Source organism: Actinomadura sp. NPDC000600 (genome assembly GCF_040492135.1).
GTDB lineage: Bacteria > Actinomycetota > Actinomycetes > Streptosporangiales > Streptosporangiaceae > Spirillospora.
The window spans coordinates 1-54448 of the sequence record NZ_JBEUPD010000010.1 but is presented as its reverse complement, the minus strand read 5'-3'; the positions used below and the strand labels follow the sequence as shown (position 1 = coordinate 54448).

The following is a 54448-nucleotide window of genomic DNA, read 5'->3' as shown; positions in this document are numbered from 1 at the left end:
CGGTGTGGAGCCCCAGTCCGAGACCGTGTGGCGCCAGGCCGACCGGTACGGCGTGCCGCGCATGTGCTTCGTCAACAAGCTCGACCGGGTCGGCGCGGAGTTCCACCGCTGCGTCGACATGATCGAGAACCGGCTCAGCGCGACGCCGCTGGTGCTGCAGCTCCCGATCGGCGCCGAGGCCGACTTCAAGGGCGTCGTCGACCTCGTCCGTATGAAGGCCCTCGTGTGGAACGAGGAGGCCAAGCTCGGCGAGATGTACGACGTCGTCGACATCCCCGAGTCGCACGCCGAGACGGCCCGCGAGTGGCACGACAAGCTCGTCGAGACCCTCGCGGAGAACGACGACGAGATCATGGAGCTGTACCTGGAGGGCGAGGAGCCCACCGTGGAGCAGCTGCACGACGGCATCCGCCGCGCGACGATCGCCGCGAAGCTCACCCCGGTGACCTGCGGCACGGCCTTCAAGAACAAGGGCGTGCAGCCGCTGCTGGACGCGATCGTCCGCTACCTGCCCTCGCCGCTGGACGTGGAGGCCATCGAGGGCCACGCGGTCCGCGACGAGGAGAAGGTCCTCACCCGCAAGCCGAGCGAGGACGAGCCGTTCTCCGCGCTGGCGTTCAAGATCGCGAGCGACCCGCACCTGGGCAAGCTCACCTTCGTGCGCGTCTACTCCGGGGTGATGGAGTCGGGCGCGAACGTGATGAACTCCGTCAAGGAGCGCAAGGAGCGCATCGGCAAGATCTACCGGATGCACGCCAACAAGCGCACCGAGATCGAGCGCGCGGGCGCCGGCGACATCGTCGCGGTGATGGGTCTCAAGCAGACCACCACCGGTGAGACGCTGTCCGACGACAAGAACCCGATCGTGCTGGAGTCGATGAACTTCCCGGCGCCGGTCATCCACGTCGCGATCGAGCCGAAGACCAAGGCCGACCAGCAGAAGCTGGGCACCGCGATCCAGCGGCTGGCCGAGGAGGACCCGTCCTTCCAGGTCCGCACCGAAGAGGACACCGGCCAGACCGTCATCTCCGGCATGGGCGAGCTCCACCTGGAGATCCTCGTCGACCGGATGAAGCGGGAGTTCAAGGTCGACGCCAACGTCGGCAAGCCGCAGGTGGCCTACCGCGAGACGATCACCCGCAAGGTCGAGAAGGTCGAGTACACCCACAAGAAGCAGACGGGTGGCTCGGGCCAGTTCGGCCGCGTGATCATCGACCTGGAGCCGCTGGGCGGCGGGTCCGACGGGTACGAGTTCGAGAACAAGGTCACCGGTGGCCGCATCCCGCGGGAGTACATCCCGTCGGTCGACGCGGGCTGCCAGGAGGCCGCAGAGTTCGGTGTCCTCGCCGGCTACCCGATGGTGGGCGTCAAGGTCACCCTGCAGGACGGCGCCTACCACGAGGTCGACTCCTCGGAGATGGCGTTCAAGGTCGCCGGTTCCATGGCGTTCAAGGAGGCCGCCCGCAAGGCGTCCCCCACGCTGCTGGAGCCGATGATGTCCGTCGAGGTCACCACGCCCGAAGAGAACATGGGCGACGTGATCGGCGACCTCAACAGCCGCCGCGGCCAGGTCCAGTCCATGGACGAGCGGCACGGCATGCGCGTCATCAAGGCGCTCGTGCCTCTGTCCGAGATGTTCGGCTACGTGGGTGATCTGCGCAGCAAGACCCAGGGCCGGGCTGTCTTCACCATGCAGTTCGACTCCTACGCCGAGGTTCCCGGGAACGTCGCGCAGGAGATCATCGCCAAGGCGCGGGGCGAGTAGTACCGGGCCTGCCCACAGATCACCAAGGACGTACATCGAAGCGGTCGTCTAGGCGGCCGAGGATCGCAACAAGGAGCAACCAGTGGCGAAGGCCAAGTTCGAGCGGACGAAGCCGCACGTGAACATCGGCACCATTGGACACATCGACCACGGTAAGACCACGCTTACCGCGGCGATCACCAAGGTGCTCCACGACAAGTACCCGGACCTCAACCCCTTCACGCCGTTCGAGGACATCGACAAGGCGCCGGAGGAGCGCGAGCGCGGTATCACCATCTCGATCGCGCACGTCGAGTACCAGACCGAGGCGCGGCACTACGCGCACGTCGACTGCCCGGGTCACGCGGACTACATCAAGAACATGATCACCGGTGCGGCGCAGATGGACGGCGCCATCCTGGTGGTCGCCGCCACCGACGGCCCGATGCCGCAGACCAAGGAGCACGTGCTCCTGGCCCGCCAGGTCGGCGTCCCCTACATCGTCGTGGCGCTGAACAAGTGCGACATGGTGGACGACGAGGAGATCCTGGAGCTCGTCGAGCTCGAGGTCCGCGAGCTGCTGTCGGAGTACGAGTTCCCGGGCGACGACGTCCCGGTCGTGCGCGTGTCCGCCTTCCAGGCGCTGCAGGGCGACGAGAAGTGGTCCGAGTCGATCGTCGAGCTGATGGCCGCCGTCGACGAGAACGTGCCGGAGCCGGTGCGTGACACCGAGAAGCCGTTCCTGATGCCGATCGAGGACGTCTTCTCGATCACCGGCCGCGGCACCGTCGTGACCGGCCGCATCGAGCGCGGTGTCGTGAACGTCAACGAGACCGTCGACATCATCGGCATCAAGCCGGAGTCCACCTCGACCACCGTCACCGGCGTCGAGATGTTCCGCAAGCTCCTCGATCAGGGCCAGGCGGGCGACAACGTCGGCCTGCTCCTGCGCGGCATCAAGCGCGAGGAGGTCGAGCGCGGCCAGTGCGTCATCAAGCCGGGCACGAACACCCCGCACACCGAGTTCGAGGCGCAGGTCTACATCCTGTCCAAGGACGAGGGCGGCCGGCACACGCCGTTCTTCAACAACTACCGTCCGCAGTTCTACTTCCGGACCACGGACGTCACCGGCGTGGTGAACCTCCCCGAGGGCACCGAGATGGTCATGCCGGGCGACAACACCGAGATGCGCGTCGAGCTGATCCAGCCCGTCGCCATGGAGGAGGGCCTGAAGTTCGCCATCCGTGAGGGTGGCCGGACGGTCGGCGCCGGTCGCGTCACCAAGGTCATCAAGTAACACCCCTCGTCACGCGGCGGCCCGGTCAGCGGGCTCCCTGCTTTTCGCGGGGGTCCGGGGGTCGCCCCCCGGAAAAGGCACAGACCGGGCCGCCGCGTCACGAACAGTGAAGTAAACAGCGGCACTACAGCAAAGGACACCGAGGCCACCATGGCGGGACAGAAGATCCGCATCCGGCTCAAGGCCTACGACCACGAGGTCATCGACACCTCCGCGAAGAAGATCGTTGAGACGGTGACGCGGACGGGCGCCAAGGTCGCGGGCCCGGTGCCGCTGCCGACCGAGAAGAACGTGTATTGCGTCATCCGCTCGCCGCACAAGTACAAGGACAGCCGCGAGCACTTCGAGATGCGCACGCACAAGCGGTTGATCGACATCATCGACCCGACGCCCAAGACGGTCGACTCGCTGATGCGACTCGACCTTCCGGCCGGCGTTGACATCGAGATCAAGCTCTAAGGGACGCACCGAGAGATGAGTACGCAGAGGAAGGGCGTCCTGGGCGAGAAGCTCGGCATGACCCAGGTCTTCGACGATGAGGGCCGGATCGTTCCGGTGACCGTCGTCCAGGCCGGGCCGTGTGTCGTCACCCAGCTCAAGAGCCAGGAGAAGGACGGCTACAGCGCCGTCCAGATCGGGTTCGGGCAGATCGACCCGCGCAAGGTGAACAAGCCGAGCACGGGTCACTTCGAGAAGGCCGGCGTCACGCCGCGCCGCTACCTCGTCGAACTGCGGGCCGACGACACCACCGGGTACGAACTCGGCCAGGAGATCACCGCCAGCGTCTTCGAGGCCGGCCAGAAGATCGACGTTACCGGCACGAGCAAGGGCAAGGGCACCGCCGGTGTCATGAAGCGCCACGGCTTCAAGGGCCTCGGCGCCTCGCACGGCACCCAGCGCAAGCACCGCTCGCCGGGTTCGATCGGCGGCTGCGCGACCCCTGGTCGCGTCTTCAAGGGCCTCCGCATGGCGGGACGGCACGGCAACGCCCGTACCACCGTGCAGAACCTGACCGTCCACGCCATCGACGCGGAGAAGAACCTGCTGCTCATCAAGGGCGCGGTTCCCGGTCCCAACGGCGGCGTGGTGCTGGTCCGCGACGCAGTGAAGGGAGCGGGCAAGTGACTTCCAAGCTCGACATCGACCTGCCCGCCGAGGTCTTCGACGCGAAGACCAGCGTGCCGCTGATCCACCAGGTCGTGGTGGCGCAGCTGGCCGCGGCGCGCCAGGGCACGCACGCCACCAAGACCCGGGGCGAAGTCTCCGGCGGTGGCAAGAAGCCGTACCGGCAGAAGGGCACCGGCCGCGCCCGCCAGGGCTCGACCCGCGCGCCCCAGTTCGCCGGCGGCGGCGTCGTGCACGGCCCGCAGCCGCGGGACTACTCGCAGCGGACGCCCAAGAAGATGAAGGCCGCCGCGCTGCGCGGCGCCCTGTCCGACCGCGCCCGGTTCGGCCGGGTGCACGTGGTCGACAACCTCATCGAGGGCGACACCCCGAAGACGAAGACGGCGCTGAAGGCGCTGCGCGAGGTCACCGAGGCCAAGCGCGTCCTGCTGGTCCTGGACCGCGAGGACGACGTGACCTGGAAGAGCCTGCGCAACGAGCCGAGCGTGCACGTGATCGTCTCCGACCAGCTCAACACCTATGACGTGCTGGTGAACGACGACGTCGTCTTCACGAAGACGGCGTACGACGAGTTCATCTCGCGCGCGAAGAAGAAGTAAGGAGGGTCGCACATGAACAAGATCGCTGACCCCCGCGACATCATCATCGCGCCGGTCGTCTCGGAGAAGAGCTACGGGCTGCTGGACGAGAACAAGTACACGTTCGTCGTCCGCCCGGACGCCAACAAGACGCAGATCAAGCAGGCCGTCGAGTCGGTGTTCGGCGTCAAGGTGACGAGCGTGAACACGCTCAACCGGCAGGGCAAGCGCAAGCGCACGCGGTTCGGCTACGGCAAGCGCAAGGACACCAAGCGCGCCATCGTCAGCCTCGCCGAGGGCGAGCGGATCGACATCTTCGGCGGTCCGGCCTAAGCAGGCCGGGTCGTCCCGAAGACTGACAAGGGATGAACGAAAAAGATGGGCATCCGTAATTACAAGCCGACGACTCCGGGTCGTCGCGGGTCCAGCGTGGCCGACTTCGTCGAGGTCACGCGCCGCGAGCCCGAGAAGTCGCTGCTGCGTCCGCTCCCCAAGAAGGGCGGCCGCAACAACCACGGCCGCATCACGACCCGGCACCAGGGCGGCGGGCACAAGCGCGCGTACCGCGTGATCGACTTCCGCCGGCACGACAAGGACGGCGTCCCGGCCAAGGTCGCGCACATCGAGTACGACCCGAACCGCACCGCGCGGATCGCGCTGCTGCACTACGTGGACGGCGAGAAGCGCTACATCCTCGCCCCGCGCGGTCTGCGCCAGGGCGACCGGGTGGAGAACGGGCCGGGCGCGGACATCAAGCCGGGCAACTGCCTGCCGCTGCGCAACATCCCGACCGGTACGGTCGTGCACGCCATCGAGCTCCGCCCCGGCGGCGGCGCCAAGATCGCCCGCAGCGCGGGCGCCGGCGTCCAGCTGCTGGCCAAGGAGGGCAAGTACGCCACGCTGCGCATGCCCTCCGGCGAGATGCGGATGGTGGACGTGCGCTGCCGCGCGACGGTCGGCGAGGTCGGCAACGCCGAGCAGTCGAACATCAACTGGGGCAAGGCCGGCCGCATGCGGTGGAAGGGCAAGCGCCCGACCGTCCGCGGCGTGGCCATGAACCCGATCGACCACCCGCACGGTGGTGGTGAGGGCAAGACCTCCGGTGGCCGGCACCCGGTGAACCCGGCCGGTAAGAAGGAAGGCCGCACTCGCCAGGCGAACAAGTCGAGCGACCGGCTGATCGTCCGTCGTCGCAGCAAGAAGAAGCGGTAGGAGTCGCTCGTCATGCCACGTAGCCTGAAGAAGGGCCCGTTCGTGGACGACCACCTCATGAAGAAGGTGGACGCGCAGAACGAGAAGGGCACCAAGAACGTCATCAAGACGTGGTCGCGGCGCTCCATGATCGTGCCGGACATGATCGGTCACACGATCGCCGTGCACGACGGCCGCAAGCACGTCCCGGTGTTCGTCACCGACGCGATGGTGGGACACAAGCTCGGCGAGTTCGCGCCGACGCGCACGTTCCGCAGCCACGTCAAGGAAGACCGCCGCAGCCGCCGAGGCTGAGCAGGCAGAGCAGTTAGCACGTAGGAGAGAGGGAACAGCGATGGAAGCCAGGGCCCAGGCGCGGTTCATCCGCGTCACGCCCAGGAAGGCCCGCCGCGTGGTGGACCTCATCCGCGGCCTGCCTGCCGCGGAGGCTCAGGCGGTGCTGCGGTTCGCCCCCCAGGCAGCGAGTGAGCCGGTGGGCAAGGTGCTGGCGAGTGCCATCGCCAACGCCGAGCACAACTTCAAGCTCGACTCGGGCACGCTCGTCGTCAGCCGTGCGTGGGTGGACGAGGGGCCGACGCTGAAGCGTTTCCGCCCCCGCGCCCAGGGCCGGGCTTACCGCATCAACAAGCGCACGAGCCACATCACCGTGGTCGTGGAGTCGCGCGAGGAAGCCTCGAGCGGGGCGTCCGGCGGCGGTAAGAAGACGAGGAGGGCCCGGTAGTGGGTCAGAAGATCAACCCGCACGGGTTCCGGCTCGGCATCACCACCGACCACAAGTCCGTGTGGTTCGCCGACAAGCTCTACAAGGACTACGTCAAGGAAGACGTCCAGATCCGGCGCATGCTGCAGAAGGGCATGGACCGGGCGGGCATCTCCAAGGTGGAGATCGAGCGGACCCGTGACCGCGTAGAGGTCAACATCCACACCGCCCGGCCGGGCATCGTCATCGGCCGCCGCGGCGCGGAGGCCGAGCGCCTGCGCGGCGACCTGGAGAAGCTGACCGGCAAGCAGGTCCGGCTGAACATCCTCGAGGTCAAGAACCCCGAGATTGACGCGCAGCTCGTCGCGCAGGGCGTGGCCGAGCAACTGTCCAGCCGCGTCGCGTTCCGCCGCGCCATGCGCAAGGCGATCCAGTCCGCGATGAAGTCCGGCGCCAAGGGCATCAAGGTCCAGTGCGGCGGCCGTCTCGGCGGCGCCGAGATGTCGCGGTCGGAGTTCTACCGCGAGGGCCAGGTCCCGCTGCACACGCTGCGCGCCGACATCGACTACGGGTTCTACGAGGCCCGTACGACGTTCGGCCGCATCGGCGTCAAGGTGTGGATCTACAAGGGCGAGGCCGCGGCGACGCGCGCCGAGCGCGAGCAGAAGGCCGCGCAGCAGCGCGCCACCGGTGGCGGCGGCGGTGGCCGTGAGCGCCGCGGTGGCGACCGCCGTGGCGGCGGCCGCGGCGGCCGTGGCGGCCGTGGCGGCGCCGGCGCCGGTGGCGGCCGCGGCGGCGAGCAGAAGCAGCAGCAGGGTTCCGAGCAGCCGGCGCCGACGGCCGAGGCTGCTCCGCAGGGTGAGGGGAGCTGAATTACCGATGCTGATCCCTCGCAAGGTCAAGCACCGCAAGCAGCACCACCCGAAGCGCCGCGGCATGGCCAAGGGCGGCACGAGGGTGACGTTCGGCGAGTACGGCATCCAGGCCGTCGAGAGCGCGTACGTGACCAACCGGCAGATCGAGGCCGCGCGTATCGCCATGACCCGCCACATCAAGCGCGGCGGCAAGGTCTGGATCAACATCTTCCCGGACCGCCCGCTGACCAAGAAGCCCGCCGAGACCCGCATGGGCTCCGGCAAGGGCTCCGTGGAGTGGTGGGTCGCCAACGTCAAGCCGGGCCGCGTGCTGTTCGAGATCTCCTACCCCAACGAGGAGATCGCCCGGGAGGCGCTCACCCGCGCGATCCACAAGCTCCCGATGAAGTGCAAGATTGTTAAGCGAGAGGTGGGTGAGTCCTGATGGCCAAGGGTCTTACCGCCGACGAGCTGCGGACCGAGCCCGAGGACGTCCTGGTCACCAAGCTCAAGGAGGCCAAGGAGGAGCTGTTCAACCTCCGCTTCCAGGCCGCCACCGGCCAGCTTGAGAGCCACGGGCGGCTGCGCACCGTGAAGCGCGAGATCGCCCGCATCTACACCGTGATGCGGGAGCGCGAGCTCGGCATCGTCACGGTCGAGGACGCCGCGGAGGGCAACGAATGACCGAGCAGCAGACCGAGCAGCGGAGCAGCCGCAAGATCCTTGAGGGTCTCGTGGTCAGCGACAAGATGGACAAGACCGTGGTCGTGTCCGTCGAGGACCGCGTGAAGCACCCCAAGTACCACAAGGTGATCCGCCGCACGAAGAACTACAAGGCGCACGACGAGGCCAACGAGTGCGGCGTCGGCGACCGCGTCCGTCTCATGGAGACCCGCCCGCTGTCCGCCACCAAGCGGTGGCGCGTGGTGGAGATCCTCGAGAAGGCCAAGTAGGGCCCCAGGGCCCGTGGGACGCAGTCCCGCCATTGACCACAGTCTGGTTCCACCAGGCTCGGCCCCGGAGAAGCCGGCGCCGAGAACCGGTGTGACGAACAGGAGTTAGACGTGATCCAGCAGGAGTCGCGACTCAAGGTCGCCGACAACACGGGTGCGAAGGAGATCCTTTGCATCCGGGTTCTCGGCGGCTCGGGTCGGCGCTACGCGGGAGTCGGCGACATCATCGTCGCGACGGTGAAGGACGCCCTTCCCGGCGCCGGCGTGAAGAAGGGTGACGTCGTCAAGGCGGTCGTCGTGCGCACCCGCAAGGAGCGCCGGCGCCCGGACGGCTCCTACATCCGCTTCGACGAGAACGCCGCCGTCCTGATCAAGGACGGCGGCGACCCCCGCGGCACCCGTATCTTCGGCCCGGTGGGCCGCGAACTGCGCGAGAAGAAGTTCATGCGCATCATCTCGCTCGCGCCGGAGGTGCTCTGATGAAGATCCGCAAGGGCGACGAGGTCATCGTCATCGCCGGCAAGGACAAGGGCGCGACGGGCAAGGTCCTGCGCGTCATCCCCCGCGAGGAGCGGGTCGTCGTCGAGGGCGTCAACCTCATCACCAAGAACATCAAGGCCGACCAGCAGCGTGCCGGCAAGGAGAGCGGTCGCGTCACGGTCGAGGCGCCGCTGCACGTCAGCAACGTCGCGATCGTCGAGGACGGCAAGCCGGCCCGGGTCGGTTACCGCACGAACGACGACGGCACGAAGGTTCGGATCTCGCGCCGTAGCGGTAAGGAGATCTGAGACCGATGACCGAGACCACCGAGCGTCCCGTCCCGGCGCCGAGGCTGAAGCTGCGCTACCGCGAGGAGATCGCGGGCAAGATGCGCGAGCAGTTCGGCTACGACAACGTCATGCAGATCCCCTCGCTGACCAAGATCGTGGTCAACATGGGGGTCGGCGACGCGGCCAAGGACGCCAAGCTGATCGAGGGTGCCGTCCGCGACCTGGCGGCGATCACCGGGCAGAAGCCCGCCGTGAACCGGGCCCGCAAGTCCATCGCGCAGTTCAAGCTGCGCGAGGGCATGCCGATCGGCGCGCACGCCACGCTGCGCGGCGACCGGATGTGGGAGTTCCTGGACCGCCTGCTCGCCACGGCGCTGCCCCGTATCCGCGACTTCCGCGGGCTGTCGCCGAAGCAGTTCGACGGCAACGGCAACTACACCTTCGGGCTGACCGAGCAGGTCATGTTCCACGAGGTCGACCCCGACAAGATCGACCGCTCGCGGGGCATGGACATCACGGTCGTGACGTCCGCGAAGACCGATGACGAGGGCCGGGCGCTGCTCAAGCTCCTGGGCTTCCCCTTCAAGGAGAGCTGAGCATGGCGAAGAAGTCGATGATCGCCAAGGCGGCGCGGAAGCCGAAGTTCGGCGTGCGCGCGTACACTCGGTGCTCGCGCTGCGGGCGTCCGCGCTCCGTCTACCGGAAGTTCGGCCTGTGCCGCGTCTGCTTCCGGGAGATGGCCCACCGCGGCGAGCTGCCTGGCATCACGAAGTCCAGCTGGTGACCGCGTCCCCGGAGCGCCGCTCCGGGGGCGGCGTAAGCCGGCCTGTAATGACCAACCGGGCGCCTGAGAGGGCGCCCACGACCGCGCCAAAGGTCCACGGGCCGCATCAACCCGAGGAAACCGTGGCGAGGGAGGGCCAGTAGGCCATGACGATGACCGACCCGATCGCAGACATGCTGACGCGTCTGCGCAACGCGAATTCGGCGTACCACGACTCCGTGGCCATGCCGTACTCGAAGATCAAGGCGCACATCGCCGAGATCCTCCAGCAGGAGGGCTACATCTCGGGCTGGAGCGTGGAGGACGCCGAGGTCGGCAAGAAGCTCCTGATCGAGCTGAAGTTCGGCCCGACCCGCGAGCGTTCGATCGCCGGCATCAAGCGCGTCTCGAAGCCGGGTCTGCGCGTGTACGCGAAGAAGGACAACCTGCCGAAGGTCCTGGGCGGACTGGGCGTCGCGATCATCTCGACGTCCTCCGGTCTCATGACGGACCGCCAGGCGGGCAAGCGCGGAGTGGGCGGGGAAGTCCTCGCCTACGTTTGGTGAGGGGAGGGCACTTCAAATGTCTCGTATCGGACGTCTCCCCATCTCCGTCCCCAGCGGTGTCGAGGTGAAGCTCGAGGGCCGCGAGGTCACCGTCAAGGGGCCGAAGGGCACGCTCTCGCACACTGTCGCCGAGCCCATCGAGGTCAGCCAGGAGGACGGCAGGCTCGTCGTCTCCCGGCCCAATGACGTCAACAAGGTGCGCGGCCTGCACGGGCTCACCCGGACGCTGATCAACAACATGGTCGTCGGGGTCACCGAGGGCTACAAGAAGACCCTGGTCATCCAGGGCGTCGGCTACCGGGTGGTGGCCAAGGGCAAGAACGTGGAGTTCTCGCTCGGCTACAGCCACCCGATCCCGTTCGAGGCGCCGGAGGGCATCACCTTCACGGTGGAGAGGCCGACGCAGCTCGTCGTCGAGGGCATCGACAAGCAGCTCGTCGGTGAGATCGCCGCTCGCATCCGCAAGCTGCGCAAGCCCGACCCGTACAAGGGCAAGGGCGTGCGCTACGAGGGCGAGCAGATCCGCCGCAAGGTCGGAAAGGCTGGTAAGTAGTCATGGCAGGCACCAAGACCCTGGCCGGCAAGGCCACGAGCGGTCGCCAGCTTGCTCGCAAGCGTCGGCACCTGCGGGTCCGCAAGAAGGTCGTGGGCAGCGCCGCGCGGCCGCGCCTGGTCGTGACCCGCTCCAGCCGGCACGTGTTCGTCCAGGTCATCGACGACGACAAGGGCCACACGCTGGCCAGCGCGTCGACGATGGAGGCGGACCTGCGCGCCGACTCCGGCGACAAGACGGCCAAGTCCCGCAAGGTCGGCGAGCTCGTCGCCGAGCGGGCCAAGCAGGCCGGCGTCCACGCGGTCGTGTTCGACCGCGGCGGCAACAAGTACCACGGTCGCATCGCCGCGGTCGCGGACGGTGCGCGTGAGGGGGGCCTCGAGCTCTGATGGCCCTTTACAAGGTGAACGAGAGGAACCACTGATGGCAGCGCAGAGGCGTGGTGGCGGTCAGGGTGGCGACCGTCGCGACCGCCGCGACGACCGCCGCGGTGGCGCCGACAAGGGCCAGTCGTACATCGAGAAGGTCGTGGCGATCAACCGTGTCGCCAAGGTCGTCAAGGGCGGGCGTCGCTTCAGCTTCACCGCCCTGGTGATCGTCGGTGACGGCAACGGCACCGTCGGCGTCGGCTACGGCAAGGCCAAGGAGGTGCCCGCGGCGATCGCCAAGGGCGTCGAAGAGGCCAAGAAGCACTTCTTCAAGGTGCCGCGGATCCAGGGCACCATCCCGCACCTGGTGCAGGCGCGCGACGCGGCGGGCGAGGTCCTGCTGCGCCCGGCCAGCCCCGGTACCGGTGTCATCGCCGGTGGTCCGGTGCGCGCGGTGCTGGAGTGCGCCGGCATCCACGACGTGCTGAGCAAGTCGCTGGGCAGCGACAACGCGATCAACATCGTGCACGCCACGATCGCGGGTCTGAAGTCGCTGAAGCGTCCGGAGGAGATCGCGGCCAAGCGCGGCCTGCCGATCGAGGACGTCGCCCCGGCGGCCATGCTGCGCGCGCGCGCCGCGGGCAGCGAGCCGAGGGCGGAGGTCGCGTCGTCATGACGAACCTGAAGATCACGCAGACCAAGTCCGTGATCAGCGAGAAGCAGAACCAGCGTGACACGCTGCGCACCCTGGGCCTGAAGAAGATCGGGCAGAGCGTGGTCCGCGAGGACCGCCCCGAGGTGCTCGGCATGATCCGGACGGTGGCGCACCTGGTCACCGTCGAGGAGGTCGACTGACATGGCGGCTGATCTCGGTAAGGACTCCGCCGCGGAGACCGAGGGCACCCCGCTCAAGGTGCACGACCTGCGTCCGGCCCCCGGCGCCAACAAGGCCAAGACCCGCAAGGGCCGCGGCGAGGCGTCCAAGGGCAAGACCGCCGGCCGCGGCACCAAGGGCACCAAGGCCCGCAGCACGGTCCCCGTCGGGTTCGAGGGCGGTCAGATGCCCCTGATCCGCCGGGTGCCGAAGCTCAAGGGCTTCAAGAACCCGAACCGGGTCGAGTTCCAGGTCGTGAACCTGGACAAGCTCGCCGCGCTCTACCCCGAGGGCGGCGAGGTCACGGCCGAGGACCTGGCGGCCAAGGGCGCGGTGCGCCGCGGCCGTCCGGTCAAGATCCTCGGTACCGGCGACATCTCCGTCGCGGTCCAGGTGAAGGCGCACGCCTTCTCCGGCGCCGCCAAGGAGAAGATCGCCGCCGCCGGCGGATCCGCCGACGAGCTGTAAGGAAACACCTCTGATGCCGGGGCCGTGCCCGCGTGAGGTCCGGGGCCTTGAGGCCGCCGGGCCCGGCGGGGCGGCCCCGGTGTCATCTGCTGTTAGAGTCACACGAGCGAAGGTGCCCTGCGTGAGATTGCGCACTCTGCCGTCACACCGGGTATTCTCCGCCCGAACTCATGGACCTGAAACCGCCCCCTCGGCGGCCATGAACCCGCCAGTCGCGCAGGAGGAATGGTGCTGACCGCGTTCGCTCGGGCTTTCCGTACGCCTGACCTGCGTAAGAAAATCCTTTTCACGTTGTTCATGATCGTGGTGTTCCGGATCGGATCGATCCTGCCCACGCCCAACGTGAACGTGAAGGTGCTGAGGGAGACCGCCAACGCGGCCAAGGATCAGAACACCCTCTACGGCCTGGTGGACCTGTTCAGCGGCGGCGCGCTGCTGAAGCTCTCGGTCTTCGCGCTCGGCATCATGCCGTACATCACGGCCAGCATCATCTTGCAGCTGCTGACGGTGGTGATCCCGCGGCTGGAGGCCCTGAAGAAGGAGGGCCAGGCCGGCACGACGAAGATCACCCAGTACACGCGGTACCTGACGGTCGGATTGGCGATCCTGCAGGCGACGGGCATCGTCGCGATGGCGAGCACCGGTCAGCTGTTCCAGGGCATCTCCGGCAGCGGCGACATCCTGTACGACACGGGCGTCTTCCCGATCATCACCATGGTGATCATCATGGTGGCGGGCACGACCGTCATCATGTGGCTGGGCGAGCTGGTCACCGACCGCGGCGTCGGCAACGGCATGTCCATCCTGATCTTCACCCAGGTGGTGGCGGTCTTCCCCGCCCAGTTCTGGAGCATCTACAAGAGCAAGGGCGGCTTCGTCTTCGCGATCGTCGTCCTGGTGGGCCTGGCGATCATGGCCGGCGTGGTGTTCGTCGAGCAGGCGCAGCGGCGCATCCCGGTCCAGTACGCCAAGCGCATGGTGGGCCGCCGCATGTACGGCGGCACGTCGACCTACATTCCGCTGAAGGTCAACCAGGCCGGCATCATCCCGATCATCTTCGCCTCGTCGCTGCTCTACCTGCCGGTTCTGGCCACCCAGTTGTGGCCGAACACCAAGTGGCTGCAAAAGGTCCAGCCGTATCTCCAGCAGGACAACGCCTGGCACATGGGGATCTTCTTCGTCTTCATCATCTTCTTCACGTACTTCTACGTCGCGATCACCTTCAACCCCACTGAAGTCGCCGACAACATGAAGAAGTATGGTGGATTCATCCCAGGTATCCGTCCTGGTCGGCCGACCGCCGAGTACCTCGACTTCGTGCTGACCCGGATCACCACACCCGGTGCGCTCTACCTGGGGCTCGTGTCCCTCATCCCGATGGTCGCCTTCGCACTCATGAAGGCGAGTTCGGACTTCCCGTTCGGCGGCACGAGCATCCTCATCGTCGTCGGCGTCGGACTGGATACCGTGAAGCAGATCGAGAGTCAGCTCCAGCAGCGCAACTACGAGGGCTTCCTCCGGTAGTGCGTATCGTCCTGGTGGGCCCCCCGGGTGCGGGCAAGGGGACGCAGGCCCAGTTCATCGCATCTCACCTGTCCGTCCCGAAGATCTCGACAGGTGACATCTTCCGCGCGAACGTCAGCGGCGGGACGCCGCTCGGCCGGCAGGCCAAGCAGTACATGGACCGCGGTGACCTCGTCCCCGACGAGGTCACCATCGCGATGGTGCGCGACCGGCTCGGCGAGGACGACGCCCGCGACGGCTTCCTGCTGGACGGGTTTCCGCGCAACGTCCCGCAGGCCGAGACGCTGAAGAAGATCCTCGCCGAGTGGGACACCCGCCTCGACATCGTCCTCGAACTCGTCGTCGACGAGGACGAGGTCGTCCGGCGGCTGTCGGGCCGGCGCACCTGCGACAAGTGCGGCCGGATCTGGCACGTCGACTTCGACGACAAGCAGGACGACATCTGCGACGACTGCGGCGGGCACCTGTTCCAGCGGGACGACGACAAGGAAGAGGTCGTCATGCACCGCCTGGAGGTGTACCGGCACGACACGGCCCCGCTGGTCCAGTTCTACGCCGACGAGAACATCCTCGTCGGCATCGACGCCACGGGCCCGGTCGAAGAGGTCACCAAACGCGCCCTCACCGCGCTGCGTCCGCTGGAGAAGTAGAGCCACCGGCAGGTCGGGCCACCGGAAGGCAGTGCCACCGGAAGGCAGTGCTACCCGAAGGCAGGGCCGCCGGAAGGCGGTGCCACCCGAACGGCAGGGTCACCGGGAAGCAGGGCCACAGGAGAAGTGACGGGCCCGTCGACGAGTGCGGCGGGCCCGGCGGACAGACACCGGCGCGGACGCGGGGGATCCCGCGTCCGCGCGGCCGTTTCGGAACCGAGCGGCCGTCCCGGGACCGAAACGACCGGCCCGATACCGGAGCGACCGGCCCGGTAGGGGAAGCGACTGGCCCGATACCGGGGCGACCGGCCCGGTGCGGGGACGGGTGCAAGGGGAGAGATGTTCAAACGGCGCAGGCTCACGATCCAGATGAAGACCTCGGAGCAGATCGAGCTGATGCGCGCGGCGGGGCTGCTCGTCGGCCGCACGCTGGAACTGCTGCGCGAGGCCGCCAAGCCCGGCATGAGCACGCTGGACCTGGACGCGCTCGCCGAGGAGCACATTCGCGACAACGGCGGCGTCCCTTCGTTCAAGGGCTACCACGGCTTCACCGGGACGATCTGCGCGTCGGTCAACGAGGAGATCGTGCACGGCATCCCGCGGGCCGACAAGATCCTTCGCGAGGGCGACGTGCTGTCCATCGACTGCGGCGCGATCGTGGAGGGCTGGCACGGCGACGCGGCCGTCACGGTCCCGCTCGGGGAGATCACCGACGAGCAGCGGCGGCTGCTGGAGGTCACCGAGGAGTCCCTGTGGCGCGGTCTCGCGGCCGGACGCGCGGGGGCCCACCTGACGGACATCTCCCACGCGATCGAGGCTCATATCCGCTCTCAGGGCGCCTACGGCATCGTCGAGGGCTACGGCGGGCACGGCATCGGCACCGAGATGCACATGGACCCGCTCATCCCCAACCACGGGGCGCCCGGCCACGGGCCCGTCCTGGAGCCCGGGATGTGCTTCGCGGTGGAGCCGATGGTGAACCTCGGCACCAAGGAGACCGCCGAGCTCGACGACGGCTGGACGGTCGTGACGACCGACGGCCGCACCTCGGCGCACTTCGAGCACACGTTCGCGGTCACGCCGGACGGCCCCCGCGTCCTGACCGCGCTCGACGAGGGCCGCGAGTGGTTCGCGAAGCTCGGATCCGCGCCGCAGAATGGATAGAGGGCCCACCAGGGCCCGAGGCCACGGTCCGGTCGACAGCCGCGGCCTGAGCAAGGGCACGGTCTGAGCGCGGCTTGAGCAGGGGCGCGGTCTGATCGGAAGGCGCGGCCTGATCGAGAGACGCGGTCTGGTCGGAAGGCGCAGTATGGCCGTAGGGCGCGGTATGGATGGAGAGGGCAGGCCCCTCCGACGGGGCAGGTCCTGAGGAGCGGAGGAACGATGGCGCCGAACCCTGAGATCCGGGCGTCGGACGCCGACCGCGACCGGGTGGCCGCGAGCCTGCGCGAGCACTGCGCCGAGGGCCGGATCACGATGGACGAACTGCAGGAGCGGCTGGACGCGGTCTACGCGGCGAAGACGCTCGGGCAGCTCCAGGAGGTCACCTCCGACCTGCCGGAGGAGGACCTCTACCAGCTCCCGGTCCCGGCGCGGAGCAAGGGCACCGCGTCGCCGGCGCGGCCGCCCTCCGGCGACCTCGAAACGCGGCGCATGCGGGCGATGTGGGGCGCCTGGGCCGCGGTCAGCGCGATCAACCTCACCGTCTGGCTGATCATCCTGGTGACCACGGGCGCGGTCTACCCGTGGTGGATCTGGGTGGTGGGCCCCTGGGGCGCCGTCCTGCTGATGCGGACGATCTTCGGCGGCCGCCAGGGCGGCTGCTAGACCCCGCCCCTCGCCCAGTCCACCGCCGACGCTCAGTGCGTGGGCGGCCGGGTCACTCCACGTCCATCAGGGGGCGGTAGTTGCCGGTCGGGGCGAAATGGGTGGTGGCGGTGCCGTCCTCGCCTATGAGGTGGAGGGCGAACCCGGCGGGCTCGCCGGTGACGGCCGCGCGGCCCTGTTTGGTGAGGTCGAGGAACAGCTGCCGGTAGGTGCTCGGGCAGGTGGTGCTGACCCGTCCCGCCAGCGATCCGACCGACGCCCGGTGGACGTGCCCGGAGATCACCCGCACGACCTGCGGGTAGCGCGCGATCACGGCGGCGAACCCGGCGGGGTCGACGAACCGCAGGTCGTCGATGAACCGCATCCCGATGGGGTACGGCGGGTGGTGGGTGGCGACCACGGTCGGCGTGTCGGGCGCGGCGCTCAGTGCCTCGTCCAGCCAGGCGAGCCGCTCCTCGCTCATGTGCCCGTGGGAATGGCCGTCGACGGTGGTGTCGCAGCACACGAGCCGCACCCCGGCCACGTCGACGGCGTACTGGAGGGGCGCCCGCGGGCCGGTCCCGGTGGCCGCGACCGCCGGATGGTCGGCGAAGGCCCGCCGCAGTTCGTCGCGGTCGTCGTGGTTGCCGCACATCGGGTACACGGCCATCGGCAGCGGCGACAGCAGCGCGTGCAGCCGGGCGTACTCGGCGGGCCGGCCGCCGTCGGCGAGGTCGCCGGTGAGGACGACGGCGTCGGGCCGCGCGGGCAGCGACAGCAGGCTCGACACGGCGGCCCGCAGCGCGCGGACCGGCCCGGAGTCGTCGTCCACCCCGCCGTCGCGTCCGGCCGCCAGGTGAATGTCGCTGAGCTGCGCGATGATCGCCATCAATCCCCTCCCCGTTGCCCAAGCACATCACGGAACCGCACGCTCCGGGCGGCCCGGGGCGAGCGGGGCGCCGGGACGATCTTCGCGTCCTGGCGCCCGTACTGTCGACTCGCCTCCCTGGCGGACCAGGTGCCCCCTGAGGAACCGTTACGCCTCAGGCGGCTTCCTGGCGGGGGAGACGCCCCTCACACCCTCGCGTCAAGCGAGTTGCCTGTGGGGGGGCGACCCCCACACCCCCCGCGTCAGGCGACGTGCGGGATGACCAGGGAAAGAGCCGATGTGACCTCTTCGGGAGCGGGTGCGACGTCCGGGACGACGTCGCGGAGGGCCAGCCAGCCGTTGATGGCCTGCACGGTCGGCTTGGCCTCGATGAGCTGCGGGTCGTCGAGCCCGTACCAGGCGGCGACCTTGGACCACCGCCACAGCCGGTGGCCCGCGGTGGACATCTCCGAGGACGGGAAGCCGGTGGCGCCGCGCGCCCCGGTGATCGCGTGCCGGACGGAGTCGAGGGAGCGCCCGACCCGTTCGGCGATGTCGCGGATGGTCAGCAGCGGGTCGGCCTCCACCCGCAGGACGTGCACGCCGGGCGCGCTCTCCTCGACGTGCCCGACCACCTCCATGATCGCGGCGGCGAGGGTGGGGCCCGTCCAGTTGCAGGAGGCGTTGCCGGGGCGTTCTGCGTGGTGCGGCTCGCTGATGATGGAGACCGTGACCGCGCCGTGGGTGCGGTCGAACAGCGGGTCGAGCTCGTCCTCGTAGAGGGGACGGCTGAGGATCAGCGCGAAGTCGTAGCTCGGCATGCTGACCCTCCTCGTACGTCTCTCTCCTGGAAAGGTACAACGCGGACGCGATGTATGCTTGACTCGGGAGCAGTCTCCGGACACGTATCATGCGTCGATTTCGCATTGGACGGCCGGTTGACGTAGACTCCCTTGTCGGTCCGTCGACGGCCGCCCATCTCCCCTTTGGCGCTTCCGCGCCGCGGTGCGGGTTGCGGCCGATTCTCCCCTGGAGAGCCGGGCCGCGTCCAATGAGCCGATCAGCGAAGCGCGGAGGACATGCCCAAGAAAGAAGGGGCCATCGAGATCGAGGGCACCGTCATCGAGTCGCTGCCCAACGCCATGTTCAGGGTGGAGCTCGACAACGGGCACAAGGTGCTCGCCCACATCAGCGGCAAGATGCGGATGCACTACATCCGGATCCTGCCGGACGACCGCGTCGTTGTGGAGCTGAGCCCCTACGACCTCACGCGCGGTCGGATCGTCTACCGCTACAAGTAAATCCCACTGGGGTTGCCTTCCCCGTGCGTGGCGGCGCGGGGGTGACCCTTATCTCTAGGAGACCCAGTGAAGGTCAAGCCGAGCGTCAAGAAGATCTGCAACAAGTGCCGCGTCATCCGCCGGCACGGCCGGGTCATGGTCATCTGCTCCGACCCGCGCCACAAGCAGCGTCAGGGCTGACGCTCAACAACCAGCAAGCGCATCGCAGCCTTCACACGGCCGTACGCGCCGGGCCCCGGAAGACCGGGATCCGGCCGTACGGCACCGTCGTGTGGAGGAGCACCCCCGGACCTCCGGAGGCCGGGGCCGCCACCCGGGCAGGGTGTGTGCGGACGCGGTGTGTCCATACCTCCGGACGAATGAAGGGAACTGCCCACGATGGCACGCCTCCTCGGCGTCGACCTCCCGCGCGAAAAGCGCCTCGAGGTCGCTCTCACCTACATCTTCGGCATCGGCCGGACGCGGGCGCTGGAGACCCTCTCGGGTACCGGCATCAGCGGCGACCTGCGGGTGCACCAGCTCGGCGACGACGAGCTGGTCAAGCTCCGCGACTGGATCGAGGCGAACTACAAGATCGAGGGTGATCTTCGCCGCGAGGTCCAGGCGGACATCCGCCGCAAGATCGAGATCGGGTGCTACCAGGGCATCCGGCACCGCCGCGGGCTTCCGGTGCACGGTCAGCGCACGCAGACCAACGCGCGCACCCGCAAGGGCAAGAAGAAGACCGTGGCCGGCAAGAAGAAGGCCGGCAAGAAGTAGTCCGGAGTCGGTCCTCCGGATCGATGACCTCAAGAGTAGAGAGAGCACATGCCTCCTAAGAGCCGTGTCGGCGCCAAGAAGGTGCGCCGCAAGGAAAAGAAGAACGTCGCTCACGGGCACGCCCACATCAAGAGCACGTTCAACAACACGATCGTTTCGATCACCGACCCCAACGGCAACGTGATCTCCTGGGCCTCCTCGGGCCACGTCGGGTTCAAGGGCTCGCGCAAGTCCACCCCGTTCGCCGCGCAGCAGGCCGCCGAGGCCGCCGCCCGGCGCGCGATGGAGCACGGCATGCGCAAGGTCGACGTCTTCGTGAAGGGCCCGGGCTCGGGCCGCGAGACCGCCATCCGGTCGCTGCAGGCGACCGGCCTGGAGGTGGGCTCGATCCAGGACGTCACGCCCGTTCCGCACAACGGCTGCCGCCCGCCGAAGCGCCGCCGGGTCTGAGCAGGGGAGATCTAGAACAATGGCTCGTTACACCGGTGCGGACTGCAAGCTCTGCCGCCGCGAGAAGATGAAGCTGTTCCTCAAGGGCAGCAAGTGCGAGGGCCCGAAGTGCCCGATCGAGATCCGTCCCTACCCGCCGGGTGAGCACGGTCGCGGTCGGCCCAAGGAGACCGAGTACCTGCTGCAGCTCCGTGAGAAGCAGAAGGCGCGGCGCATCTACGGCGTGCTGGAGCGGCAGTTCCACAACTACTACGTCGAGGCGAACCGCCAGCAGGGCAAGACGGGTGACAACCTGCTCACGCTGCTGGAGCGCCGGCTCGACAACGTCGTCTACCGGGCCGGCTTCGCCAAGTCCCGCGACATGGCCCGCCAGCTCATCCGGCACGGCCACATCCGGGTCAACGGCAAGAAGGTCAACATCCCGTCGGCCCTCGTCAGCGAGGCCGACATCATCGACGTCAAGCCGAAGTCGATGGAGATGACGCCGTTCCAGGTCGCCAAGGCCGAGGTCGGCGAGCGCCAGGTCCCGGCGTGGCTCGGGGTCGACGGCGAGAAGATGCGGATCCTCGTGCACTCGCTGCCCGTCCGCCAGCAGATCGACGCTCCCGTCCAGGAGCAGCTGATCGTCGAGCTCTACTCCAAGTAGGGGCTCAGCGCCGCCGGGGTCCCGTGGGGCCAGTCCCTGTGGGATCCCGGCGGATCGGGGAAGAATCCAGAACGCGGTAGTCAAATAGCGGGCACCGCGGAAAGAAGGCACCACCATGCTCATCGCTCAGCGTCCGACTCTCACCGAAGAGCAGGTCGACGAGTACCGGTCGCGGTTCACCATCGAGCCGCTGGAGCCGGGCTTCGGCTACACGATCGGCAACTCGCTGCGTCGTACCCTGCTCTCCTCGATTCCCGGTGCGGCCGTCACCAGCATCCGGATCGAAGGCGTCCTGCACGAGTTCTCCACCGTGCCCGGGGTGAAGGAGGACGTCACCGACATCATCCTGAACCTCAAGGAGCTCGTCGTCTCCTCCGAGCACGACGAGCCGGTCGTCATGTACCTGCGCAAGCAGGGCCCGGGCGAGGTGACCGCGGCCGACATCGCGCCGCCGGCGGGCGTCGAGGTCCACAACCCCGACCTCCACATCGCCACGCTGAACAACAAGGCCAAGCTGGAGATGGAGCTGACGGTCGAGCGCGGCCGCGGCTACGTCTCCGCCGCGCAGAACAAGCAGCCGGGCCAGGAGATCGGCCGGATCCCGATCGACTCCATCTACTCGCCCGTGCTCAAGGTCACCTACAAGGTCGAGGCCACCCGAGTCGAGCAGCGCACCGACTTCGACCGCCTCATCCTGGACGTGGAGACCAAGCAGGCGATGCTGCCGCGCGACGCGGTCGCCTCCGCCGGCAAGACCCTCGTCGAGCTGTTCGGGCTGGCCCGGGAGCTCAACGTCGAGGCCGAGGGCATCGACATGGGCCCGTCCCCGACGGACGCCGCGCTCGCCGCGGACCTGGCCCTGCCGATCGAGGAGCTGAACCTCACCGTCCGCTCCTACAACTGCCTGAAGCGCGAGGGCATCCACTCGGTGGGCGAGCTCGTCGCCCGCAGCGAGCAGGACCTGCTCGACATCCGCAACTTCGGCGCCAAGTCGATCGAAGAGGTCAAGCAGAAGCTCAACGACATGGGCCTGTCGCTGAAGGACTCCCCGCCCGGGTTCGACCCGAGCGCGGCGGCCGACAACTACGGCGACGACGACCAGAGCTACGCCGAGACCGAGCAGTACTAGAACCCGATTCCGGCGGCCGGGGGGCCACGCTCCCCGGCCGGCCCGGAACCAGCTGACACCGGTACCTGATACGGCCGGTGCAGGAAGGAAACGACATGCCCCAGCCCACCAAGGGCGCCCGCCTCGGCGGCGGTGCCGCGCACCAGCGCCTGATCCTGGCGAACCTGGCCACGGCGCTGTTCGAGCACGGCCGCATCACCACCACCGAGGCCAAGGCCCGGCGGGTGCGTCCGCTGGCGGAGAAGCTGATCACCAAGGCGAAGAAGGGCGACCTGCACAACCGTCGCCTGGTCGCCAGGACGATCCGCGACAAGAGCGTCCTGCACGAGCTCTTCACCGAGATCGCGCCGCGCTTCGAGAACCGTCCCGGCGGCTACACCCGCATCACCAAGATCGGGCCGCGCAAGGGCGACAACGCCCCGATGGCCGTGATCGAGCTGGTGCAGGAGCAGCTGGCGGCGTCCACCGGCGGGGCCGCTCCCGCGGCGGCGCCGAAGGCCGAGGAGACCGAGTCCAAGACGGAGGCGGACGACACCACGGCCGCCACCGCCAAGGACGAGGCGGCCGACGAGGCCGCCGACACCAAGGACGAGGGCGACAAGGAGTAAATCCGCCGCCCGACCTTGGGGAGCGTTTGCTCGACATTCGCGAGGGCCCGCCGTTTCCATCGGGACGGCGGGCCCGAACTTTGCCAGACTTGATCGCATGGTCATGTCAGGGGGGCGACGATTCACCGGGGAGCGTGTCAGGGGAGTGCCCGATGAACGCGGCGCCTCGGGAGGGATGAACGGACGTTGCAGAAGGACGACTCGGCTGACATGACCGCACTGGTACGACTCCGGCTCGACATCTCCTACGACGGGTCGGACTTCGCGGGCTGGGCGAGGCAGCCGAACCAGCGGACCGTCCAGGGCGTCATCGAGGACGCGCTGGCGCGGATGCTGCGTCTGGACCCGCCGCCCATGCTCACCGTCGCCGGCCGCACCGACGCCGGCGTCCACGCCCGCGGGCAGGTCGCCCACCTCGTCGTCCCCGTCGCCGCCTACTCGGCGATCAACGGGACGATGCCGCGCCGCCTCGCCGGGCTGCTGCCCCCGGACGTGCGTGTGTGGCGCGTGTCGATCGCGCCGGAGGGGTTCGACGCGCGGTTCTCGGCGCTGTCCCGCCGCTACGTGTACCGGGTGTGCGACAACCCCTTCGGGGTGGAGCCGCTGCGCCGCCACGACGTGCTGTGGCATCCCCGCCCGCTGAACCTCGACCGGATGAACGAGGCGGCCCGCAGGCTGGTGGGCGAGAACGACTTCGCCGCGTACTGCCGCAGGCGGGAGGGCGCGACGACGATCCGCGAGCTGCTGCGCTACGAGTGGACGCGCGACGACCGCGACCCGCACCTCGCGCTCGCCACCGTGGAGGCCGACGCGTTCTGCCACTCGATGGTCCGGGCGCTCGTCGGCGCGCTGCTGATGGTCGGGGACGGGCGGCGCGAGGTCGACTGGCCGGCGCAGGTGCTCGCGGCCCGCATCCGCGACTCCGGCGTCAACGTGGCGCCCGCGCACGGCCTGTCCCTGGAGGAGATCCGCTACCCCGGCGACGAGAGCCTGGCCCGGCGCGCGCAGGAGACCCGCCGCGTCCGAACGCTGAACGCGACCGCCGCCGCGTCCGCCGAGCAACCCGCCACCACCGGCGGCGCCGCCCCCCGCCAGGACGGCTGACCAACCAGGGCGGCTGACCTGGCACTGCCGGTCGGGCAGAGCGACCGACCGGGCAGGGCTGCCCCGATCAGGCAGGACAGCGACCGGGCTGGACGGCGACCGGCAGGCGGCTGACCGGGTAGGGCGGCCGATTAGGCAGGGCGGCAGGGCCGCCCGGCCGGGGTCAGCCTCGGGATCGGGCGATGATCGGGCGCAGGTCGTGGTCCAGGAAGAGTTGCGCCGCCTTCTTGATCACCGGGTCGCCGGGCTTGGCCTTCTTGCCGTTCGCCCACTGGACGTAGGCGTAGGCGACGTACCGGCCGCGGACGGTCGCCGCCGCGTACCCGCCGGCCTGGTCGATGTCCGGGGACCGCTTGCCCGCCATGCCGCGGAACCACTCGTACCGGGCCGGGTCGCCCGCCTTGCTCACGGCGATCGCGGCGGCCTTCGTCGGCATCACCGCGATGCCGGAGGTGACGGCGAGCTTGGTCTCCGGGTCGATGTAGGTGGCGCGGACGATCTTGCGGCACTGCTCCTTGCGGAGGGCGGCGAGCATGGAGCCGCGGGCGGCGTAGGTGACGTCCCGGTTGAGGGACCAGCGGTCCCGGAGGTAGGTCCGGTCGCCGAACTTGATCTGCTCGTTCGGGAAGACGTCGTGGAACGCCAGGTCGGCGGTGTCGGTCTTCTCGTTGGTGATGTCGACGGGGCCGGCGGGCGGCTTGCTCGGCGATGCGGCCGGGGGCGAGGGCGCGGGGGTGGTCCGCACCGCCGCCGGGGCCTCGGCGGGCTTGCCGCCCTTGTCGTCCTTGCCGTCCGATCCCGACCCGCCGATGAGGAACAGGCCGCCGACCGCGGCGAGGATGACCGCCGCGACGCCGCCGATCAGCACCGGGCGGCCCTTGGTGCTGCCGCTCCGGCCGGTGGCGGGCGTGCCGTGCGGAGGATTCCCGGGGGGCGGGACGTCGGCCGGAGTCCCGGCCTCGGTGTGGTAGACCGGCCCGCTCACCTGGGGCCGGCCGGCGCCCGCCGCGCCGTCCCCGACGGGTTCGGCGTGCGGGAACGGGCCGCTTCCGCTGGGCGGGACGACGCCCGGCGGCAGGATGGCGTCCGGGACGAGCACGGGCGCCGGCGACGCGGCGTCCTCCGCCTCCTTGGCCTTTTCGAACGCCGACCGCTGCGCGGGGATGTCCGTCGCAGTGTCGGCAACCGCGCTGTCGGTCACGGCGTTGTCGGTCACGGTGGTGTTGTCCACGGCGGCCTCTGTCTCTGGTGTGCCGACCGCCGCGGCCTCGGCCCGTGGGGCCTCCTCCCGCCGGGCGTCTTCCTGCGACGCCTCGTCCTTGGGAGCGGCGTCCTTGGGAGCGGCGGCGTCCTTGGGAGCTTCGCCCTGGGACGCGCCGAACGCGGGCGGGACGGGCTGGAAGCCCTCGGGGTCGGTGTCGTCGGGGGAGATCGGCGGCTTGACGATCGGCTCGGCGGGGACGGCGCCGCGGGAGTCGACGCGCGGTACCCCCGTCCCGGCGACGAGCGTCCCGGGCGGCGCCGAGGCGGCCTCGGGAGCGGTGGGGGCGGGGGCGGGGGAGACCTCGGGAGCGAAGACGTCCGCCTCGTCCTCGACCACCGGGGCCGAGAGCGGCTGCGGCGCCGCCGGCGCCTGCTCGGCCGGCGGTGCGGTGTCCGCGGACTCGGCGGCCCACCAGGGGGCCTCCAGTCCGAAGGCGGGGAGCTTGAGGGGGGCGGTCTCGCCGCCCTGCTCGCCGTGCTCCCGTGCGTCTCTAGGTCCAGACATAAGCAGTGAGGGTATTCATGGGGGTCACTTCTGGAGGGGTTTGCCTTCGGTCTCCCGGTAGTGCAAGGCCAGCGCCAGGTTGCTGCCCTTGACCATCTGCGTGCCGAAGACCCGGACGGCGGCATGGTACTTGGTGGGGATCTTCTTGCCGTCCGGCCGCTGCACCCAGGTCATGATGACGTAGTGGCCGCGCGCCTGCGAGGTGCCGAGCGCCTCGCCCTTGCCGTTGTTCTTGGTGATGCCCTTGCCGGGGAGCGCCACCAGGAACGCGTCCTTGGCGGCGGCGGCCTTGACGGCCTTCTTGGCCGCGGCCTCGGTCTGCAGGTTGAAGACGCCGACCGTGCCGATGAGGGAGCCGTTGCTGAGCGCGTAGGTGGCCCGGAGCGCCTGCGTGCAGCGCCCCTTCTTGAGGGCCTTCGCCAGGGTCGTGCCGCCGACGACGGTGCAGGTCTTCTTGCCGTTGACGGCCGTCCGCACGTACTTGCGGCCGCCCGCCTTGAACGTCGCCTTGCCGAAGACCTCCTTGAGGGTCAGCGGCGCGGGGTCGGTGGTGCGGCTCTGCAGCTTCACCGGGGCCAGGACGGGCTGCGTCGGGCTCGGCGTCGGCTGCGGCTGCTTGGACGCGGCCTGCGTCGGCGTCGCCTTCGGCTTGTCGTCGCCCTTCAGCATCGACGACAGCCCGACGCCGCCGCCGATGAGGAGGATGCCGGCGACCGCCGCGCCGCCGATGATCAGCGGCAGGTTGCGGCGGCGCTCGGGGCGCCCGGACGGGCCGGACGGCCCGGGCGGCATGCCCTCGTAGGAGGCGAAGCCGCCGTCGCCCGGCGCGTTCTCGCCGTAGGCGCCGCCGGCGACCGGCTCGTCGCCCCACGCGGGCGGCTGGTCGGACCAGGCGGCGGTCTGCTCGCCGGGCGCCTCGCCGCCGGACGCGCCGCCGCCGAAGCCGCCACCGCCGTAGGGGGCGCCGCCGAACGCGTCGTTGCCCGACGGGGACCCGCCGAAAGCTTCACTGCCGAACGCGTCGCCGCCGGATGAGGAGCCGCCGAACACGTCACCGCCGCCCGGCGTCGTGCCGGGCCCGCTGTCGCGTGGCGCGAAAGGGGCTTCGTCGTTGTCGTGGCCGTACGGCGGCGCTTCGGCTCCGGGTCCGTACGGCGCGTGCGGCGACTGCCGAGGGGGCCAGTCGCCGGGTTTGCCTTGATCGCCCGGATAACCCATGGGTTGGACCTTACCGTTCCTCGTTCAGGGCTCTGGACCTTCGCGACACCCACCATGACATGGGGGCGAACCGGACGCCGGTGATTTGCCGAAGGTCACATCCCTGCCGAGCCGGGGCGGTCACTTCCAGCCGAAGTCCTGCGTCCACAGCGGCCCGCCGGGTCCGGAGGCCATGCCCACGCCGATGGCGCGCAGCCCGCAGTTCAGGATGTTGGCCCGATGGCCGGGGCTGTCCATCCAGCCCTTCACGACGGCCGAGGCGGTCGGGTAGCCCTTGGCGATGTTCTCCGCCCCGGGGCTGCTGTACCCGGCGTCCTCCATCCGCTTCCACGGGCTGTCGCCGTTGCGGGACGTGTGGTCGAAGTAGTTGTTGGCCGCCATGTCCGCCGAGTGCTTGCGGGCAGCCGTGACGAGCCGCGAGTCGATGCGCAGCGCCTTGCAGCCGTGCTTGGCGCGTTCGGCGTTGGTGAGCGACACCACGCTCGTCTCGGCCCCGGACGAGCCGCCGGAACCACCGGACCCGCCGGAACCGCCGCCCGGGTTCGTGCCGCCGCCCGGGGTCGACGGGGCGTCCGAGTCGGCGGGCTTCTTGGACTTGGACGGCGAGGCCGACGCGCTCTTCGGCGGGTGGATCACCTTCAGCGGCGGCGTCTGCTCCTCGGCGGTCGGCGTCGGCGACGCGCCGGCCCGGCCACCGCGGCCCGAACCCGTCCCGGACCCGGAGCCGTTGCCGGTAGCGGCGAGCGGGTCGCTCTGCGGACCGGTCGGTACCTCGACGGACGGGTTGCGCTCGGGCGCGGACGCGGACGTGTTCTCAGACCGCAGCTGAGGCAGGACGAGCCGGTCGATCGCGACGCCGACGCCGATGGCGAGGGCGGACGCGGTGGCCGCCACGACGATCCCCCGCGCGCCCTTCTTCTTGGGACGCCTTCCGCGCGGCGAACGGCCGTTCCAGAACGCGTCACCGTCACTCGGCCGCCGCTCCCCGGGCGGAGGCCCCGAGCGGCGCCGCGGGCCACTGGCGACGAGCTCGTCACGATAAGGGGGGACCCCGGGACGCGGCGGGACGTCACGCGAGCCGGAGGCGTCACGCGGCGCGGAGGCGTCACGCGGTGCGGGGCCGGGCTGCCCGGCACGGCCGGACCGGCGGCGTCCGGCGGAATCTCTGCGGGGAGTAGTCAGCGGGGGCTCCCGGGTGCGGGCCGGCGTGAGCCGGCGTGGACCGGTCGCCCGGCACCATATCCCGAGATCGACCCTCTGTTACGGAAATGATTCCAGAAAGACCGAAACCGCTACAAAGGGTGATCAGTAGAGTGCTGAACGTTTCCCATTCGGCACTGCCGCCGCGCACGCCACGGTCCATACCGGGCAGCGCATGCCGGGCCCGACATACCCGCCCGCGAATACCCGTAGCGCAAGCCGCCCCCACAAGCCCGCAACACACCGGCTGCACAGCCCCACCTGCCGGCCACGCAGGTCCGCCACGCTTGCCAGCCCGCAGGCCAGTCGCGCCACCGGCTGTGCGATCCGGCCGCGCAGGGGCCGTCACGCCTGCCGGCCCCACAGGCCTTCCGCGCATGTCGGCTACGCAGTTCCGCTGCGCATGGTGGTTATGCAGGTCCGTCGCCCGTGCCGGCCCGCATGCCCGTAGTGCAAGCTCGTCGCCCAGGCCCGTAGGCAAGCCGGTCTCGCAGGCTCGCCGCGTGAGCCGGTCTCGCAGACCTGTCGTGCATATCGGTGCGCAGTTCCGCCACGCATGCCGGCTATGCAGGGGCGGCGCGTCTGAGGGTGCGCAAGGCGGCTGCGCATGCTGGGTACTCGGGCCGCCTGTCGCGCCGTGGGCCCGTCGCGTGTGCCGGCTGTGCGAGGCCTTCGGTTGTCTTCGCGTTCACCGGCGAACGCGCCCAGTGCCGCCGTCGTCGCTGCCACCGGCGCCAGTTCCGGCTGCCTCGGCGGTGCGTGCCCTTGCTGGTGATGTGCATGCTCTCGCTCGGCCGCATGCCGGTCCTGCGGGACTGCCGTGTATGCCGGTTTCGCGGCGTGTCGCGCGTATCGTCTGCAGGTCCGTCATGTCTGTCGGCCCGCAGGACTCGCCGTGTATAGCGGTCCGGGCAAGCCTGGCGTGCGTGGCAGTTGCGTAGCCGGTTGTGGACTGACGGGGTCGCGCTGGCTTGTTGTGGAGGCCGCGCATGCCGGCCCGTTGTCCATGGCCGCCATTGATACGTACATACCGGTCATACGGCATACTAGTGGTGTACTGGGCGCGCGGCCGGTGGCGCCATGGCGGCTCGTTTTGACCCGTGTGCGCGCGGCCGAGTATCCTGCGTATTTGTTGTGTGCGTCGACGCCTGCTCATTGCAGGTGGGAGGCGACGCGACGACGTGTCGGTGCGTCCCCATCATGTGCGTCCCTGTGGCCGCGTGCGGGCCCCGGCATCCCGGAGCGCCAGGTCGGATGATCCTCTGATCGGCGCGAGCAGGATTCCGCTGCCAGGTGGCACCCGTCCTCCGGACGGGTGGAGGATCGAAACCGCTGAGAGTCGACGAGAAACGAAGGCTTACGACCGTGCGCACGTACACCCCTAAGCCCGCTGACGTCCAGCGTCAGTGGTACGTCATCGACGCGACCGATGTCGTGCTGGGCCGTCTCGCCAGTCAGGTCGCACAGCTGCTTCGGGGTAAGCACAAGCCGATCTACGCCCCGCACCTCGACACCGGTGACTTCGTCGTCATCGTGAACGCCGACAAGGTGGCGCTGTCCGGCAACAAGCTGGACCAGAAGCGCGCCTACCGGCACTCGGGCTACCCGGGCGGTCTGCGTTCGGTGAGCTACGCCGACCTGCTGGCCAAGCACCCCGAGCGGGCCGTCGAGAAGGCGATCAAGGGCATGCTGCCCAAGAACTCCCTCGGCCGGAAGATGTTCGGCAAGGTGAAGGTCTACGCCGGGCCGGAGCACCCGCACCAGGCGCAGAAGCCGGTCCCGTTCGAGATCACCCAGATCAGCCAGATCAAGAAGTGACTCCCGCGCACGAGCCGATCGTGCGCAGCCAAGCAGAGGCCGCCGGGGCACCCGTCGTACGGGCCAGCCGCCCTGGCTAGAACACCCCAAGGAGAACCGTGGACGAGACCACCGGCGCCGAGCAGGCCGCCGAACTCGACTCGTACGAGGACGCGCCGTCCGAGTACAGCACCGAGACCCCCGAGGCCGCCGGCGAGGGCTTCCTCGGCCAGCCGGTCGCGACCGGCCCCGCGGCCGGCACCGGCCGCCGCAAGCAGGCCATCGCGCGGGTCCGCATCGTCCCCGGCACCGGCCAGTGGAAGATCAACGGCCGCACCCTGGACCAGTACTTCCCGAACAAGGTCCACCAGCAGATCGTGAACGAGCCGTTCGTGCTGCTGAGCCTGGAGGGCCAGTTCGACGTGCTCGCGCGCGTGAACGGCGGCGGCACCACCGGCCAGGCCGGTGCGCTGCGCCTCGGCATCTCCCGCGCGCTGCAGTTCGCGAACATCGAGCACCGCCCGGCGCTGAAGAAGGCCGGCTTCCTCACCCGCGACGCGCGGGTGCCGGAGCGCAAGAAGGCCGGTCTCAAGAAGGCCCGCAAGGCTCCGCAGTACAGCAAGCGTTGATCGACGGCACGAGCCGTCGCACCCCGTGGCTTTTTCGTGTCCGGCCCGCATGGCCGGCGCACCGGGTGCGGCGGCTCGTCCGCTTTTCCGGGTGATCTCTCCTTCTCTCTGATCGGGAGTTGAACTGTGGCTCGTCTGTTCGGGACCGACGGCGTGCGCGGGCTCGCCAACCGCGATCTGACCGCCCCGCTCGCCATGGACCTGTCCGTCGCGGCGGCGAGGGTCCTGGGCGAGCAGGGCGCGTTCAAGGGGCACCGGCCGGTGGCGGTGGTCGGCCGCGACCCGCGCGCCTCGGGAGAGTTCCTGGAGGCCGCCGTCGTGGCGGGCCTCGCGAGCGCCGGGGTCGACGTGCTGCGGCTCGGCGTCCTGCCGACGCCCGCGGTGGCGCATCTGACCCATGCATTGGACGCCGACCTCGGCGTGATGCTGTCGGCGTCGCACAACCCCGCCCCCGACAACGGGATCAAGTTCTTCGACCGCAGCGGCTACAAGCTCCCCGACGAGCTGGAGGACCGCGTCGAGGCCCGGCTCGGCGAGGCGTGGGACCTGCCGACCGGGGCGGGCGTCGGCCGCGTCCGGGAGGCGCACGGCGCGGTCGAGCAGTACGTCGCGCACCTGCTGACCACGGTCCCGGTGTCGCTGGACGGCCTGCGCGTCGTCGTCGACTGCGCGAACGGCGCGTCCAGCGACGTCGCCCCGGAGGCGCTGCGCCGCGCGGGCGCCGAGGTCATCACGATCGGCACGGCCCCCGACGGGTTGAACATCAACTCCGGCTGCGGCTCCACGCACCTGGAGGCGCTGCAGAAGGCCGTCCGCGAGCACGGCGCGGACGCGGGCATCGCCAACGACGGCGACGCCGACCGCTGCCTTGCGGTGACGGCGTCCGGCGAGGTCGTGGACGGCGACCAGATCATGGCGGTCCTGGCCCTCGACCTGCGGGAGGCCGGCGCCCTCGCCCAGGACACCGTGGTCGCGACCGTGATGTCGAACCTCGGCTTCAAGCTGGCCATGCAGGAGGCGGGGATCACCGTCGTGGAGACGGCGGTCGGCGACCGGTACGTCCTGGAGGCGATGAAGGAGGGCGGCTTCGGCTTCGGCGGCGAGCAGTCCGGCCACGTCATCATGCTGGACCACGCCACGACCGGGGACGGCGTCCTCACCGGCCTGCACCTGCTCGCCGCGATGGTCCGCCGCGGGCGCCCGCTGGACGAGCTGGCCAAGGTCATGACGCGGCTGCCGCAGGTCCTCATCAACGTCAAGGGCGTCGACAAGAACCGCGCGAAGACCTCCCCCGAGCTGGCCGCGGCCGTCGCCGCCGCCGAGGCCGACCTCGGCGACACCGGCCGCGTCCTGATCCGCCCGAGCGGCACCGAGCCGATGGTCCGCGTGATGGTGGAGGCGGCGTCCGAGACGCAGGCCCAGTCGGTGGCCGAGCACCTCGCCGGCGTGGTGCGCACGGCCCTCGGCTGACCCTGCCGCCCGCCCGCGCCGTTCCCGGTCTCGCGGCCGGGAGCGGCTAGCGCTCGTCGATCTCCAGCCGGCCGACCTTCAGGTGCTTGATCTCGACGGTCCCGGCCTGGAGATGGCCGATGACGGCCCGCTTCACGGCGAGCTTGCCGATCGCGACCGCGCCGACCGCGACCGCGCCGACGGCCATCGCCCCGAGCGCCAGGGAGCCGAACCCGTTCCCGGCCCGCAGCGTGAGCCCGGTCGCGGACGCGCCGGTCACCTCGGCCCCGGTCGCCCGCGCGCCCACGCCCCGCTCCGTCCGCACCCGCGGCCGCTCCTGCGCCATACCCTCGGCGTCCGCCCCCTGCTCAACGTCCCTGGCGGCGTCACTGTCGCGCGATTCGCTCATGGGACGAGCTTACGGCCGGCTCAGCAGCGGCCGAGGAAGTCCTGGAGCGCGTCGTGGTCGGAGCGCGTCACCGGCAGCTCGTACTCCTTCGCGACCGCGATGTACTTGATGGCGTAGACGCACTGGAACCCCTTCTGCGGCTTCCACTCGCCCGGGCCGGAGTCGCTCTTCTGCCGGTTGGGCACGCCCCAGACGGCGAGCAGGTTGTCGTGGTCGTTGGCGAACTGCTCGCGCTTGTCCTCGCTCCAGCGGGAGGCGCCCATCCGCCAGGCGAGGGCGAGCGGGTAGACGTGGTCGATCTGCACCTCGGCGGCGTCCTTCTTCTCGAAGGTGATCTGCTTGCCGCTGTAGGGGTCGTCCAGCCGTCCGGAGAGCACGATGCACCTGCCCTTCTTCTCGACCTTCTCCAGGTCGCGGGCGAGGACGTCGTTGCGCTGGTCGCAGCCGTTGTGGTCGGTGTCCTTCCAGCGCGTCCCGAACTTGTCGCGCCGGTAGCCTCCGCTGTCCCCGGTGGACGCGATCCGCAGTCCGGACAGGTTCTTGCGGGCCTTGGCCGCGTCGCCGGACGCGGGCTTGGTCGTGCCGGACGAGGGCGACCCTGTCTCCGAGAGCCCCACGTCGCCCTCGCAGCCCGCCGCCGCCAGCGGGACGGCGAGCGCGAGGCCCGCCACGGCGGCCCGCGCAGTCCTCGTGCGCCCGGTCCTGGCGCGCCCGGTCCTCGTGTGCCCGGTCCTCGTGTGCCCGGTTCTCGTGCGCTCGGTTCTCGTGCGCCCGGCGCTCATGCGCTCGGCGCTCGTGCGCGCCGCTTCCGTCGGCTCGGCTTTCGTCAGCTCGGCCTCCGTCGGCCTGGCCTTCGTCAGCCTGGCTTTCGCCAGCATGGCCCTCGTCCACGAGGCCTTCGTCAGCACCGGCGCCTGTGTCATGCCTTCACCGTCCTGGGGGGGTTTCTGCGGGTTTTTGCCACCTTGAAGGCAAATAACCGATCAAACCTCACGACCAGGCGTTCTGCCACATCGACGCGTCGTTTACGGCACGATTGCCCCGTGCTGCATCTGAGAGCGATCGTGCCGGCCGAGCGCACCGACGCGGTCTGCAAGGAGCTGGCGGCCTGCGCCGGGGCCACCAACGTCGTCGTGATCGCAGGCGCCGCCCGCTCCCCGCAGGGCGACCTCGTGACCGCCGACATCGCCCGCGAGGCGGCCAACGAGGTGCTGGACGCGCTGCGCGCCCTCGACGTCGACCGGGACGGGTCGATCGCCCTCGACAAGGTCGACCTGACGCTGTCCGACCACGCCGAAGTGGCCAAGGACCTCGCGCCGGGGCACGGCGACGACGCGGTCGTCTGGGAGGAACTCGACCGGCAGGTCAGCGAGGGAACGGCGCTGACCTGGTCCTTCGTGGCCTTCCTCGTGCTGGCCACGCAGCTCGCCGCGATCGCGGCGCTGATCGACTCGCCGGTGCTGGTGGTCGGCGCCATGGTCCTCGGGCCGGAGTTCGCCGCGATCGCGGCGATCTGCTTCGGGCTCGTCCGGCTCCAGCCCGGACGCATCGTGCACGCGGTGCGGGCGCTGGCCGTCGGGTTCACCGTGGCGGTCGCGGTCACCTACGTGTGCGCGCTGGCCGCCCGGTGGACCGGCGTGATCGAGCTGGACAGGCTGCCCGACAAGCGCCCGCTCACCGCGTTCATCTACAGCCCGGACCGCTGGTCGTTCATCGTCGCGCTGCTCGCGGGCGCGGCGGGCGTGCTGTCGCTCACCGCCGGCAAGTCGTCCGCGCTGGTCGGGGTCTTCATCTCGGTCACCACCGTGCCCGCGGCGGGGAACCTCGCGGTCGCGATGGCGCTCAAGCACGGCAGCGAGATCACCGGCTCGCTGCTCCAGCTGGGCGTCAACATCGTCGGAATGATCATCGCGGGGACGGTGACGCTGCTCGTCCAGCGGAGCCTGTGGGCCGTCGTGCTGCGCCACCGCGGCCGGAGGACCGCCGCGCGGGGAACTTAGGTCGGCGCCGCGTCGGACCAAAGGCTGCCCCTGATCGCCCTTTAGGGTGACGTGCCGCGGCGAGCCAGCCACTAGGTTCGACGGTATGCCCATCATCGCCACCCAGGGCCTGACGATGAGGTTCCCTCGGGTGACCGCCTTGGACGACCTCTCCGTGGCCGTAGAGCCCGGCGTCGTCGGCCTCGTCGGCGCCAACGGCGCCGGCAAGTCGACGCTCATCAAGATCCTCCTCGGACTGCTGCCGCCCACCTCGGGGACCGCGACCGTCCTCGGCCTCGACATCGCCCGCGAGGGCCTGCGGATCCGGGAGAGCGTCGGGTTCATGCCCGAGTACGACTGCCTGCCGCCGGACGTGTCCGCGACCGAGTTCGTCGTGCACATGGCCCGGATGTGCGGGCTGCCGCCGACCGCGGCCCGCGAACGCGCCGCCGACACGCTCCGGCACGTCGGGCTGTACGAGGAGCGGTACCGTCCCATCGGCGGCTACTCGACGGGGATGCGCCAGCGGGTGAAGCTCGCGCAGGCCCTCGTCCACGACCCGAAGCTCGTCTTCCTGGACGAGCCCACCAACGGCCTCGACCCGGCCGGGCGCGACGAGATGCTCGAACTGATCCGCCGGATCGGCGCCGACTTCGGGATCAGCGTCCTCGTCACCTCGCACCTGCTCGGCGAGCTGGAGCGCGTCTGCGACCACGTCGTCATCATCGACGGCGGGAAGCTGCTGCGCTCCCAGGCCGTCGAGGCGTACACGACCGAGAGCGGCGTCCTCACCGTCGAGGTCGACGAGGGGCGCGACGCGCTCGGGCAGCACCTCTACGACCAGGGCGTGGCGGTCCGCCCGGAGGGCCGGTTCCTCGTCGTCGACATCGCCGGCGAGCAGACCTACGACCTGGTCCGCGACGGCGTCGCCGAGCTCGGGCTGCGGCTGGTCCGGATGGAGCAGCGCCGCCACCACATCGAAGAGGTCTTCCAGACGCCGCCCGCGCCGCAGGACCCGCCCGGAGACGCGCAGCCCCCGGGCGTGCGGCCGGGAGACGTGCAGCAGGGAGCGCCGCGATGAGCACCAGCACGATTCACGACATCGGCTACCGGCACTACGACGGGCGCCGCAACGGCCGCGCCTATGTCCTGCGGTCGCTGTACGTGCACAACCTGCGCGCCGCGTACGGCCTCGGCCGCCCCGCGCGGGCGAAGGTGATGCCGTTCCTGCTGGCGGCGATCATGCTGCTGCCGGCCGCCGGGTCGGTCGCGGCGTTCGCGTTCACCAAGCAGGAGGACGCGCTGTTCCGCTACGCCTCCTACGCCAACATCATGCAGGTCATCGTGGCGATCTTCCTGGCCACGCAGGCGCCGGTGCTGGCCTCGCGGGAGGTGCGCTTCCACGTCATCCCGCTGTACTTCTCGCGCCCGGTCGGCCATCTCGACTTCGTGCTGGCGAAGGGCGCCGCGATGGCGACCGCGCTGTTCGCGCTGATGGCGGTGCCCGTCACCGTCCTGTACGTCGGCGGACTGATCTCCAAGATGCCGGACCCCGGCGAGCAGGTGCTGAAGTACCTCGGCGCCCTCGTCGGCTGCGTGCTGTTCGCACTCGTCCTGGCGGCCATCGGGATGGTCGTCGCGGCGTTCACCCCGCGGCGCGGGTTCGGGGTCGCCGCGGTCATCGCCGTCTACATGATCAGCGCGGCGTTCGTCGGCGCCGTCCAGGGGATCGCCGAGGCGCAGACGAACTTCACCCTCCAGGGCTGGGCGGGGCTGTTCACCCCGTTCAACCTGGTGGACATCGTCCAGGTCCGGCTGCTCGGCGCGCAGACGTCGTCGGCCGGGGTGCCGTCCGGCATCGCCGGCGGCGTGGTCGCGCTCGCGCTGTGCGTCCTGATCATCGTCGGCTCGATCGCGGTCCTGTACCGCCGGTTCCGTAAGGCGGGCCTCTCCTAATGAGCGGAGCGACCCGGGGGGTGGGGGGTCGTCCCCCCTCGAAGGAGTACAGCATGAGCGAGCTCATCCTGGAGAACGTCTCCCGGTGGTACGGGAACGTCGTGGCCGTCAACGGCGTGTCGATGAAGGTCGGGCCCGGCGTCACCGGGCTCCTCGGGCCGAACGGGGCCGGCAAGTCGACGCTCATCCACATGATGGGCGGGTTCCTCGCGCCGTCGTCCGGATCCGTCACGCTGGACGGGACGCCGATCTGGCGCAACCCCGGCGCCTACCGCAGCCTCGGCCTCGTGCCGGAACGGGAGTCGGCCTACGACTTCCTCACCGGCGAGCAGTTCATCCTCGCGATGGCCAAACTGCACAAGCTGCCCGACCCCCGCGCCGCCGCCCGCCGCGCCATCGGCCTGGTGGAGATGGACTACGCGGCCGGACGCCCGATCGGCAACTACTCCAAGGGGATGAAGCAGCGCATCAAGATGGCGTCGGCGCTGGTGCACGACCCGCCCGTGCTGCTGCTGGACGAGCCGTTCAACGGCATGGACCCGCGGCAGCGGCTCCAGCTGATGGACCTCATCCAGCGGATGGCCGCCGAGGGCCGCACGATCCTGTTCTCCTCGCACATCCTGGAGGAGGTGGAGCGGCTCGCCAGCCACATCGAGGTGATCGTGGCGGGCCGGCACGCGGCGTCCGGCGACTTCCGCAAGATCCGGCGGCTGATGACCGACCGGCCGCACATCTTCCTCGTCCGCTCGTCCGACGACCGGCGGCTCGCCGCCGCCGTCATCGCCGACGGCTCGGCCCGCAGCGTCCAGCTCACCGAGAAGGGCCTGCAGGTGGAGGCGGTCGACTTCCAGCGCTTCACCTGGCTGCTCCCGCAGGTCTCCCGGGACGCCGACGTGCGCCTCTGGGAGGTCTCCCCGGCCGACGAGTCCCTCGAAAGCGTCTTCTCCTACCTGGTGGCCCGATGAATGGCACGATCGCGATGATCACGTTCCGGGCGATGCTCGGACGCAAGCGCGCGCTGCTCCTGCTGGGGCTGCCGCTGCTCCTGCTGGTGCTGGCGGTGGCCCTGAGCGTGACCGGCAACGACGACCTGGACGTCTCCGCGGGCGTGCTGCAGAAGTTCGGCCTGGCGACGCTGCTGCCGCTGCTCGCGCTGATCGCCGGCACCGGCGTGATCGGCCCGGAGATCGACGACGGCCAGATCATGTACGTGCTGACCAAGCCGATCCCGCGCGAGGTGATCGTGCTGACGAAGCTGGTCGTGGCGATCGTCCTGGTGACGGTGTTCGCCACGGTGCCGACGCTGCTGGCGGGGGTCATCCTCACGGGGACGACCGCGCAGCTGACCCCGGCGTTCGCGATCGGGGTGCTGGTCGGCGGCGTCGTCTACAGCTCGGTGTTCGTCGCGCTGGCCGTCGCCAGCCGCAACGCCGTCACGATCGGCCTGCTGTACGCGCTGGTGTGGGAGTCGCTGCTCGGCAACTTCGCGCCGGGCGCCAAGTCGGCGTCCATCCAGCAGTGGTGCCTGTCGGTGACGGACGCGCTCACCGAGGCGTCACCGGTCAGGTCCACCGTCGACCTGCCCGTGGCGATCGGGCTGCTGGTCGCGGTGACGCTCGTCGCGACGTTCCTCGCCACCTTCCGGCTCCGCTCCCTCCCGGTCGCCAGCGCCGACTAGCGGGGGAGGAGGCCGCGGTCCATGGCGACGACGACGGCGTGCGTGCGGTCGCCGACGTCCAGCTTGGCGAAGACGCGGAGCAGGTGCGTCTTGACGGTGGCCTCCGCGATGACGAGCCGCCGCCCGATCTCGGCGTTGGACAGGCCGTCGGCGACCGCCCGGAGCACCTCGACCTCCCGGGCGGTCAGCGCGGCCGGCTCGGGGCGGCGCATCCGGGCGACGAGCTTCTCCGCCACCCGGGGCGCGAGGACGGTCTCGCCGCGCGCCGCCGCGCCGATCGCCTCGACCAGCTGGTCGCGGGTGGTGTCCTTGAGCAGGTAGCCGACGGCGCCGGCCTCGATCGCGCGCTCGATCTCGGTGTCGGTGTCGTAGGTGGTGAGGACGAGGACGCGGGTCCCGAACCGGCCGATCTCGGCGGTGGCGGCGACGCCGTCCAGCACGGGCATCCGCAGGTCGAGCAGCGCGACGTCGGGCCGGAGCCGTTCGGCCAGGGCGATCCCCGCGCGGCCGTCGCCGGCCTCGCCGACGATCTCGATGCCGGGCTCGGCGGCCAGCAGCGCGACGAGGCCCGCGCGCATGACCGTGTGGTCGTCCACCAGGATGATCCGGAGTCTCCGGGGGGCCGGTGCGGGATTCGCGGTCATCTCACGCCCTCGCGGGGATCATGGCGAGGATCCGGGTGCCCTCGCCGGGGGAGCTGGTCACGGTGAGCTCGCCGCCGAGTTCGGCGAGGCGGCGGCGCATGCCGTCGAGTCCGAAGCCGTGCGACCCGGCGACCGTGAAGCCGCGGCCGTCGTCGGTGACCTCCAGCTCGACGCCGTGCGGGTGCCGTTCGAGCACGACGCCGACCGTGGACGCGCCGGCGTGCTTGCGGACGTTGGCGAGCGACTCCTGCGTACAGCGCAGCAGCGCGATCCGGGTCGTCTGGTCGCACTCGACGTCGGGCAGCTCGGCGTGGACGGTGAGCCCGGTGTCCTCGGCGAACCGGTCGAGGGCGCGGCGCAGCGTCCGGGCGATCGACGCGGAGGCGACGTCCCGCGTATCCGATCCGTGCGCCTCCGGCCCGAACTGCGCTCCCGAACTGACGAGGACGCGCGCCTCGGCGAGGTTCTCCCGCGCCGTCTGCTCGATCGACAGGAGTTGCCGGCCGGTAAGGTCCGGGTCGGAGCGCAGGCCGGTGCGGGCCGCCTCCGCCAGGACGACGATGGATGCGAACCCCTGCGCCAGCGTGTCGTGGATCTCGCGGGCGATCCGTTCGCGCTCGGCGGTGGCGCCCTGCCGCCGCTGCGCCTCGGCGAGGCGGCGCTCGGCGTCGGCCAGGTCGGCTTCGAGGAGCCGGGCGCGCTCGTCCTGCTGCCCGACCACCCGGTGCATCCACAGCCCGAGCAGGACGCCCGCCGCGTACCCGATGAGCGCGGCGACCGAGTTGCCGGTGGGCGGCTCCACGTCCGGGGCGTGCCGGACGGCGTCCCCGGCGACCGCCGCCGCGGCGGCGGCGCCGCTGAGCAGCACCGCGCGCCGCGGGCTCCCCGCGAAGATCCAGAAGTGCGGGAGGGACGCGATGAGCAGGGACGCGGCGCCGCCCATCAGGAAGGAGACGCCGCCGATCCCCGCGATCAGCACGCCCAGGAACGTGTTCCGGCGGACCACCGGATTCCCGGGGAACGTCTCCGTGATCGGGTAGCACAGCCCGAGCACCGACAGCAGCGCCAGCGTCGGGGCCCTGGTGGAGTCCGGCTGGTCCGCCACCGCCAGGGCAGGGGGAACCAGTCCGAACACGATCCAGGCGGCCGCGTACCACCTGCGGAGCGCCCGCACCTGGGGACGTTCGCCGGGCTGCACCATGACGATCAGCCTATGTTCTGCGGCACCGGCGTGGCCGCGCGGTCCGGGGCCCGCCGCGGGCGGCGCGACGGCCACCAGCACCGGTCGCCGAGCAGCAGCATCACCGCGGGCAGGACCGTGACGCGGATGACGGCGGCGTCGAGCAGCACCGCCACCGCCAGGGCGAAGCCCATCTGCTTCAGCTCCATGATGTGGACGGTGGCGAAGCCGGCGAACACCGTCACCATGACGAACGCCGCGCTGGTCACCACGCTCGCCGAGCCGCCGACGCCGTCCAGCACCGCCTGCCGGGTCGGGACGCCGCGCAGCGCCGCCTCCCGGATCCGGCTGATCACGAACACCTGGTAGTCCATCGACAGGCCGAACAGGATCACCAGCAGGAAGAGCGGGACGCGGGAGCCGACCGAGCCGGTGGAGGTGAAGCCCAGCAGGCCTTCCGCCCACGTCCCCTGGAACACCAGGGTGAGCAGGCCGAGGGAGGCGCCGGCCGACAGCAGGTTCAGCACCACGCCGATCAGGCCGAGGACCACCGAGCGGAACGCCCACACCGTCATCGCGAACGTGACCAGCAGCAGCGCCCCGATGACGAACGGCAGTTTGCTCTCCTGGTGCTCGGGATAGTCGGCGTAGCGGGCCACGTCCCCGGTCACGGCGGTCTCCACGCCGAGCCGTCCGACGGTCTCCGGGACGTACTCGCCGCGCATCCGCTCCAGGGAGCGCCGCGCCTCGTCGGTGCTCACGTGGTGCGGCACCGCGAGTTCGAGCAGGTGGATCCGCCCGTCCGGCGAGGTGCGCAGCTCGGACGTCCCGGCGAGCAGGGGATCGCCCCCGGCCCTTTCCGCCAGGGCGCGCAGGGCGGCGGTCACCTCGTCGGCGCGTGCGGCGTCGGCCTTGACGACGACCTGGTGCATGGCCTTCAGCTCGGGGAACGCCGCGTTCAGCCGGTCGTAGGTCCGCATCGCCGGGATCTCGCGCGGGTGGCTGTCGCGGCCCATGTCGGTGAGGTCGATGCTCAGCAGCGGCGCCGTCAGCGCCAGCATGGCGGTCAGGGCCACGGCCAGCGTCGCGGCCGGGTGCCTTCCGGTGGGGCGCAGCATCGCCCGGGTGATCCGGCCGCCGCCGGTCCGCGGCGGCTTCGGCGTCCGGCCGCGCCGGACGGCCCGCCGCTCCGCCCACCCGCCGAGCTTCGCCAGCACCGCCGGGAGGACGGTCAGCGAGCTGACGACGGCGATCAGCGTGACCACGATCGCCGCCGTCGCGATCGAGGAGAAGATCACGTCGTCGGCCAGGTAGAGGGTCGCGCTGGACGCGGCGACCGCCAGCCCGGACACCACCACCGAGCGCCCGGACGTCGCCGCGGCGACCTCCACGGCCGCCCGCGCGGTCAGCCGGCCCTCCGCGCGGGCCCGCTCCTCCCGCTCCCGCTTGAGGTAGAAGAGGGTGTAGTCGACGCCGACCGCCATGCCGATCAGCAGGATGACGCTGGCGCCGACCCCGGCGTCCGGGAAGACGTGCGAGGCGAGCATCGACAGGCCGATCGCCGCCGCGATCGAGGTCAGCGCGAGCACCACCGGCACGACCGCCACCGCGAACGACCCGAACACCACCAGCAGCGTGATCAGCGTGATCGGCAACGCGATCACCTCGGTGCGGGCGAGGTCGTCGTCGCGCAGCTTCTCGACGCCCTTGCTGATGGACGGGCCGCCCGTCTCCTCCACCCGCACGTCCGGGTGCGCGGCCCGCACGGCCGCGGTCTGGGCCAGCAACGGCTCGACGTGCTTCTTGCCCTGGAGTTCGGGGCCCTTCAACGTCACGTCGACGCGCACGGCCGAGCCGTCCTTCGACCGCACGGGCGCGGACACCGACGCGACCTCGGGCAGCCGCCGCATGCGCGCGGCGGCGTCCTGGGCCGCCGCGTCGGCCGCCGCGCCCCTGCCGGTGACCAGCACGCGCTCGACGGGCCTCTGCTGGAGCCCGCCCTCGGCGGCGATCGCCTCCCCCCGTCCGGCCTCGCCGATCCGGAAGTCCTCGGTCGTGGCCGCGTGCCCGCCGGCCGCGACGCCGATGCCGAGGCACAGCACCACGAACAGCAGCCAGGCGGCGATGCCGCGCCAGGGGTGCCCGGCGCTCCACCGGGCCATGCGTACAAGAAGATCAGTCATACCGACGATGCTGGCCGCGGCACCCCTGCGCGCATGAGCCTCGACCGGTGGAACATGCCGTCCACCGATCGGTGGACGGCGGCGGCGTGCGGCCGACGAGCCCGGGCTGCGAGACGGGTCAGGCGGTGAGGCGGATCAGGTCGGCGAGCATCTCGGACGCGGTGACCGGGTCGAGCGCGCCGAAGGGATGCTCCTTCCCGGAGTAGCGGCCGGTCATCAGCATGACCCGCTCGATCTTCTGCTCCGCGTACTCGTCGGGTTCGATGACGCGGATGCCGGGCTCGAACGCGACCATCACGTGCCGGTCGTCCGGGGTGATCAGGTTGACCTGGCGGCGGAACCCGCCGGTCTCCTTGTCGCCGAGCTCCCAGCCGCGGGACGTCATGCCCATGAGCCTGCCGAAATGGACGGTGTGCCCCTCGAACCGGGCCAGCCGGCCGGTGTCGCGCTCGTCGTCCCCCAGCTCGTGGACGGGACGTCCGAGCTGCGGGAACGGCTGGAGGATCTCGTAGTCGGCGAAGACCGGGGCCCACGCCGCGACGGCCTCCTTGCCGAGGAGCACCGGGTGCGGGAGCGTCACGCGGGCGTCCTGCGGGAGGGCGTACTCGTCGTCGTGGACGTCGGCGAGCGTGCCGTCCTCGGCGACCCGGAACGCGGCGCCGTCCGCCGGCCCCGCTCCGTCCGGCCCCGCTCCGTCCGCCCCCACCCCGTGCGCCGACCAGACCAGGCGGCGTGCGATGTGGCGCATCAGCGGGTGCCCGGCGAAGACCGAGCGGAACTCCTCCGCCGTCCAGGAGCGCCCGGCCACCATCGCCTTCTCCAGCCGCTTGATCTGGTCGGCGGCGACCGTCCGGGCCTCCTTCTTCAGGTCGGCGAACCGTTTGTAGGCGAGTGGCGCGAGCGTTTCGTCGTCCTTGACGCCCGGCTTCGGCAGCGTCTTGCGGGGCTTTCCGTCCTGGTCGGTCACGAACGGCTTGAGCTGCTCGTCGAACCCGACGACGAAGCGGCGCGGGCCGTAGTCGAGCGTCATCGAGCCCTCGGCGTCCAGGCCGAGGTCGGGGACGATCCGGTCCGCGAGCTGCTCGGAGGTGAGCCCGCGCTGCCAGGCGATGGCGTTCAGCCGGCCCTGCGCATGGCGGCGCATGTGCTTGTGGTCGGCGCTCCGGCGGGCGAGGCGGTCCAGATGGCGCAGCTTGCCGTCGGCGGGCGCGTCGATCGCCATGAGGACGTCGAGCGCCGTCAGCCCCTTGAACCTCCAGGTGTAGTAGTTGTCCCAGCGCGCCATCCGGTCGGTGAGCCGGGCGGCGGTCGCGGCGTCGCCGAGGCGCCGGAGGGCGTACTGCACGCCCGGCGACGCCCACAGGCCGTGGCGGGGTTCGTTGAGGCACAGGGCCCAGGCGAACTCGGCGAGCGAACCGGGATCGCACAGCTCGATCACCTGCTCGCACCCCGGGTACGGGTCCTCCGGGGTGGAGATCAGCAGCATCGTCGCGAAGTTGCGGACGGCCGTCACCGGCAGTGCCCGGTCGCGGCCGCGCAGCAGGAGCCGGGGGAGCTTGCGGACGGTCTCCTCGTCCCATTCCGGCAGGTCGTCGGGGTACTGGTCCAGCGGGTCGGTGCGCAGCGCCTCGACCGCCGCGACTGCCTCCTCGCCGTACCCGCGCGCCGCCTCCACAAGGCAGCCGCTGCCGTGCTCGCGGGCGATCAGCGCGAGGCCCTGCTCGGCCTTCGCGCGCTTGGGACCGGGCTTGCGCAGCGCCTCCGGGACGACGAACGGAGCCGCGGCGGACCCGTGCCAGGCGAACCAGAGCCGCGCGGCCTCGTCGACCCGGCCGAGCGCGCCGATCATGACCTGCGCCGTGGCGTCGTCCACGAACGGGACGAGCGCCTCCGCGCCGGAGGGGTGCGCCTTGGCCGCGTTCAGGATCAGCCGGTGGGCGGCGAGGCCGCGCCGGGCCGCGAAGTGCTTGTGCGGGACCCGGTAACTCCAGCCGGCCCAGTCGTCGTGGTAGCGCTCGTCGGCGAGCAGTTCGTCCGCGAGGTCACCGGGCCCGTCCATGACCAGCCGGTAGTACCGGCGGGCCCGCTCGCCGCCCCGCGGGTCGCGCAGTGCGGCGCCGCTGCGGAAGTGCTCGGCCACCGCCGCCCAGTCGGTGTCCGCGGGCAGCGGCGCGTAGGACGCCATGTAGCCGTCGGCGACCTTCAGCCACTCCTCGCGGAGGCCGGGCGGCCAGGATTCGGCGGCCCGCGTCTTGGGCCGCTTCAGCCCCTTCAGGACGACCGGTTCCGCGCCGCGGGGCGTCCGGCGGCTCCACGGCGGTTCGACGAGCAGGCGGGGCAGGTCGCTCTCGGGGGCGTCCTCGACGCCGGGGGTGTCGGTCATTGCTCCAGTCTCACGGCAGGCACGGACAGTATCGATCTTCAGACGCACCGTCCGGAACCGCGGTTCGCCCGGCTCCGCACCGGGCCGGTTCACAATCACTGTGACGCGTGTTACAACGGGCAAGAGGATCATGTAACGATCCATCAGGGAGTGTGCTCATGTCAGTTTCGCGCCGTCAGCTCCTCGCCAGGACGGGTGCGGTGGGGGCGGGGATCGCCTTCACCGGGTCCGTGGAGCAGTTGTTCGCCGGGGCCGCGTCCGCCGCCCCGACCGGCGGCCACGACGGGTACGGGCCCCTCGTGCCCGACCCGAGGGGGCTGCTGGACCTGCCGCGCGGGTTCCGCTACACCGTCCTGTCCCGCGAGGGAGAGCCGCTGCGCTCCGGAGAGGGGGCGGTACCGAGCCACTGCGACGGGATGGCCGCCTTCCCCGGGCGCCGGGGCCGCACATGGCTCGTCCGCAACCACGAGAACCGGCCGACCGCCGAGCACGGCGTGCCGACCGTCGAGGGCGTCACCTACGACCCGGGCGGCCTGGGCGGCTGCACCGCGCTGGAGGTCGACGCGGCCGGGCGCGTGCACACCGAGCGCGTCGCCATCGCCGGGACGGCCGTGAACTGCGCGGGCGGCCCCACCCCGTGGAACACCTGGCTGACCTGCGAGGAGACCGAGGACAAGGCCGGGACCGGGAACTACACCAAGGACCACGGGTTCATCTTCGAGGTCGACCCGTACGACCAGGGCCGGACCGTCCCCGAGCCGCTGACCGCGATGGGGCGCTTCCAGCATGAGGCGATCGCCGTCGACCCGCGCGACGGCACCGTCTACGAGACCGAGGACGCCTTCGAGAAGCCGTTCGGGCTGTTCTACCGGTTCCTGCCGGAGCGGCCGCGCGGCGGCTTCGGCAGCCTGCGGGCCGGCGGCCGACTGGAGGCGCTGTGCGTCCCCGGCGTCCCGGACCTGTCGGTCGTGCAAGAGCCCGGCACCGTGTTCGACCACGTCGAATGGAAGAAAGTGCCCGACCCGCTGGCGGCGCAGACCCCGATCCGGTTCCAGGACTTCGGGTCCGGCGGCATCACCCACGCCCAGAAGCTGGAGGGCTGCTACTGGGGCGGCGACCGCGTCTACTTCGTGTCGAGCTTCGCGAAGACGAAGGACGGCTCCCGCGCCGACCACTTCGGGCAGGTGTGGTCCTACGAGCCGCGCCACCGCCGGCTCACCCTCGTCATCGTGTTCGGCCCGGACACCGACCTCGAGAAGCCCGGCGAGTCGCCCGACAACATCTGCCTGGCCCCGCAGGGCGGCCTGATGGTGTGCGAGGACGGCAACGGCGCCCAGCACGTCTTCGGCGTCTCCCGCCGCCGCACGGTCTACCCGATGGCCCGCAACCGCCAGAACATCGGCACCGAGACCGAACCCGAGTGGGGCGAGTTCGCCGGCGTCACGTTCTCCCCCGACAACCGGACGATGTACGTCAACGTCTACACCCCGGGCACGACTTTCGCCGTAACAGGCCCCTGGCGCCGCTGACCCGCCTCAGATCCGACGGAGTCGGATCCTTTGGACAGTGTGGTTCTTGTCCTTGTGGAGGACGAGGGTGGCGCGGGCGCGGGTCGGCAGGATGTTGGAGACGAGGTTGATCTCGTTGACGTCCCGCCACACGCGCTGCGCGAAGGCGGCGGTCTCGTCCTCGTCCAGTTCGTGGGCGTACTTGTGGAAGTAGGAGCGCGGGTCGGTGAAGGCGGTGCGGCGCAGGGCGAAGAGCCGGTCGATGTACCACTGCCGGATGTCCTCGACCCGCGCATCCACATAGATCGAGAAGTCGAAGAAGTCGGACACGCCGAGGGTGCCGGGCGGCGGCGCCTGCAGCACGTTCAGGCCCTCGACGATCAGGATGTCGGGGCGCCGGACGGTCTGCACCGCGTCCGGGACGATGTCGTACTCCAGGTGCGAGTACACCGGGATCGACGCCTCCGCCGCGCCCGACTTGATCGCCGAGACGAACCGGACGAGGGCGCGGCGGTCGTAGGACTCGGGGAACCCCTTGCGGTCCATGATCCCGCGCTCGGCCAGAACGGCGTTCGGGTAAAGGAAGCTGTCGGTCGTGACCAACTCCACGCTCGGGTGCTCCGGCCAGCGCGCGAGGAGCGTGCGCAGCAGCCGGGACGTGGTGGACTTGCCGACCGCCACGCTGCCCGCCACCCCGAGGATGAACGGGGTGGGCTCCACCTGGCCGCCGAGGAAGCCGCTGACGGTGTCGCGCAGCCGCCCGTCCGACAGGAAGAACAGGTTGAGCAGCCGGGACAGCGGCAGGTACACCTCCTCGACCTCGGTGATGTCGATCGGGTCGCGCAGGCCCCGCAGGGCGTCCAGCTCACCGGGGGTGAGCGGGAGCGGGGTGTTCTCGCGAAGGCCGCGCCAGGCCTCACGGGAGAGTTCCACGTAGGGGCTCGGCACGCTGTCCCATCCGCTCGTCATGGCTGAACAGTAACCGGGCTGCGTGCCGGTCACCGGGTTTCCACCGGTCGTCCACGCTAGCGTCATGCTTCCGCGGCCCTCGCAGGTAGGTCCGGTGCGAGACACCGAATAGAGTTGCCGCCATGTGCGGAATCGTGGGGTACGTAGGCGGCCGTCCGGCCCTCGACGTGGTCGTCGACGGCCTGGCGCGGCTGGAATACCGCGGCTACGACTCGGCCGGGGTGGCCGTGCTGGCCGACGGGAAGCTGGCGACGGCCAAGCGCGCGGGAAAGCTCGTGAACCTGCGCAACGCCCTGGCGGAGGAGCCCCCGCCCGCCGGGACGCTCGGCATGGGGCACACGCGGTGGGCGACGCACGGGCCGCCGAACGACCGCAACGCCCATCCGCACGTCGACTGCACCGGCTCGGTCGCGGTGATCCACAACGGCATCATCGAGAACTTCGCGGAGCTGCGGGCGGAGCTGGAGGAGAGCGGGCACGGGCTCGGGTCCGACACCGACACCGAGGCCGTCGCCCACCTGCTCGAGGACGAGCTGAAGGGCGGCGGCGACCTCGCGGACGCGATGCGCCGCGTCTGCGGCCGGCTGGAGGGCGCGTTCACGCTGGTCGCGACGCACACCGGCTCCCCGGGCCTGGTGGTCGGGGCGCGCCGCAACTCCCCGCTCGTCGTCGGCGTCGGGGACGGCGAGAACTTCCTCGCCAGCGACGTGGCCGCGTTCATCGAGCACACCCGCGACGCGATCGAGCTGGGCCAGGACCAGGTCGTCGAGCTGCGCGCCGAGGGCGTCACGGTCACCGACTTCGACGGGCGCCCCGCCGAGGTGAAGGAGTACCACGTCGACTGGGACGTGTCCGCCGCGGAAAAAGGCGGCTACGACTACTTCATGCTCAAGGAGATCGCCGAGCAGCCGCGAGCCGTCGCCGACACGCTGCTCGGCCGGATCGGCGCCGACGGGCGCCTGCACCTGGACGAGATGCGCATCCCGGACCAGGAGCTGCGCGAGGTCGACAAGATCATCATCGTCGCATGCGGGACGTCCTACCATGCCGGGCTGATCGCCAAGTACGCGATCGAGCACTGGGCGGGGCTGCCCTGCGAGGTCGAGCTGGCCAGCGAGTTCCGGTACCGCGACCCGATCCTGTCCCCGACGACGCTGGTCATCGCGATCTCCCAGTCGGGCGAGACGATGGACGCGCTGATGGCCGTCCGGCACGCCCGGGAGCAGAAGGCCAAGCTGCTCGGCATCTGCAACGTCAACGGCTCGACGCTGCCCCGCGAGTGCGACGGCGTCCTCTACACGCACGCCGGGCCGGAGATCGCGGTCGCGTCCACCAAGGCGTTCCTGACGCAGCTCGTCGCCGTCTACCTGATCGCCCTCTACATCGCGCAGGTGCGCGGCACCAAGTGGGGCGACGAGGTCTTCGCCATGGTCCAGCTCCTCGAGCGGATGCCGGAGAAGGTGGAGAAGGTCCTGGAGACCATGGAGCCGGTGCGCGAGCTGGCCCGCTCCCTGGCCGGCGAGCGGTGCGTGCTGTTCCTCGGCCGCCACGTGGGCTTCCCGGTCGCCCTGGAGGGCGCGCTCAAGCTCAAGGAGCTGGCGTACATGCACGCCGAGGGCTTCGCCGCCGGCGAGCTGAAGCACGGCCCGATCGCGCTGATCGAGGAGGACCTGCCCGTCGTGGTCGTCGTGCCGCCGCGGGCGCGGGACGTCCTGCACGACAAGATCGTGTCGAACATCCAGGAGATCAGGGCCCGCGGCGCCCGGACGATCGTGATCGCCGAGGAGGGCGACGAGTCGGTCGAGCCGTACGCGGACACGCTGATCAGCGTCCCGGCCGTCCCGACGCTGCTCCAGCCGCTGGTCACGACCGTCCCGCTGCAGGTGTTCGCGTGCGAGCTGGCCACCGCCAAGGGCCACGACGTCGACCAGCCGCGCAACCTCGCCAAGTCCGTCACAGTCGAGTAGCCCGCCCCCTGGGGGACGTCCGGATTCTGGGAAGATTCCGGATTCTTCCGAACCGTCCCGCGGCGGGCCGCGTCTCATCGGAATCGGGACCGGCCCGGCGACGGGAGGTGGCGGGTGGCGGGAGACGGCGGCCCAGCGATCGAGGCGCGCGGCGTGGTGCGGCGCTTCGGGCCGGTGGAGGCGCTGCGCGGCCTCGACATCACCGTCCCGTACGGGCAGGTCACGGCGCTCGTCGGGGCCAACGGGGCGGGCAAGACGACCCTGCTGCTGATCCTGGCGACGCTGCTCGCGCCCGACGCGGGCACGGTGCGGATCGCGGGGCACGACGCGCTCGCCCGTCCCGCCGAGGCGCGTGACGCGCTCGGCTGGATGCCGGACACCTTCGGCGTCTACGACCAGCTCACGGTGGACGAGTACCTGGGCTTCTTCGCCGACGCCTACGGGGTGCCCAAGCCGGAGCGCCCGCGGCGGATCAGGGCGCTGCTCAGCCTCGTCCACCTGGACGACCACCTCGGGCGCCCCGTCCACGCCCTCTCGCGCGGGCAGAAGCAGCGGCTCGGGATGGCGCGGGCCCTCGTGCACCGGCCCCGCATCCTGCTGCTGGACGAGCCCGCGTCCGGCCTCGACCCGCGCTCCCGCATCGAGCTGCGCGACCTGCTGCGGTCCCTCGCGGCCGACGGGGTCGCGGTGCTCGTGTCCAGCCACATCCTCAGCGAGCTGGAGGAGATCGCCGACCGGGTCGTCCTCGTCGACCACGGCCGGACGGTCGGCGACCACGCGATGGCGGAGATCACCGGCGCCTCGGCGCGGGTCCGGTGGCGGATCCGCTCCCTGGACCCGGAGCCGCTGGCGTCGGCGCTCGCCCGCGAGCTGGAGGAGCTGCCGGGGGTACAGGCGGCCGACGTGGCGGGAGGCGCCGAGGTCGGCCCGCTGACCGAGGAGGAGGCGGCCGGGCTGCTGGCCAGGCTCGTCGCCGCCGGCGTGCCAGTCAGCGGCCTCGCGCCCGCCGGCAGCGCGCTCGAATCGGCCTACCTGGCGATGACCGAGAACCGGAGGTGAGCATTGTCCTTGACCGCGCGCGGAATCGGCCTGGTGGCACGGCAGGAGATCAGGACCCGGCTGCGGACCGGCCGCTGGAAGATCCTGCTCCTCGTCTGGTGCCTGGTCGTCAACGGGCTCGGGCTGCTGTTCCGGCTGGCGCTGGAGTACGGCGACACGTCCTCCTTCGGCGAGCCCGGCGTCCCCATGTTCGGCGGGGTCCTGCTCGGGGTGCTGGTGCTGACGCTGCTCGTCACCCCGGCGCTCGGCGGCCAGTCGGTCAACGGGGACCGCGAGCGCGGGACGCTCGCGACGCTGCAGGTCACCCGGCTCACCCCCGGCGAGATCGCGCTCGGCAAGCTCGCCGCCGCCTGGGGGACGGGCCTGGTCACCCTCGTGCTGACGCTGCCGAGCCTGCTCCTGCCGGTCGCCGAGGGCGCCATCGGCGTGGGGCGGGCCCTGGTCGTCCTGCTGGTGACGGCGCTGCTGATCGGCGTGGTCTGCGCGGTGTCGCAGGCCTGGTCGGCGCTGGTGGCCCGCAGCGTCACCTCGATCCTGCTGTCGTACCTGACGGTGTTCGCCCTGCTCGTCGGGACGCCGCTGCTGTTCACGCTGGCGGTCCCGCTCACGTCCGAGCACGTCCCCGACCGGTACGGCGGGTACAGCGAGGACCACACCGAGCGCGTCTGGTGGCTGCTGGCCCCGAACCCGGTCGTCGCGCTCGCCGACGCGGCGCCGCGCCTGCCCGAGCGCCGCGTCGTCGTCGGCGACGAGGTGATCAGCCGCGCGCCGGAGTCCGACCCGCTCGGCTCGATCAGCCGCACCGTGCGGGACGTCCGCGCGGGGGACGACGACTACGGGTCGGACCGCGAGGACGGGGCCGCGGTGTGGCCGTGGGGGCTGGCCTTCGACCTGGCCCTCGCGGCGGGCGCGGTGTGGATCACGGCCTCCCGCCTGCGGACGCCCCTGTACCGGGTCCCCCGAGGCGTCCGCGTGGCCTGACGGACGCCTGCGGGGCCGTCAGGTGACCGTGCGGCGGATAGGCGTTTCTCGCGCCGTGAGCGATTTCACAATGCGATCATCTTCTGGGAATGCGATCAGCGGGAGCGGTGTACCGCGGGAAATCATGCGGCTCCTTACCGAGCGGCGCGCATCCGCTCCCGCTCAACGCAATTCTCAGGCCGGTTGGAAATCTCGCCGGACTTGCAAGTTGCAGTGACTGTTTCAGCGGGTGTCGAAACGACCGTCCTTGGCGCGCTCGGTGAACGTGCGCCATTCATCGGGCCGGAACGACAGGATCGTCGCGGCGTCCTCGGTGTCGCGCACGCATATGGCGTCCCCGCCGCGACGTGCGACCTCGACGCAGTTGCTGGCGCCGCATCGGGCGCTCTTTCTCCATCGGGCGTGCGGTGTCCCCTGGAAACTCATTCCGGCTCCCTGCATCGAAAGTTGCATTTGCCGCGGCCGCGCTGCCGGTGCATCAAGCACACGGTAACAAGATCGCAAAAAACGCCTGATCACGTCCGGGTGGCGCGGTACCCGTGTGTCAGGCGTGCCGAGGTAGTTCCAGAGTTGCGGTTGTGAGGGCGACGAGCCGGGTCGGCGCGGTGGACCCGGCTCGTGCGGCGTGGCCCCGCACGCCTTGGCGGACGGGGCCGGACGGCGCCTCGCGCCGGGTCAGCGGCCCAGGTCGAAATCACCCTTCTTCGCTCGTTCGACGAATTCCCGCCATTCCGCCTGGGAGAATGACAGGACCGGACTCTGCGTGCCGTACTTCGCGTCGCGGGCCCCGATAAACCGGGACGAATCGGTTAGCGTGCCGATCTCGACGCATGTATTACTCGCCCCGCAGTGGGCGCTTCTCCTCCATTGTGGTACAGGAGTAGCAAAAAGGGACACTCGGTGCCTTTCGCAAGGATTGAGCCCTTAGCGGACCGTCACCACGCGTCCCTGGCCTCGGCGATGCGCCGTCGCGATTGCGCGGGATCCAGTGCCTGGCGGGACAGACTCGAATAGGCGAGCCGGTACATATAGGTGACGGCTTCTTCCGCCAAGTGGCTGATCGTCAGTGATTCCGTGTGAACGATATCAGGAAAATTGATGTCGTGCACCGAGGAGAATTCCAGGAGGATAAACGATTCGGCCAACACCGAGTGTGGTACGTCCAAGGGCAGGATCTGCAGGGTCACGTTCGGGCGCTCGGTCATCTGGTACAGATGTTCGAGCTGCTCCCGCATGACCTTCTGATCGCCGATGCGGCGCCGCAGAACCGCCTCGTCGATAACCGCCGACAGTTCCAGGGGAGCGGGTCCGTCGAGCAGTTCGCGCCGCCGCATTCGCACGTCCAGCCGGCGGTTGAGTTCCTGCGGAGGCAGGGTGGCCAGGTCGCTCCATCCGCCGATGACATTCCGGGCATAGCTCTCAGATTGCAACAGTCCGGGAATAACGGTGCTGCCCCATTCCCTGGCCGCCGTCGCCTCGGACTCCAGTGCGATGAAGTCCGCGAGTTCGCTCGGCAGGTCGCGGTAGTCCTCCCACCAACCCCGCTGGGCGGCGTCGTGCGCCAGGGCGATCAGGTCGTCGTGCCGGGCGCCGTCGATCTCGTACAGCTCCAGCAGTCGCCGCACATCGCCGATCTTCGCGCCGGTCCGCGCGTTCTCGATCCGGCTCACCTTGGCGGTCGACCAGGCGAGCCGTTCGGCGACCTCGTCTCCGGTGAGGCCCTTGGCCTCGCGCAGCCTCCGGAGCTCGGCGGCCAGGCGCCGTTGACGGACGGAGGGACCACGGGAAGTGCTCATTGCTCGGGCCTCTCCAGTCCCGGCGGACTGATCTGGGCGCATTCTGCCGCACCGGGGGGCCGCGGCGCGAATACATCGGACCGGATGCCCAAGATTCTACGACTGAAGATTCTTTTGCGCACATGACACCGAAAGTTGCGGTGCAAGTTGTGATCGAACGGCTCCGGGGTTGCGGAGGGTCCCCACGTGGCACTCTAAGTGTGTGATCGACTTGGGGAGTCGCGGATGAGGTACGCGCACGAGGTCGGCAAGGTGCGGGCGGCCGAGCAGGCCCTCATGGCCCGGCTCCCCGACGGCGCCCTGATGCAGCGCGCCGCCGCCGGGCTCGCCTCGGTGTGCGCGCGCCTCCTGCCCGCCGTGTACGGGGCCCGCGTAGTCCTCCTGGTGGGCGGCGGCGACAACGGCGGCGACGCCCTCTACGCCGGAGCCCGCCTCGCCCGGCGCGGCGCCCGCGTCCAGGCCGTGCAGGCCGGATCCAAGATCCACGAGGGCGGGCTGGCCGACCTGCGCGCCGCCGGCGGCCGCCTCCTGGACTCCGCGCCCACCGAATCCGCCCTTGTCGAGTCCGCCATCGCCGGCGCCGACCTGATCATCGACGGCCTGACCGGCATCGGCGGGACCGGCGGCCTTCGCGAGCCCCACGCCCGGTACGCCGCGCTCGCCTCCGAGGCCGCCGGGCTCGTGGTCGCCTGCGACGTCCCGAGCGGCGTGGACGCGAGCACCGGACGCGTGGAGGGCGCCGCCGTCCACGCCGACGTCACCGTCACCTTCGGCACGCACAAGCCGGGCCTGCTCATCGACCCGGGCGCCGCCCACTGCGGCGTGGTCGAGCTGGTCGACATCGACCTCGGCCCCGATCTGCCCGACCCCGACGTCGTCGCCGCCCGGCCCGCCGACATCGCCCCGCCCGAGCCCCGCCCCGAGTCCGACAAGTACCGGCGCGGCGTCGTCGGCATCATCGCCGGCGGCGACCAGTTCACCGGCGCGGCCGTCCTCAGCACCGGCGGCGCGGTCCGCGGCGGTGCCGGAATGGTCCGCTTCGCCTCGGTCGCCCGCCCGGTCGAGCTCGTCCGGCAGCGCTGGCCAGAGGTCGTCACCACGGTCGTCGAGCCCGGCCGCCACGACGCGAGGGTCCTGGAGCGCATCGGACGCGTCCAGTCCTGGGTGGCCGGCCCCGGCCTCGGCACCGGCGACGCCGCCGAGTCGCTTCTGGAGGCCGTCCTCGGCACCGACCTGCCCGTGCTCGTGGACGCCGACGGCCTCACCGTCCTCGCCCGCCGCCGCGACCTGCTGCGCCGCGCCGCCCCGACCGTCCTCACCCCGCACGCGGGCGAGCTGTCCCGGCTCATCGCCGCCGACCGCGAGGACATCGAGGCCGCCCGCCTCGACCACGTCCGCCGCGCCGCCGCCGAGCTCTCCGCGACCGTCCTGCTGAAGGGCTCCACGACCCTGGTCGCCGAGCAGGACCGCCCCGTCCGCGTGAACCCGACCGGCACCCCGCGCCTCGCCGCCGCCGGCACGGGCGACGTCCTGTCCGGCCTGATCGGCGCCCTGCTCGCCGGCGGCATGCCCGCCCTCGATGCCGCCGCCAGCGGCGCCTACCTCCACGGCCTGGCCGCCCGCCTGGCCTCCGCCCCCACCCCGGGCCCCGAAGCCCCGATCAGCGCCCAAGACGTGATCGACGCCCTCCCCCACGCTTTTCGGGCTGTGTCTGCCCAGGGGGGCGACCCCCTGGAACCCCCGTTGCGAGCCGGGCGATCCTCACGCTGCGCCGCCCAGGGGTAGCGACCCCCCTGGAACCCCCCGTTACGAGCCGGGCGATCCTCACGCTGCGCCGCCCAGGGGTAGCGACCCCCCTGGAACCCCCCGTTACGAGCCGGGCGATCCTCCCGCCACGGTTTCGGTGTGTTGTGCCCGTGCGGGTTTGTTTCGTGGCGCTGCGGTCGCCCGGCTCGGCGGGTCGGGCGGCCTCCAGGCGCCTAGAGCGCCTTCCGGCCGCCCGACCCGCGGCCCCGCTCAGGTCCA

63 protein-coding genes (1 of these 63 cut by a window edge) are annotated in these 54448 nt (G+C 70.7%); 48 read left to right on the top strand and 15 right to left on the bottom strand.

Annotated features, from left to right (window positions below):
• The 27 genes from fusA to ABWI07_RS16590 form a co-directional block, all read left to right on the top strand.
• Positions 1–1765 carry the 3' portion of an elongation factor G gene (gene fusA / locus ABWI07_RS16720; RefSeq protein ID WP_149258913.1) on the top strand. It extends 347 nt beyond the left edge of the window, so 1765 of the gene's 2112 nt are visible here — the last part of the coding sequence; its start codon lies off the left edge, out of view; the stop codon is at positions 1763–1765.
• 82 nt (positions 1766–1847) lie between these two features.
• Positions 1848–3041: an elongation factor Tu gene (tuf, locus tag ABWI07_RS16715; RefSeq protein WP_149258914.1), complete on the top strand. Its 1194-nt coding sequence runs from the start codon at positions 1848–1850 to the stop codon at positions 3039–3041.
• 150 nt (positions 3042–3191) lie between these two features.
• Complete coding sequence (rpsJ, locus tag ABWI07_RS16710; RefSeq protein ID WP_018657599.1) at positions 3192–3500, top strand: 30S ribosomal protein S10; 309 nt, start codon at positions 3192–3194, stop codon at positions 3498–3500.
• Positions 3501–3515: 15 nt separating this feature from the next.
• Positions 3516–4166, top strand: coding sequence for a 50S ribosomal protein L3 (gene rplC, locus ABWI07_RS16705; protein WP_173394920.1), 651 nt, complete (start codon positions 3516–3518; stop codon positions 4164–4166).
• Positions 4163–4765 carry a 50S ribosomal protein L4 gene (gene rplD / locus ABWI07_RS16700; protein WP_353819069.1) on the top strand — a complete coding sequence of 201 codons (603 nt, stop codon included), beginning with the start codon at positions 4163–4165 and terminating at the stop codon, positions 4763–4765. The genes rplC and rplD overlap by 4 nt, the downstream gene beginning before the upstream one ends.
• A gap of 12 nt (positions 4766–4777) precedes the next feature.
• Positions 4778–5077: a 50S ribosomal protein L23 gene (gene rplW, locus ABWI07_RS16695; protein ID WP_149258917.1), complete on the top strand. Its 300-nt coding sequence runs from the start codon at positions 4778–4780 to the stop codon at positions 5075–5077.
• Positions 5078–5122: 45 nt separating this feature from the next.
• Positions 5123–5956, top strand: coding sequence for a 50S ribosomal protein L2 (rplB, locus tag ABWI07_RS16690; RefSeq protein WP_149258918.1), 834 nt, complete (start codon positions 5123–5125; stop codon positions 5954–5956).
• A gap of 12 nt (positions 5957–5968) precedes the next feature.
• Entirely contained in the window at positions 5969–6250 is a 282-nt protein-coding gene (rpsS, locus tag ABWI07_RS16685; protein WP_131876403.1) for a 30S ribosomal protein S19, read from the top strand.
• Positions 6251–6290: 40 nt separating this feature from the next.
• Entirely contained in the window at positions 6291–6677 is a 387-nt protein-coding gene (gene rplV / locus ABWI07_RS16680) for a 50S ribosomal protein L22 (protein WP_141580633.1), read from the top strand.
• Positions 6677–7528: a 30S ribosomal protein S3 gene (gene rpsC, locus ABWI07_RS16675; protein WP_149258919.1), complete on the top strand. Its 852-nt coding sequence runs from the start codon at positions 6677–6679 to the stop codon at positions 7526–7528. Before rplV ends, rpsC begins: the two co-directional genes overlap by 1 nt.
• Before the next feature lie 7 nt (positions 7529–7535).
• Positions 7536–7955, top strand: a complete 420-nt coding sequence (gene rplP, locus ABWI07_RS16670) for a 50S ribosomal protein L16 (protein WP_149258920.1) — start codon at positions 7536–7538, stop codon at positions 7953–7955.
• Complete coding sequence (rpmC, locus tag ABWI07_RS16665; protein ID WP_149258921.1) at positions 7955–8194, top strand: 50S ribosomal protein L29; 240 nt, start codon at positions 7955–7957, stop codon at positions 8192–8194. Before rplP ends, rpmC begins: the two co-directional genes overlap by 1 nt.
• The gene (gene rpsQ, locus ABWI07_RS16660; RefSeq protein ID WP_089314941.1) at positions 8191–8463 is read left to right on the top strand and encodes a 30S ribosomal protein S17; all 273 of its coding nucleotides are present in this window, start codon (positions 8191–8193) and stop codon (positions 8461–8463) included. Before rpmC ends, rpsQ begins: the two co-directional genes overlap by 4 nt.
• Positions 8464–8574: 111 nt before the next feature.
• Complete coding sequence (rplN, locus tag ABWI07_RS16655) at positions 8575–8943, top strand: 50S ribosomal protein L14 (RefSeq protein WP_021596728.1); 369 nt, start codon at positions 8575–8577, stop codon at positions 8941–8943.
• A complete protein-coding gene (gene rplX / locus ABWI07_RS16650) occupies positions 8943–9251 on the top strand; it encodes a 50S ribosomal protein L24 (RefSeq protein ID WP_141580642.1) in 309 nt (102 codons plus the stop codon). The genes rplN and rplX overlap by 1 nt, the downstream gene beginning before the upstream one ends.
• Before the next feature lie 5 nt (positions 9252–9256).
• On the top strand, positions 9257–9829 hold the full coding sequence (gene rplE, locus ABWI07_RS16645) for a 50S ribosomal protein L5 (protein WP_149258922.1): 573 nt from the start codon (positions 9257–9259) through the stop codon (positions 9827–9829).
• 2 nt (positions 9830–9831) lie between these two features.
• Entirely contained in the window at positions 9832–10017 is a 186-nt protein-coding gene (locus ABWI07_RS16640; RefSeq protein WP_131963156.1) for a type Z 30S ribosomal protein S14, read from the top strand.
• Positions 10018–10163: 146 nt separating this feature from the next.
• Positions 10164–10562: a 30S ribosomal protein S8 gene (gene rpsH / locus ABWI07_RS16635; protein WP_030176115.1), complete on the top strand. Its 399-nt coding sequence runs from the start codon at positions 10164–10166 to the stop codon at positions 10560–10562.
• A 16-nt stretch (positions 10563–10578) separates the two neighbouring features.
• On the top strand, positions 10579–11115 hold the full coding sequence (gene rplF, locus ABWI07_RS16630) for a 50S ribosomal protein L6 (protein ID WP_149258923.1): 537 nt from the start codon (positions 10579–10581) through the stop codon (positions 11113–11115).
• A 2-nt stretch (positions 11116–11117) separates the two neighbouring features.
• Complete coding sequence (rplR, locus tag ABWI07_RS16625; protein ID WP_089314936.1) at positions 11118–11504, top strand: 50S ribosomal protein L18; 387 nt, start codon at positions 11118–11120, stop codon at positions 11502–11504.
• Positions 11505–11538: 34 nt separating this feature from the next.
• Positions 11539–12159, top strand: a complete 621-nt coding sequence (gene rpsE, locus ABWI07_RS16620; protein ID WP_372505490.1) for a 30S ribosomal protein S5 — start codon at positions 11539–11541, stop codon at positions 12157–12159.
• The gene (gene rpmD / locus ABWI07_RS16615; protein WP_089324452.1) at positions 12156–12338 is read left to right on the top strand and encodes a 50S ribosomal protein L30; all 183 of its coding nucleotides are present in this window, start codon (positions 12156–12158) and stop codon (positions 12336–12338) included. Before rpsE ends, rpmD begins: the two co-directional genes overlap by 4 nt.
• Before the next feature lies 1 nt (position 12339).
• Entirely contained in the window at positions 12340–12825 is a 486-nt protein-coding gene (gene rplO / locus ABWI07_RS16610) for a 50S ribosomal protein L15 (RefSeq protein ID WP_149258924.1), read from the top strand.
• Positions 12826–13053: 228 nt separating this feature from the next.
• Positions 13054–14349 carry a preprotein translocase subunit SecY gene (secY, locus tag ABWI07_RS16605; protein WP_149259523.1) on the top strand — a complete coding sequence of 432 codons (1296 nt, stop codon included), beginning with the start codon at positions 13054–13056 and terminating at the stop codon, positions 14347–14349.
• The gene (locus ABWI07_RS16600) at positions 14349–14999 is read left to right on the top strand and encodes an adenylate kinase (protein WP_149258925.1); all 651 of its coding nucleotides are present in this window, start codon (positions 14349–14351) and stop codon (positions 14997–14999) included. Before secY ends, ABWI07_RS16600 begins: the two co-directional genes overlap by 1 nt.
• A 339-nt stretch (positions 15000–15338) precedes the next feature.
• Entirely contained in the window at positions 15339–16163 is an 825-nt protein-coding gene (gene map, locus ABWI07_RS16595) for a type I methionyl aminopeptidase (RefSeq protein ID WP_353819067.1), read from the top strand.
• Positions 16164–16382: 219 nt separating this feature from the next.
• Positions 16383–16826 carry a DUF1707 SHOCT-like domain-containing protein gene (locus tag ABWI07_RS16590; RefSeq protein WP_149258927.1) on the top strand — a complete coding sequence of 148 codons (444 nt, stop codon included), beginning with the start codon at positions 16383–16385 and terminating at the stop codon, positions 16824–16826.
• A gap of 52 nt (positions 16827–16878) precedes the next feature.
• On the opposite strand, the gene ABWI07_RS16585 is transcribed toward ABWI07_RS16590, so the two are convergent.
• Both ABWI07_RS16585 and ABWI07_RS16580 read right to left on the bottom strand, forming a co-directional pair.
• Positions 16879–17694 carry a phosphodiesterase gene (locus ABWI07_RS16585; protein ID WP_149258928.1) on the bottom strand — a complete coding sequence of 272 codons (816 nt, stop codon included), beginning with the start codon at positions 17692–17694 and terminating at the stop codon, positions 16879–16881.
• 242 nt (positions 17695–17936) lie between these two features.
• A complete protein-coding gene (locus ABWI07_RS16580) occupies positions 17937–18494 on the bottom strand; it encodes a hypothetical protein (RefSeq protein ID WP_353819066.1) in 558 nt (185 codons plus the stop codon).
• Between the two features lie 258 nt (positions 18495–18752).
• Here ABWI07_RS16580 and infA point away from each other — a divergent pair, with 258 nt between their 5' ends.
• The 8 genes from infA to truA all read left to right on the top strand — a co-directional run bounded on the left by infA (position 18753) and on the right by truA (position 23670).
• Positions 18753–18974: a translation initiation factor IF-1 gene (gene infA, locus ABWI07_RS16575; RefSeq protein WP_018657567.1), complete on the top strand. Its 222-nt coding sequence runs from the start codon at positions 18753–18755 to the stop codon at positions 18972–18974.
• Positions 18975–19040: 66 nt separating this feature from the next.
• Positions 19041–19154 (top strand): 50S ribosomal protein L36, encoded by a 114-nt coding sequence (gene rpmJ / locus ABWI07_RS16570; protein WP_021596712.1) that lies wholly within the window; start codon positions 19041–19043, stop codon positions 19152–19154.
• 198 nt (positions 19155–19352) lie between these two features.
• Entirely contained in the window at positions 19353–19733 is a 381-nt protein-coding gene (gene rpsM / locus ABWI07_RS16565; protein ID WP_149258930.1) for a 30S ribosomal protein S13, read from the top strand.
• Positions 19734–19781: 48 nt separating this feature from the next.
• Positions 19782–20183, top strand: a complete 402-nt coding sequence (rpsK, locus tag ABWI07_RS16560) for a 30S ribosomal protein S11 (RefSeq protein ID WP_021596710.1) — start codon at positions 19782–19784, stop codon at positions 20181–20183.
• Between the two features lie 19 nt (positions 20184–20202).
• Entirely contained in the window at positions 20203–20829 is a 627-nt protein-coding gene (rpsD, locus tag ABWI07_RS16555) for a 30S ribosomal protein S4 (protein WP_149258931.1), read from the top strand.
• 115 nt (positions 20830–20944) lie between these two features.
• A complete protein-coding gene (locus ABWI07_RS16550; protein WP_131741171.1) occupies positions 20945–21958 on the top strand; it encodes a DNA-directed RNA polymerase subunit alpha in 1014 nt (337 codons plus the stop codon).
• Between the two features lie 95 nt (positions 21959–22053).
• Complete coding sequence (gene rplQ, locus ABWI07_RS16545) at positions 22054–22566, top strand: 50S ribosomal protein L17 (protein ID WP_149258932.1); 513 nt, start codon at positions 22054–22056, stop codon at positions 22564–22566.
• A gap of 210 nt (positions 22567–22776) precedes the next feature.
• On the top strand, positions 22777–23670 hold the full coding sequence (gene truA, locus ABWI07_RS16540) for a tRNA pseudouridine(38-40) synthase TruA (RefSeq protein WP_353819065.1): 894 nt from the start codon (positions 22777–22779) through the stop codon (positions 23668–23670).
• Between the two features lie 163 nt (positions 23671–23833).
• Here the strand turns inward: truA and ABWI07_RS16535 are convergent, their stop codons facing one another.
• From ABWI07_RS16535 to ABWI07_RS16525, 3 genes are all read right to left on the bottom strand, one after another.
• Positions 23834–25438 carry a hypothetical protein gene (locus ABWI07_RS16535; RefSeq protein ID WP_353819064.1) on the bottom strand — a complete coding sequence of 535 codons (1605 nt, stop codon included), beginning with the start codon at positions 25436–25438 and terminating at the stop codon, positions 23834–23836.
• Positions 25439–25462: 24 nt separating this feature from the next.
• Positions 25463–26656 carry a hypothetical protein gene (locus ABWI07_RS16530; protein WP_353819063.1) on the bottom strand — a complete coding sequence of 398 codons (1194 nt, stop codon included), beginning with the start codon at positions 26654–26656 and terminating at the stop codon, positions 25463–25465.
• 120 nt (positions 26657–26776) lie between these two features.
• Positions 26777–27550 (bottom strand): CAP domain-containing protein, encoded by a 774-nt coding sequence (locus tag ABWI07_RS16525; protein WP_353819062.1) that lies wholly within the window; start codon positions 27548–27550, stop codon positions 26777–26779.
• A 1671-nt stretch (positions 27551–29221) separates the two neighbouring features.
• On the opposite strand from ABWI07_RS16525, the gene rplM reads away from it, so the two are divergent.
• The 3 genes from rplM (at position 29222) to glmM (ending at position 31752) form a co-directional block, all read left to right on the top strand.
• A complete protein-coding gene (rplM, locus tag ABWI07_RS16520; protein WP_149258937.1) occupies positions 29222–29674 on the top strand; it encodes a 50S ribosomal protein L13 in 453 nt (150 codons plus the stop codon).
• A 98-nt stretch (positions 29675–29772) separates the two neighbouring features.
• Positions 29773–30282: a 30S ribosomal protein S9 gene (rpsI, locus tag ABWI07_RS16515; RefSeq protein ID WP_149258938.1), complete on the top strand. Its 510-nt coding sequence runs from the start codon at positions 29773–29775 to the stop codon at positions 30280–30282.
• A gap of 126 nt (positions 30283–30408) precedes the next feature.
• Positions 30409–31752: a phosphoglucosamine mutase gene (gene glmM, locus ABWI07_RS16510; protein ID WP_149258939.1), complete on the top strand. Its 1344-nt coding sequence runs from the start codon at positions 30409–30411 to the stop codon at positions 31750–31752.
• A 46-nt stretch (positions 31753–31798) separates the two neighbouring features.
• Here the strand turns inward: glmM and ABWI07_RS16505 are convergent, their stop codons facing one another.
• Entirely contained in the window at positions 31799–32140 is a 342-nt protein-coding gene (locus tag ABWI07_RS16505; RefSeq protein ID WP_353819061.1) for a hypothetical protein, read from the bottom strand.
• A 20-nt stretch (positions 32141–32160) separates the two neighbouring features.
• A complete protein-coding gene (locus tag ABWI07_RS16500) occupies positions 32161–33063 on the bottom strand; it encodes an HNH endonuclease family protein (RefSeq protein WP_353819060.1) in 903 nt (300 codons plus the stop codon).
• Between the two features lie 120 nt (positions 33064–33183).
• Between ABWI07_RS16500 and ABWI07_RS16495 the strand changes: the two genes are divergently transcribed.
• From ABWI07_RS16495 to ABWI07_RS16475, 5 genes are all read left to right on the top strand, one after another.
• Entirely contained in the window at positions 33184–34140 is a 957-nt protein-coding gene (locus ABWI07_RS16495) for a DUF389 domain-containing protein (protein WP_149258941.1), read from the top strand.
• 85 nt (positions 34141–34225) lie between these two features.
• Entirely contained in the window at positions 34226–35200 is a 975-nt protein-coding gene (locus ABWI07_RS16490) for an ABC transporter ATP-binding protein (protein WP_149258942.1), read from the top strand.
• Positions 35197–36075 (top strand): ABC transporter permease, encoded by an 879-nt coding sequence (locus ABWI07_RS16485; RefSeq protein WP_149258943.1) that lies wholly within the window; start codon positions 35197–35199, stop codon positions 36073–36075. Before ABWI07_RS16490 ends, ABWI07_RS16485 begins: the two co-directional genes overlap by 4 nt.
• 53 nt (positions 36076–36128) lie before the next feature.
• Complete coding sequence (locus tag ABWI07_RS16480; RefSeq protein ID WP_149258944.1) at positions 36129–37040, top strand: ABC transporter ATP-binding protein; 912 nt, start codon at positions 36129–36131, stop codon at positions 37038–37040.
• The gene (locus ABWI07_RS16475; protein ID WP_149258945.1) at positions 37037–37753 is read left to right on the top strand and encodes an ABC transporter permease; all 717 of its coding nucleotides are present in this window, start codon (positions 37037–37039) and stop codon (positions 37751–37753) included. Before ABWI07_RS16480 ends, ABWI07_RS16475 begins: the two co-directional genes overlap by 4 nt.
• Here ABWI07_RS16475 and ABWI07_RS16470 read toward each other — a convergent pair.
• The 4 genes from ABWI07_RS16470 to ABWI07_RS16455 all read right to left on the bottom strand — a co-directional run bounded on the left by ABWI07_RS16470 (position 37750) and on the right by ABWI07_RS16455 (position 44143).
• A complete protein-coding gene (locus ABWI07_RS16470; RefSeq protein ID WP_149258946.1) occupies positions 37750–38397 on the bottom strand; it encodes a response regulator in 648 nt (215 codons plus the stop codon). The genes ABWI07_RS16475 and ABWI07_RS16470 overlap by 4 nt on opposite strands.
• Before the next feature lies 1 nt (position 38398).
• Entirely contained in the window at positions 38399–39598 is a 1200-nt protein-coding gene (locus ABWI07_RS16465) for a sensor histidine kinase (RefSeq protein WP_149258947.1), read from the bottom strand.
• A 5-nt stretch (positions 39599–39603) separates the two neighbouring features.
• Positions 39604–41760 (bottom strand): MMPL family transporter, encoded by a 2157-nt coding sequence (locus ABWI07_RS16460; RefSeq protein ID WP_353819059.1) that lies wholly within the window; start codon positions 41758–41760, stop codon positions 39604–39606.
• A 118-nt stretch (positions 41761–41878) separates the two neighbouring features.
• Positions 41879–44143 carry a DUF4132 domain-containing protein gene (locus ABWI07_RS16455; RefSeq protein WP_353819058.1) on the bottom strand — a complete coding sequence of 755 codons (2265 nt, stop codon included), beginning with the start codon at positions 44141–44143 and terminating at the stop codon, positions 41879–41881.
• Positions 44144–44301: 158 nt separating this feature from the next.
• Between ABWI07_RS16455 and ABWI07_RS16450 the strand changes: the two genes are divergently transcribed.
• Positions 44302–45672, top strand: a complete 1371-nt coding sequence (locus ABWI07_RS16450; protein WP_353819057.1) for an alkaline phosphatase PhoX — start codon at positions 44302–44304, stop codon at positions 45670–45672.
• 6 nt (positions 45673–45678) lie between these two features.
• Here the strand turns inward: ABWI07_RS16450 and coaA are convergent, their stop codons facing one another.
• The gene (coaA, locus tag ABWI07_RS16445) at positions 45679–46620 is read right to left on the bottom strand and encodes a type I pantothenate kinase (protein ID WP_149258951.1); all 942 of its coding nucleotides are present in this window, start codon (positions 46618–46620) and stop codon (positions 45679–45681) included.
• Between the two features lie 122 nt (positions 46621–46742).
• Between coaA and glmS the strand changes: the two genes are divergently transcribed.
• The 3 genes from glmS to ABWI07_RS16430 all read left to right on the top strand — a co-directional run bounded on the left by glmS (position 46743) and on the right by ABWI07_RS16430 (position 50627).
• Positions 46743–48587, top strand: coding sequence for a glutamine--fructose-6-phosphate transaminase (isomerizing) (gene glmS / locus ABWI07_RS16440; RefSeq protein ID WP_353819056.1), 1845 nt, complete (start codon positions 46743–46745; stop codon positions 48585–48587).
• A 114-nt stretch (positions 48588–48701) separates the two neighbouring features.
• A complete protein-coding gene (locus ABWI07_RS16435; RefSeq protein WP_353819055.1) occupies positions 48702–49646 on the top strand; it encodes an ABC transporter ATP-binding protein in 945 nt (314 codons plus the stop codon).
• A gap of 9 nt (positions 49647–49655) precedes the next feature.
• Entirely contained in the window at positions 49656–50627 is a 972-nt protein-coding gene (locus ABWI07_RS16430; RefSeq protein ID WP_353819054.1) for an ABC transporter permease, read from the top strand.
• Between the two features lie 222 nt (positions 50628–50849).
• Here the strand turns inward: ABWI07_RS16430 and ABWI07_RS16425 are convergent, their stop codons facing one another.
• The 3 genes from ABWI07_RS16425 to ABWI07_RS16415 form a co-directional block, all read right to left on the bottom strand.
• Positions 50850–51053: a DUF397 domain-containing protein gene (locus ABWI07_RS16425; protein WP_149258955.1), complete on the bottom strand. Its 204-nt coding sequence runs from the start codon at positions 51051–51053 to the stop codon at positions 50850–50852.
• 249 nt (positions 51054–51302) lie between these two features.
• Positions 51303–51524: a DUF397 domain-containing protein gene (locus tag ABWI07_RS16420; RefSeq protein ID WP_149258956.1), complete on the bottom strand. Its 222-nt coding sequence runs from the start codon at positions 51522–51524 to the stop codon at positions 51303–51305.
• 38 nt (positions 51525–51562) lie between these two features.
• On the bottom strand, positions 51563–52423 hold the full coding sequence (locus ABWI07_RS16415) for a helix-turn-helix domain-containing protein (protein ID WP_149258957.1): 861 nt from the start codon (positions 52421–52423) through the stop codon (positions 51563–51565).
• A gap of 225 nt (positions 52424–52648) precedes the next feature.
• Here ABWI07_RS16415 and ABWI07_RS16410 point away from each other — a divergent pair, with 225 nt between their 5' ends.
• The gene (locus ABWI07_RS16410) at positions 52649–54208 is read left to right on the top strand and encodes an NAD(P)H-hydrate dehydratase (protein ID WP_353819053.1); all 1560 of its coding nucleotides are present in this window, start codon (positions 52649–52651) and stop codon (positions 54206–54208) included.
• The last annotated feature ends 240 nt before the right edge of the window (positions 54209–54448 follow it).

Excerpts from the sequence above, each read along its gene's own strand:
- rpsE (WP_372505490.1), top strand. The coding sequence starts at position 11,539 with ATGGCAGCGCAGAGGCGTGGTGGCGGTCAGGGTGGCGACCGTCGCGAC.
- rplE (WP_149258922.1), top strand. The coding sequence starts at position 9,257 with ATGACCGAGACCACCGAGCGTCCCGTCCCGGCGCCGAGGCTGAAGCTG.
- rplF (WP_149258923.1), top strand. The coding sequence starts at position 10,579 with ATGTCTCGTATCGGACGTCTCCCCATCTCCGTCCCCAGCGGTGTCGAG.
- ABWI07_RS16480 (WP_149258944.1), top strand. The coding sequence starts at position 36,129 with ATGAGCGAGCTCATCCTGGAGAACGTCTCCCGGTGGTACGGGAACGTC.
- ABWI07_RS16425 (WP_149258955.1), bottom strand. The coding sequence starts at position 51,053 with ATGAGTTTCCAGGGGACACCGCACGCCCGATGGAGAAAGAGCGCCCGA.
- ABWI07_RS16640 (WP_131963156.1), top strand. The coding sequence starts at position 9,832 with ATGGCGAAGAAGTCGATGATCGCCAAGGCGGCGCGGAAGCCGAAGTTC.
- ABWI07_RS16460 (WP_353819059.1), bottom strand. The coding sequence starts at position 41,760 with ATGACTGATCTTCTTGTACGCATGGCCCGGTGGAGCGCCGGGCACCCC.
- rplX (WP_141580642.1), top strand. The coding sequence starts at position 8,943 with ATGAAGATCCGCAAGGGCGACGAGGTCATCGTCATCGCCGGCAAGGAC.
- rplW (WP_149258917.1), top strand. The coding sequence starts at position 4,778 with ATGAACAAGATCGCTGACCCCCGCGACATCATCATCGCGCCGGTCGTC.
- rpsQ (WP_089314941.1), top strand. The coding sequence starts at position 8,191 with ATGACCGAGCAGCAGACCGAGCAGCGGAGCAGCCGCAAGATCCTTGAG.
- rpsK (WP_021596710.1), top strand. The coding sequence starts at position 19,782 with ATGCCTCCTAAGAGCCGTGTCGGCGCCAAGAAGGTGCGCCGCAAGGAA.
- rpmC (WP_149258921.1), top strand. The coding sequence starts at position 7,955 with ATGGCCAAGGGTCTTACCGCCGACGAGCTGCGGACCGAGCCCGAGGAC.
- ABWI07_RS16550 (WP_131741171.1), top strand. The coding sequence starts at position 20,945 with ATGCTCATCGCTCAGCGTCCGACTCTCACCGAAGAGCAGGTCGACGAG.
- truA (WP_353819065.1), top strand. The coding sequence starts at position 22,777 with ATGACCGCACTGGTACGACTCCGGCTCGACATCTCCTACGACGGGTCG.
- ABWI07_RS16535 (WP_353819064.1), bottom strand. The coding sequence starts at position 25,438 with ATGTCTGGACCTAGAGACGCACGGGAGCACGGCGAGCAGGGCGGCGAG.
- rpsM (WP_149258930.1), top strand. The coding sequence starts at position 19,353 with ATGGCACGCCTCCTCGGCGTCGACCTCCCGCGCGAAAAGCGCCTCGAG.
- map (WP_353819067.1), top strand. The coding sequence starts at position 15,339 with ATGTTCAAACGGCGCAGGCTCACGATCCAGATGAAGACCTCGGAGCAG.
- ABWI07_RS16450 (WP_353819057.1), top strand. The coding sequence starts at position 44,302 with ATGTCAGTTTCGCGCCGTCAGCTCCTCGCCAGGACGGGTGCGGTGGGG.
- ABWI07_RS16455 (WP_353819058.1), bottom strand. The coding sequence starts at position 44,143 with ATGACCGACACCCCCGGCGTCGAGGACGCCCCCGAGAGCGACCTGCCC.
- ABWI07_RS16475 (WP_149258945.1), top strand. The coding sequence starts at position 37,037 with ATGAATGGCACGATCGCGATGATCACGTTCCGGGCGATGCTCGGACGC.
- ABWI07_RS16485 (WP_149258943.1), top strand. The coding sequence starts at position 35,197 with ATGAGCACCAGCACGATTCACGACATCGGCTACCGGCACTACGACGGG.
- rplR (WP_089314936.1), top strand. The coding sequence starts at position 11,118 with ATGGCAGGCACCAAGACCCTGGCCGGCAAGGCCACGAGCGGTCGCCAG.
- ABWI07_RS16500 (WP_353819060.1), bottom strand. The coding sequence starts at position 33,063 with ATGACACAGGCGCCGGTGCTGACGAAGGCCTCGTGGACGAGGGCCATG.
- rpsH (WP_030176115.1), top strand. The coding sequence starts at position 10,164 with ATGACGATGACCGACCCGATCGCAGACATGCTGACGCGTCTGCGCAAC.
- rpsD (WP_149258931.1), top strand. The coding sequence starts at position 20,203 with ATGGCTCGTTACACCGGTGCGGACTGCAAGCTCTGCCGCCGCGAGAAG.
- rplV (WP_141580633.1), top strand. The coding sequence starts at position 6,291 with ATGGAAGCCAGGGCCCAGGCGCGGTTCATCCGCGTCACGCCCAGGAAG.
- ABWI07_RS16590 (WP_149258927.1), top strand. The coding sequence starts at position 16,383 with ATGGCGCCGAACCCTGAGATCCGGGCGTCGGACGCCGACCGCGACCGG.
- rpsS (WP_131876403.1), top strand. The coding sequence starts at position 5,969 with ATGCCACGTAGCCTGAAGAAGGGCCCGTTCGTGGACGACCACCTCATG.
- ABWI07_RS16410 (WP_353819053.1), top strand. The coding sequence starts at position 52,649 with ATGAGGTACGCGCACGAGGTCGGCAAGGTGCGGGCGGCCGAGCAGGCC.
- ABWI07_RS16505 (WP_353819061.1), bottom strand. The coding sequence starts at position 32,140 with ATGAGCGAATCGCGCGACAGTGACGCCGCCAGGGACGTTGAGCAGGGG.
- rplQ (WP_149258932.1), top strand. The coding sequence starts at position 22,054 with ATGCCCCAGCCCACCAAGGGCGCCCGCCTCGGCGGCGGTGCCGCGCAC.
- ABWI07_RS16465 (WP_149258947.1), bottom strand. The coding sequence starts at position 39,598 with ATGGTGCAGCCCGGCGAACGTCCCCAGGTGCGGGCGCTCCGCAGGTGG.
- glmS (WP_353819056.1), top strand. The coding sequence starts at position 46,743 with ATGTGCGGAATCGTGGGGTACGTAGGCGGCCGTCCGGCCCTCGACGTG.
- ABWI07_RS16415 (WP_149258957.1), bottom strand. The coding sequence starts at position 52,423 with ATGAGCACTTCCCGTGGTCCCTCCGTCCGTCAACGGCGCCTGGCCGCC.
- rplB (WP_149258918.1), top strand. The coding sequence starts at position 5,123 with ATGGGCATCCGTAATTACAAGCCGACGACTCCGGGTCGTCGCGGGTCC.
- ABWI07_RS16585 (WP_149258928.1), bottom strand. The coding sequence starts at position 17,694 with ATGGCGATCATCGCGCAGCTCAGCGACATTCACCTGGCGGCCGGACGC.
- ABWI07_RS16580 (WP_353819066.1), bottom strand. The coding sequence starts at position 18,494 with ATGCCGAGCTACGACTTCGCGCTGATCCTCAGCCGTCCCCTCTACGAG.
- infA (WP_018657567.1), top strand. The coding sequence starts at position 18,753 with ATGCCCAAGAAAGAAGGGGCCATCGAGATCGAGGGCACCGTCATCGAG.
- coaA (WP_149258951.1), bottom strand. The coding sequence starts at position 46,620 with ATGACGAGCGGATGGGACAGCGTGCCGAGCCCCTACGTGGAACTCTCC.
- ABWI07_RS16490 (WP_149258942.1), top strand. The coding sequence starts at position 34,226 with ATGCCCATCATCGCCACCCAGGGCCTGACGATGAGGTTCCCTCGGGTG.
- ABWI07_RS16470 (WP_149258946.1), bottom strand. The coding sequence starts at position 38,397 with ATGACCGCGAATCCCGCACCGGCCCCCCGGAGACTCCGGATCATCCTG.
- rplP (WP_149258920.1), top strand. The coding sequence starts at position 7,536 with ATGCTGATCCCTCGCAAGGTCAAGCACCGCAAGCAGCACCACCCGAAG.
- rpsJ (WP_018657599.1), top strand. The coding sequence starts at position 3,192 with ATGGCGGGACAGAAGATCCGCATCCGGCTCAAGGCCTACGACCACGAG.
- rplC (WP_173394920.1), top strand. The coding sequence starts at position 3,516 with ATGAGTACGCAGAGGAAGGGCGTCCTGGGCGAGAAGCTCGGCATGACC.
- rplO (WP_149258924.1), top strand. The coding sequence starts at position 12,340 with ATGGCGGCTGATCTCGGTAAGGACTCCGCCGCGGAGACCGAGGGCACC.
- rpmD (WP_089324452.1), top strand. The coding sequence starts at position 12,156 with ATGACGAACCTGAAGATCACGCAGACCAAGTCCGTGATCAGCGAGAAG.
- ABWI07_RS16530 (WP_353819063.1), bottom strand. The coding sequence starts at position 26,656 with ATGGGTTATCCGGGCGATCAAGGCAAACCCGGCGACTGGCCCCCTCGG.